Origin of the sequence: Nonomuraea sp. NPDC004580 (genome assembly GCF_040609855.1) — a bacterium.
GTDB classification, from domain to species: domain Bacteria; phylum Actinomycetota; class Actinomycetes; order Streptosporangiales; family Streptosporangiaceae; genus Nonomuraea; species Nonomuraea salmonea.
The window spans coordinates 111,231-166,414 of the sequence record NZ_JBEXLH010000004.1; the positions used below are offsets into that span (position 1 = coordinate 111,231).

The window sequence follows — 55,184 nt, forward strand, 5'->3', positions numbered from 1 at the left end:
ACAGTACGTGGGTGCGGCGGTTGGCCGGGTTGCGGGTGCGGACGACGTAGCCCTTGTCCTGGAGCCGGTCGAGCAACCTGACCATGATCGTGCGATTGATGCCGAGCCGGTGGGCGAGATCCTGCTGCGAGGGGGAGTCCTCGTCGGCGAGGACGTCGAGCACCACGAACTCCCGCGACTGCGGCCCGTCCTGGACGGCATGAGCGGTGACGGCGGTGAACACGCGGCGCACCAGATGGCCGGTGGTCGCGTGCAGCGGTCCTGACTCGTCGTCTACGACGTTGCTCACCTGGTCGGGCACGCTCCTCACCCTAGCAGTCCAATCGTTCTGCCAATGACGGTTGCCTTATAAATAGTTGGAATGTTGACAGTTGAGATGATGCAGATCTAGAGTCCAGGCGCAACTCAGCGAAGGACGTGAAAAATCATGAATTCTGTCGCCGTCATCGACTCCTACCTCGCCTACCAAGAGACCGGGCAGGGGGAGGTGCCCGTGGTGTTCCTCCACGGCAGCCCCACTTCGTCCCATATCTGGCGCAACGTCATCCCGTACGTCGCCGATCGCGCCAGGGTCCTGGCCCCCGACCTGATCGGGATGGGCGCCTCAGGGAAACCGGACATCGGCTACCGTTTCGCCGACCACGCCCGCTACCTGGACGCCTGGTTCGAAGCGATGGGGCTGGAGGAGGCCGTCCTGGTCGGCCACGACTGGGGCGGCGCGCTGGCCATGGACCGCGCCGCCCGCCACCCCGGCCAGGTGCGCGGCATCGCCCTCCTGGAGACGTTCCTGCGCCCGCAGATGTGGGCCGAACTGCCGCAGGACGTGATCGACCATTCCCGAGCGCTGCGCACCCCCGGCCTTGGCGAGCGGCTGCTGCTGGAGGAGAACGCCGCCATCGAGTACGCCCTGCCCCACCCCTTCGCCATCAAGACCGGCCTCAGCCCGTACGACCACGAGGTCTACCGCGCGCCCTACCCCGACCCGTCGTCCCGCCGCCCGCTGCTCCAGTGGCCGCGCGAGATCCCCTTCGACCGCGACCCGGCTGACGTGGCCGAACGCATGGACGCCTACGGCGTATGGCTGGCCACCAGCCCAGAGGTGCCCAAACTGCTCCTCACGGTCGAAGACGGCGTCGGCATCGCCTCCCCGCAGATCGTGGACTGGGCCCGCCAGAACATCGCAGCCCTCGAAATCGAAGGCATCGGACCGGCGGGCCACCAGGCCCCCGAGGACCAGCCCCACGCCATCGGCCAGGCCATCGCCGGCTGGCTGAACCGCCACCGCCTCCTCTCGCCGCCCGCGTGATCGCCTGCTGTCATGCCGGGTCGTCATTCCCGCTGGATCTCCGTCGGCCGCTGCTGCTCGGCTTCACCGGGCCCGCCGGTCAGTCGACGCCTTCGATGATGCGGAAGTCGCGCTTGAAGCCGTCGGGGAGGGCCACCAGCGCGTTCTGGTACGCCTCGCTCTCGTATGTTGCGACGGCCTGCTCGAAGCTGTCGAACTCGATCAGCACGACGCGCTGCGCGACTCCGGCCTCGTGGGCGACGATCCGACCGCCACGGGACGGGAGGAGGGCAAGGTTGCGCCCGCCCCCGGCCTGGACGGCCAGACCGGCCAGCTTGTCGTAAGCGGCCAGCCGCTCAATGTCGGGAGTGTCGGGATAGACACTGACCCAGTAACCCTTCGCCATGGAAACCTCCTGTGTTGGACCGGACACGTCCGACTCCGATCGGACACTCAGATCGGTCGATATATGCGCAGGTTAGGGCTTGATGTGCGGCCGAGGGAAAGACCAGTTCGGGCTAGACTCAGAACGAATCGTTATCAATCGGCGGGGGAGGGCTCGTGGCGCCGGACACGGTGAGCCTGCGGTACTTCCTGGTGCTGGCGCAGGAGCTGAACTTCACCCGCGCGGCCGCACGAATCGGTATCGCCCAGCCCGCACTCAGCGCCCGGATGCGCCGCCTGGAGTCAGAGCTCGGTACGCCCCTGCTGCTCCGCAACACGCGAAGCGTCGAATTGACCGCGGCAGGTGCGGCTCTGGCGGAGGCCGCACCTGCCGCGCTGGCGGCACTGGACCGGGCATGGGACACCGCCAGGAGCGCGGCGGCCGGCGAACTCGGCACGCTGCGCATCGGATACAGCCTCAGCGCCGGGGCCGAGACGGTACCGGCCCTGGTGGACAGGCTGATGCGCGGCACCAGCGGGCTCGAGGTCGGCGCGGTCCCGATGGCGACACCGGAGATCACCCCCGCGGTCGCCGACGGCCGCCTCGACGCCGGCATCACCCGCAGCGAACAACCGGGCTGTGGCGTACGCAGGTACCTGCTGCGACGTCTGCGCATCGGGGTGCAGCTGGCGGAGCACCATCCGCTGGCCGGCCACCCGGAGATCGAGATCGCCGACGCGGCCGCGTACCCGCTGAGGCTCCCGGACCGTGCGGCCAACCCCGTGATCCACGATCAGCTGTCCGCACTGTTCCAAGAGGCCCGGCCACACCCTCGCTTTCACACGCTCGCGGTCTCTTACGACATGTCCCAGCGCGACCTGCGCGACGGGGCCACCCTCGCCCCGGCCGGAGAAGCCGCGGTCACGGTACAACCGGCCGGCCTCACCTGGCGGCCGCTGCGCGGCGCACCCAGCCTGACGATCCACCTGGTCCTGCCACGCGAGCAGTCGCCGCTGCACCGCCGCATCCGCGCCGTCGCCAGAACCCTGGCGCAGGAGCTGCACTGGCTGTCGGACTGACGCGCAGGACGGGGACGGTCACGTACTCCTGAACAACCGGTCCAGATGCACGTCGATCGCGGCGAGCGCGTCCTGGGGCTCGATCACGCCGAGTTCGATCAGGGAGGTGAAGCCGGTGAGGGCGAGGAGCAGGTTGGTCTCGGTCGCCGGGTCGCGGCCGGGGTCGATGTGCCCGTCGGCGATCGCCTGGCGGACCACCTGCTCGACGAGGGCCCGCCCCTGGACGAGGCCGCGGCGCGCCTGTTCGTGCACGGCCTCGTCGTGCAGCGCCTCCAGGACGTAGGCGGCGCTCATCCGGCTGGTCGCGCGGGCGTCGGCGTGCAGGGGGAGCATCTCCGCGAGCGTCAGTCGCAGCACGTCACGGGGGTGCGGACGGTCACCGAGCTTGTCGAGCCCGTGGCGTACGCGCACTGAGGTCTGCTCGGACGCGAAGTCCATGGCGAAGGAGAGCATGGCGGTACGGGAGGCGAAGTAGTGCTGCAGCTGCCCGAGCGACATGCCCGCCTCCTGCGCCACCACGCGCATCGTCAGCTGGGTGACGCCGCGCCGCTCCACCACCCGCCACAGTGCGCGGGCGATCGCTTCGCGGCGTTCGCGGTGATCCACCTGCTTCGGCATCGCCGGCCCTCTCCGTCGTCCCCCGAGACTTTCCAATACAGTTGACATAATACATCTGACCGATAACCCTGGGATCCACCCAAGGGAAGGAATCGTCATGTCCGAAGAGCCGAAGGTACGAACCGCAGAAGGCGTGGTGCAGGGGCGCCGGCGGCAGGGCCACGCGGTGTTCCGTGGCATCCCGTACGCCCGCCCCCCGGTCGGAGCGCTCCGCTTCGCCGCGCCCGCGCCGCCGCACCGCTGGGAGGGGACGAGGCAGGCGGTCGAGTTCGGCCCCGTGGTGCCGCTGTCCCTGCCGATCGACGTGCCCCCGCAGGGCGGCGACTGGCTGACGCTCAACGTCGGCACGCCGGATCCCGGCGCGGCGGGACTGCCGGTGCTGGTGTGGATCCCCGTGGGCGGCTACCTCTCGGCGGCGTCGAGCGACCCGATGTACGACCCGGCAGCGCTGGCCGAGGCGGGAGTCGTCGTGGTGACCATCAACTGCCGCGTGGGCGCGGAGGGATTCGCGTTCCTCGACGATGCGCCGCCCAACCGCGGATTCCTCGACCAGATCGCGGCGCTGGAGTGGGTGCAGCGCAACATCGCCGCCTTCGGAGGCGACCCCGGCCGGGTCACCGTGGGCGGGGTGTCCGCAGGGGCGGGCTCGGTCGCCGCCTTGCTGACGATGAAGTCCGCGCGCGGCCTGTTCCGGCGGGCCATCGCCCACTCGGTGCCGATGCTGCACAGCACCCCCGCGCTGGCGCGGCAGGTCACCGCCGCGTTCGCGGACCGGCTCGGCGCGGCGGCCCCCACCGCCGAGGCCCTGCGCGACATCGACCCCTGGCACCTGGCCGCAGAGCTCACCTCCTTCAACGCCGGCCTCCACGCGCACCGGGAGAGCTGGGGACGCCTCACGGAAACCGGCACCGCCCTGTGCCCCGTCGTCGACGGCGAGGTCCTGCCGGAAACGCCCTGGCCCGCACTGACCGGCGCGCGAGCGAGCGGGACCGAACTGCTCGTCGGCCACACCCGGGACGAGTTCCGGTACTTCAGCGTCATGGGCGGACGGTACGGCACCTTCACCGAGGAGGACGCCCACGCAGCCCTGGAACTGCTCGCTCCGCAGCCGGGCGGCGCGCGGGCCTACCGTGCCGCGTACCCGCAGGCAGGCCCGGAGGAACTGGTGGAGACGGTGTACTCCGACGCCCTCTTCCGCATGCCGTCACAGAAGCTGGCCGAGGCGAACGCCGCAGCCGGCGGCACCTCGTACCTGTTCGAGCTGTGCTGGGCCTCCCCGGCCCTCGGCGGCATCCTGGGCGCCTGCCACAGCCTCGACGTTCCCCTGGCGTTCGGCACGCTGGACAGCCCCGTCGGCACCCAGCTGATCGGTGAGGAGCCCACGCCCGAGGCCGTCGCGCTCTCCCGCGAACTCCAGGAGGCATGGGTCCGCTTCGTCACCACCGGCGACGCGGGCTGGCCCGCCCACCGGCCCGGTGAGCACCTCACCCGCGTCCTGGACGCCGAGCCGAAAACCCTGCCCTACCCCGAACAGGCATCCCGCCAGATCTGGGCGGACCACTTCCCGGCCCCCTTCGATCTCCCGTGATGGGGGGAGGTCACCAGCGGATCCCAAGGTATGGAGCGTCCGCCGCCGAGCAGACCTGGTTCGCCCGGATTGCGGCGTGGCTGGACATCGAACAAGGGCCCGTATCCGCGCGTCGGTGGCCGAACAGGAGACGTCCGCATTCGCCGGCGAGACGCACCTTCGCCACCGCGTCCGGCCTCGAATGACGCCCGACGCCGCCACCCTCGATCCTGACAGGATCTCCGCAGCCATCGTTGCGGGCTCCACGGCGCGCAGGCAGCGCCTCTGCTCCCGGGCGTCCAGCGGCCAGGCAAAGATATGCAGAAGGGGGGACGCGTGGACGGAACGGCTCCGGCGATCCTTCCGGCATGAACATCGTTGCCTCACTCGTCGTCGGCGCGGTCACCGCCGTCGCTCCGGTCACGGCCACGCCGCTGTCGTGGCAGGACTGCGGGGACGGTCTGCAGTGCGCACAGATCCAGGTGCCCGCCGACTGGGCCCGCCGAACAGGGCAGAAGGCCACGATCGGTCTCGCCAAGCTGCCGGCTCAGGACCAGGCCGGCAAGAAGGGCGTGTTGCTGGTCAACACTGGTGGGCCTGGCGAGCAGATCGGGCTTCTCCGTCAGGCGAAGGAGTCCTTCGCAGATCTGACCAAATGGTTCGACGTAGTGATTTTCGACCCTCGGGGGTTCGGCAAGTCCAGCGTGATCAACTGCCCCATCTCCGCACCGTTCGCCACCGAGTGGGTGTTTCCGAACAAGGAGGCATACGACGCGTACGCTGCGAAGAACCGCGCTTTTGGGCAAGCATGCGCCGAAGAGGCCGGACATCTGTCAGGAAGCCTCAACTCCTGGCAGATCGCGCACGACATGGAGGCGATCAGAAAGGCCCTGGGACAGGCCAAGCTGACCTACCTGGGAAACTCGCACGGCACCGTACTCGGGCAGGCCTACGCCGAGTTGTTCCCCCGCAAGGTCGGCCGGATGTATCTCGACAGCGTCTTCGACCACACCACCCCCGACCTGCGCGCCTGGCTCAAGCCCCGGGCCACGGCCCTGGAGGCCAACTTCAAGCGCTTCGCCGTCTGGTGTCAGAGCACCGCCACCTGCGCGCTGCACGGCAAGGATCCGGTGGCCGTCTGGGAAGAGGTGATGGCCAAGGCCCGCCGCGAGCCCATCCCCGCCCCCGAAGCCGGTCCCGGCGTACGCATCAGCGAGACCCAGATCGCCTCCCGCGCCCACTTCACCCACGAGGCCACCTGGGAGCGCCTGGCCGCCGGGCTCGCCCGGGCACAGGCCGGCGACGCCTCGTTCTTCGCCAAGGTGCAAGGAGCGCCGGACCCCGACCTGTCGCGCGTCATCCTCTGCGCGGATCTGCCCTACCCCGGGTACGGAAAGGTCAAGAAGCTGGAGGGCGTCCTGCGTCGCGATACGCCCCACATCGGGTGGCGGGCCGTGTGGCTCATGGCCAACCACTGCGCCGGCCTCCCGCCAACCAGGACGTACGCGCCTCACCCCATCAAGGCGCCCGGCCTGCCCCCCGCGCTCATCGCGGGCGGCGAGTACGACGACAACACCCCGACCGCGGACGGCCGCCGGCTGGCCGCCCAGCTTCCCGGGGCCCGCTTCCTGCCGGCCGTCGGCGGGCACGCGCTCTATCTCTCCGGCCACCCGTGCGTACGCGAGCACGTACACCGCTACCTGGCCACGGGCCAGATGCCGCCGCACGGCGCCTCCTGCGGCCCGGCGAAGTAGCGTTGCCGCTGTGTACGCCAGAGAGGGACTCTTCGTGCTCGCGGCCACGGCCGCGCTCATCGCATTCGCCATACTCGACGGCGAGCCGTCACCGTGGCCTGAGCTGCCCCTCCTGGCGGGTGTCAGCCTCGCCGCTGCCCTGCCGCTGACGTTGCGTGCCCGCTTCCCGCTGACCGGAGCGTTGCTGTCAGCGGCGATGGCTCTGCTCGGGCTGGCGATCCCAGGGTGGCAAGGCCGGCTGGTGGCCATGGTCATGTTCGGCGCGGCGGCCTTCCGCCTGCCGCGCCGCGCCTGGCTGGTGATGAGCCTGTCCATCGTCTGGACCACCGGTTACGGCCTGCTCATCCCGCGGGCACAGGCGGGGCTTTCCGCGGTCACTGACCTGGTCATCATGGGTGTCGCTCCGGTCGCGATCGGCCTCGCCCTGCAGCTGTACGGTGAGCGGGCCGCGCAGGCGGCACGGCTCGACCACGCCGAGGCCCGCCGCGCCATGGCTGAGGAACGCGCCGCGCTCGCCCGCGAGGTCCACGACAGCGTCGGCCACCACCTCACCGCCATCCGCATGCAGGCCACCGCCACCCGCCGAGCACTGCGTGGCCAGGCGCAGACCGCCGACAAGGCGCTGGGCACCATCGCCGAGCTTTCCGCAACCGCGTTGAACGAGGTGCGCGCCCTTCTCGACTCACTGCGTGAGGCACCCACCGGACCAGACCTGGAAGAGATCGAGAGCCTGGCCAAGCGGCTCTCCACCCCACGGCTGCCGATCTCGGTCCACCGCGCCGGGGCCGGCATCACGCTGCCTCCCGCTGTCGGCCATACGGTCTACCGCGTCGTACAAGAAGCGCTCACCAACGCCGTCCGCCATTCCGGAGCGGGCCACGTGGACGTGCACGTGGTGTGCGACCCGGCCGCTGTGACGGTTTCGATCACCGACGACGGCCACGGCCGCGCCGGGGCGGAGGGGCGGGGCATCAGAGGCATGCGCGAGCGGGTGGACCAACATGGCGGCACGTTCGTGGCAGGCCCGGGGCAGGATCACGGCTGGCAGGTGGAGGCCGTCGTGCCGATCGGGCCCGTCGGTTCGAGGAGGGCGGCATGATGATGCGAGTGGTGATCGCCGATGATCAGCCGGCCGTACGTGACGCATTGCGCGTGACACTGGACGGCGAGCCCGACATCAAGGTGGTCGGTGAGGCGGCCGACGGAGCAGAGGCCGTCCACCAGGCGCTGTGGCGGCGCCCCGACGTGGTGGTGCTGGACCTGCGCATGCCGTACGTCGACGGGATCTCCGCGATCCGGCAACTGGCCGGCATGGAAGCTCCGCCGAGGATGCTCGCGCTGACGACGTTCGACACCGACGAGTACCTCTTCGGGGCACTCCAGTCGGGGGCTTCGGGGTTCCTGCTCAAGGACAGCGACCCCGAACTGCTCCTGGAGGCGGTGCGAGCGCTGCACCGCGGGCACGGGCTGGTGGACCCTCAGGTCACCACCCGGTTGATCCACCGATTCGCGAGCCTGTCGCCCGCGTCCCCCGCCGAGGCGCACAAGCGGCTCACTGCTCGTGAGCTCGAGGTGCTCCGGCACCTGGCCCGCGGGCTGAGCAACGCGCAGATAGCCCGAGCCCTGACCATCGAGGAAGGCACGGTCAAGAACCACGTCGCGAGTCTGCTGCGCAAACTCGGGCTGCCCACGCGGGTGCGCGCCGTCATCTATGCCTACGAGCACGGCCTGGCACCGCGCCACTCAGACACCTGATCTCCAAGGAGGTTCCATGCCCTTGATCCCTCGGGGGGCAAGCCGGCGCCGGAGAGGCTGGTGGATCGCGGGCACAGTCACCGCGGTTCTCCTCACCGCGGCCGTGGCGCTGACCGCGATCGCCTTCCCCTCTGTTGCGGCCACCACCTGTCCCGGCTGTTATGGCCTGGAGCGGCTCCAGGCCGGCGTGTACGCCGAACCCGGCCTGGCGCCGGCCGAGCGCCGGCACGTGGCTGAGGTCGTCGAGCAGGCGAACAAGCGGGTACGTGCCTTCTTCGGCGGACGGGCAAGCACTCCTGACATCCTCGTTTGCCTGTCCGACGACTGCTACCGCAGGATCGGTGGTGGCCGGGAACGCGGCATCGCCGTACTCAACCGGTCGGTGATGCTGTCTCCGCGCGGCGTCGATCCCGTGATCGCCTCGCACGAGCTCACCCATGTGGAGCTTCACGCCCGTCTGGACGGCGCCGAAGTCCCGCAGTGGTTCGATGAGGGCTTGGCCGTCCTGGTCAGTGATGATCCCCGATACCTCGCCCCGGCCGGCGACCGTTGCCTGCGCGACTCCCGCCGAGCTTTGCCGGCGACGCTCGGCGACTGGCTCCGCACGGCATCAGCGGAACCCCATGTGTACGCCGAAGCCGCCTGCCAGGTAAGCCGTTGGGCAGCGACGAACGGCGGAGAAGAGGCCGTACCAACCCTTATCGAACGGCTGTCAGCAGGACATGCCTTACCTGACATTCAGCTGCCGGCAGCAGCCGTGACCACAGGCTGATCGCCCTTACCCTGACCAACGACGACCGGGGTCAATGAAGACACGTGGAAGCCGCTCAGGCGGTTCGGCAAGCATCTGCTGTCGCCGGTGAGCGCACGCGCCGGTTCGGCCGCGAATTCCGAAGAAACCACAGGTCAGATCCGGTTTGGCGGCCCATCACATGGTTCTTAACGGCACCCCGACTTGTCGGTCCGCATCCCTCGCGGTGGCGCCGGAGGAAGCGTACGCGATCGGGCTGATCCGGTGGCCGGTTTCCGGGTCCGGGCCGTCGGCAGCCGGCATGCGCCGATCTACGGCGGCAGACCCGACTGTGTGAACCTTGGTTATCTCGTGGAAGGCACGCTCTACCGTCCCGGCGCGGCGGCGGAACCGCCGGGACCGTGGGCGTGATCCTCGGGGAAGGCGTGGCTGTGGTGCAGGTGCATGGCTGCTCCAGGCGTCGGGAGGAGAACAGGTGAGGAAGCGAACAGGCGCATCGGGCGGGCGGCGTGCTGTTCGGCGGTGATGTCGAGTAGTGGTGCTGAGGCGGCCGTTCCGATGCTGCTCGACCCCGGTCTCGGTTATCGCCTGCGGTTGCGACAGACTGAGGACATGACCGAGGTGCGACCCGCTCCGAATGCCGATGCGGCTCGATGGTTGCTCCGGGCTGATGTCGATTGGTGGGATCTTGTTCGCTACGGCCCACCAGGCTTCGACGTGTACGTGCGTATCGCCTTTGCCCATCGGATGGAGGGTGTCGCCTCGGAGGGAGAAGATCGCGCCGTTCGCGTGGCACTCACGACTCTCGCGACATGCACGGCCACGCCTTCCAACGGATACGCGGCGATCTGGGAGGGGTGGACGGGCGGGGACCCGCCGACTCCTGAAGCGCCGCGGGTGGACATTCCTCATCGAGAGATGCTGCTCTTCACCGGCCCTGTCGAAGTATTGAGCGACGCGCCCACCCTCGCCTGGTACGGCTCTGCGCTGGGCGATCAGGACCCACACCTCGTGTGGCCCGAAGATCGGGCCTGGTGCCTGGCCTGCGAGGTCGACGAGGAGATCGAGTTCACCGTCGGATGTTCCGTCGACGCGTCCCAGGCTCTGACCGAAGCCCTGCCCGGTGCTGTTCGACGGGTGCACTACGGAGAGCCGGCACCGATGTACCGCGACCCGGCCTAACGGGCCCAGTACTCCCGAAGCTGCGCCGAGCCGCAAGGTAGCCGACCCCTTGCCCGGCTGACCACGGCCGCCGGGCCGCGTGCGGTGGGCGGTGAACGCTTCGGTGGCGGAGTCCACGGCACCACCGAAGGAGGGTGCCCGGGCCGTCCCCGCGGTCAGCTCGCTGCGTTCGTCCATCACCGGCTCCTGCCTGTCCGTTCTCGACCGTGCCATGCACAAGATGCCGGTCCCCGCCGTCCGGTGACACCCGTGGACGGTGGCGCACGTCACATCGCCGGCCGGTCACGGGGACCGGGCCCCCGGCATCTCCATGTCCGTCAGGCCACCGCGCGGACGATCCGCGGTGCGCCACCCCACGAGTGAGGACGAAGTCATGGAACCCCGTATGAACCTGATGGCCAGCGAGCTCGGCGCCAAGATCAGCAAGCGGATCTACAACGTAGCCCTGGCCATCGAGCGGTCGCCGCTGCCCAAGGCCGTCCAGGACCTGGTGATGCTGCGGGCCAGCCAGATCAACGGCTGCGGCTTCTGCGTCGACTACCACACCAAGGACGCCGCGGCGGTCGGGGAGACCGCGGTCCGGCTCCACCTGGTCGCCACCTGGCGTGAGTCGACCGTGTTCACCGAAGCCGAGCGGGCCGCGCTGGCGCTCGCCGAGGAGGGCACCCGGCTCGCCGACGCCCACCACGGCGTGTCCGACGAGACCTGGGCCCGGGTGCGCGAGCACTACGACGACGACCAGCTCGTCGCCCTGGTCTCCCTGATCGCCATGATCAACGCGACCAACCGGCTCAACGTGATCGTGCGTAACCCGGGGGGCTCCTACGAGCCCGGCATGTTCACCGGCCTGTCGAGCTGATCGGCGGATGAACCGAGGCCCGGCCCGAGATCGTTCGATCGGGCCGGGTTTGCGCATTCCGGGCCTGGGTGGCTCGGGTCTGAGTCGACGCCGTCCAGGACATCGGTGAATCCAGGAAAGGACCCAAAATGTTGATCGAATACACGTTGCGCGTGCCCGGGCGAGTCGGATCGCCCCTGACCGATCGATCAACGGCACCCCTGCAGGCCGACTAGGGCGCGCCCCACGCCTGGCTGGCCTTCGATGAGCGGTACGCGGTGTGCTGTACACGAGCGGGCTGGTCGCACGCGCATGGGCCGACGCACCATCGTGTACATGACGACCGCACTCGGCGCCTCCCTGATCGGCGACCGCTCCGGCTTCCCCCGGCCGGACAGCCACCCGGGTGGGACCTGGGCGGCGATCTCGATGGCGCGTGGCCTGCGGCGCATGATGAATGTGTCGCCTCCGAATGCAAGCCCGTAGTGGCGTAGCGCCACGATCCGGTCGGGTCCTCCCCGAAGGCCTTACTGCTGGAACCGCAGGTCGACGGCGGTCAGGAGGTGGGCGACTGACGGGTTCCTCACTGGCAGGTCGGGGCGTTTCGCGAGCCAGCGTTGGCTGCGGGTGACCAGGCCGGTGTGGCGGGGATCGTCGGGCGGCCAGTCCAGGGCGGCGTCGTGGTCGACGTAGATGGCCTGAAATTCCGGATCGTTGATGGCGTCGAGTTTGTCGGCGATCCACAGGGCCGCGTCGGCGGGGGAGACCGACTGGATGAGGATCCACACGTCGCGTTCCATCTGGATCATGCGATCGCTGACGCCCAGATCGCGCAGCCGGTCCAGGAAGGCCGCCACGTCGGCCGAGACGAACAGCCGGTCGCCGGCCTGGAGCTGGGCGATGCGTTCCCGGGTGCGACGGAGCTCCTCGGCCTTGCGCTGCAAGTTGTCGTCGATTTCGGTGATGGCCGCTTCGAACTGCTCGCGCGAGGCGGCGAAGAGTTCCTTGACGCGGGCGAGCGGCACGCCCGCCTCGGCAAGAGTTCTGATCTTGACGAGGTCGATGGCGTGCCGCGCGGTGTACCGCCGATAGCCCGAGCTGTCGCGGGGTGGTTCTTCGAGCAGCCCACGCTGGTGGTAGTGACGGACCGCCTTGGTCGTCACACCGGCGAAGGCCGCCAGCTGGCCAATGGTGATCACGGGCTCAGCTTAGACCCGGCCGAACAGTCGCCCGCCGAGGTCGACGCCGACCACGATCCCGTGCGGGTCACGGCTGAAGAAGCCACGCTGACCGACGAAGGCGCCGCTGGTGATGACGTACTCGTCCCCAGGCAGCAGCCCGAACTCGAAGGGTTCGTGGTCCTGCGGCAACTCCACCTCCGCCATCTCGCGAAGCTCCGGCTTGATCTTCGCCTCGAGGACCAGCCGTGCGCCTTCCGCGCGGATCTGGAGGGTCATCGCGTCGTTGGCGTAGTTTCCAATGATCTGAGCCGCCTTGTCATGATCGAACGGCTCAGGCTCCGGATCCTTGTCGATCACGCCGATGAAGTGCTCCAGCGCCCATCTGACGATCTCCTGGTTGCAGGGAATGCCGTTCGGGCCGGCGTTGGACGCGACGGCCACGGCGAAATTCCTTTCCGGCACGACCAGCAGTTCGGCGAACTGCCCATTGGCCGACCCACCATGACCGGCCAGCAGCACACCGTCGCGCTCCCGCAGGAACCACCCGAGCCCCACGCCGTCCCCCATGCTGCTCGCCCGCAACACCGCGGTCTGGACCCGCATCGTGCTCCGCACCTCGGCCGACACCACCTCGGCCCGCTCTTCACCCAGATGGAATCTGGCCCAGCGCAGCAGATCACCGATCGACGTCGCGATGCCGCCGCCCGGAGCATCGCCACGCCAGTGCCGCCACGGCCGCGAGACCGTCAGCGTGCCCCCCTGACCGAGGTCGTGCCCGACAGCGAACCTCCTGGTCATGACGTCCTCACGGGAGAAGAAGCTGCGCTGGAGCCCGAGCGGCTGGAGCAGCAGTTCCGCGACGGCCCGCTCGAAGGTCATGCCCGTGACCTTCTCGATCACCCTGCCCAGCAGGTTGTAGCCGCCCTGGCTGTAGGAGGTGCGCTCGCCGGGCTGGGCGATCGGCGGCAGAGCGGCGAAGTAGTCGACATACCTGGCCAGCGCGTCATCGTTCTCGCCGGTGTCCTCCATGACACCCCAGTCCAGCCCCGAGGTGTGATTGACCAGATGCTTGATCGTGATGTCGGACCGGCCGAACTCGGGCACGTACGCGGTCACCGGCGCGTCCAGGTCGATCTTGCCCTCGGCGGCCAGCCGCATGATCACGGTCGCGGTGTAGGTCTTGGTGACCGACCCGAGCAGGAACAGCGTGTCCTCATTGACAGGCAGCGGATTCTCGACACTGGTCACCCCGTGGCCGGCGAACACTTCCCGCCCATCGACCCACACGCCGACAGCCAGCCCCGGGATCCCGTGCCTGTCAGCGGCGCCCTCAACGAACTTCTCCAACATCGCGTGCGACATCTCCGGTTTTCCTTCCGTTTCGGCGTCACACGCATCCTCAAACCTTGCCCTAGGGGCAAGGTCCAGCCCTGACGGCAAACTTTTCAGCCGTGCTCCGCGGCGGCTTGAGCGGAAGGGCGCGGATTCGCGGCGCGGAGGGCCGCGGCAGGAAGGGAGGCAGGCAAGACGCCGCCACGATCTGATCGGAGATCTCGACGGACACCGCTTCGCTCAACCTCAGGGAGCGAGCGGTCGCCAGCTTGCCGATCTCCACCAGCAGGGTGTCCAGCCCCAGCGGCCAGCGAAACCGGTAGCTAACTCTTCGCATATCCCCTCATTGACCCTCAGGACCGGCCGGGGTGGCGGCTCGCCGTAGCTATTGGAGGTCCGGGCCGAGACCTCAGTGTCACGGAGATTGGGCTGACAGCATCGAGGCTCTCCGGACGATCAGCGAAGCACTGATGCTCGTGACCATCGGCATCCCGGCCCCTGCCGTCGCTGATGGCCGCCCTTCACCGCTGTCTCAGGACCAGGTGACCGGCAGGGAATGCACGCCGAAGATGAGCATCTCGTCGCGTACCGGCACCTGCTCGGCCGGCACCGCCAGGCGCAGATCCGGCAGGCGGGAGATCAGTTCGCCCAGGCCTATCCGCATCTCGATCCGGGCCAGCTGCTGACCCAGGCACTGGTGAACCCCATGCCCGAAGGCCAGGTGCGGAGTACGCGAGCGGTGCAGGTCGAACGCGTCGGGATCGGGCCAATGCCGCGGGTCCCTGTTGGCCTCGGGCGTGGCGATCACGACGGTCGCGCCAGCCGGGATGTCCACCCCGCCCAGCGTCACCGGCGCCGTGGTGACCCGGCTGACCCCGAGCTGGATGATCGACAGGAACCGCAGCAGCTCCTCCACCGTGTTGTCGATCAGGCCCGGATCGGCACGCAGCGCCGCGAGCTGGTCGGGATGCTCCAGCAGCGCGAACGTACCCAGACCCAGCATGTTCGCCGTGGTCTCATGGCCCGCGTTGAGCAGGACGAGTGCGACATCGACCAGCTGCGCGTCCGTCAGGGGCGGGTCGGCGTCGTGGATGAGCCCGGACAGCAGGTCATCGGCGGGGTCCGAGCGCTTGCCGGCCACCAGCCGCCGCATGAACGCATACAGCTCGGCGCGCGCCGCGGCCTGCTCCTCCGGGGTCGAGTTCGCGTTCAGCCCGACCGCCGTACGCTCCTGGAACTCCGCACGGTCGGCGTAGTCCACGCCCAGCAACTCGCAGATGACCAGCGACGGCAGCGGCAGCGCGAACGCCGGCACCAGATCGGCCTCCGTGCCCGCCGCCCTCATCGCCTCGATGTGCTCGACCGCGATCTCCGTCACCCGCGACTCCAGCTCCCGCATCCGCCGCACCGTGAACTGACCCGTCAGCAACCGCCGCAACCGGGTGTGCTCAGGCGGGTCCATGAAGATGAAGAGCCCGTCCTCGCGCTCCGCCACCGCTGCCCTCGGCGGCTCCGCCGCCTCCATCTCGGCCACCTCGTGCGGCTGCAGCGACGTCGCGTCCCGATGACGTACCTTGTCGGCGCTGAAACGCGCGTCCGACAACACCGTACGGGCCTCCTCGAACCCCGTCACCAGCCACGCCCGCGCGCCATTCAGCAGACCCAACGGCCGGACCGTGCCCTCCCCCCGCAGGCCCGGCGGCGGATCGAACGGGCCACGCCCCCGCTCCACCATGTCCACCGGCAGGATCCGCCGCATCCCCGTGGTGCTCACGCTCGGGGACTTCCTGGTCAAGCTGTGGTCGGCCATCAGCACGTTCCGTTTCTCGAAGAGGGCTTTAGAGTACGCGGCTGTATCTAATGGTGGACACCATAAGTCAACGCAATAAGATACGCAAGTGAATCGTAAGCACGAGCGGATCGCGGGTGAACTCGGGGCGCAGGCGGCGGCACGACGCGCCACAGCGGCGCATCCCGTCGACGCGGCCCCGCACTCGAGGACGCGTGTCGGTGGCGAAGTCGTACAGCGATCGCCCGCAGACGCCGTACGAGCACGCCTCGAAGATCCGGACCATGCTGGGTTGTCGCGAGTTCTCCGCCGCCGAGGGGGAGGTGGCGAGGTTCATCGCCTCCCGGGTGCGCAAGAGCCGGGACTCGCGCCGGGAGCTGTTCTACCGGGCGGTGCTGTGGCTGATCACCGTTCGGGTGCTGTTGCCGGGTATCAGCACCTTGTCCCGGCTGGTCACTGAGGTGCGCCGGGCTGAGCTGGAGGCGATCAATCGTGGCCCGGCCGAGGCTGCGCCGCCGCCGATGAGGGCCGAGCTGGTCGCAACCCTGCAGGTGCCGGACGGCAAGAGGGTCTCCACTCTGGAGTGGATGCGTACGGCGGTGACCAAGCTGTCGGGCACCGCGATGGAGCAGGTGCAGGATCGCGCCTCGTACGTACTGGGGCTGGGCACCGGGGCGGCGGACTGTACCGCGGTGGCACCGGTGAAGCTGGCCGAGCTGGCCCGCTTCGGGATGACGGCCAAGGCGTTCCGGATCGAACAGCTGGAGAAGGACCGCCGCCTGGCCACCCTGCTAGCCACGGTGCGGCAGATGGAGGGCACCGCGGTCGATGACGCGCTGCTGCTGTTCGACCTGCTGCTGTCGACGGTGCTGCTGGCCCGGGCCGGCCGGACCATATCGAGCAGGTGATCTCCCGGCAGCAGCCGGCGGCCGCGGTGGAGACGGTGCTGGAGCTGCTGCCGCTGCCCAGCACCGAGGACGACGGCGATCTTGAATGGCGGGTGGAACTCCTCGACTGCTTCGGCACGGTCCTGCACGCGGCCCTGCGACGGCGCGACGTCTACGCGGTCGGTGCCGACAAGTGGGGCCACCCGCGCGCCCGGCTGCTCGAGGAACGGCCGTGGGTGCGCGAGCGGGCGGCGGTGCTGACCGCGCTCGGGCTGGACGCCGATCCGGCCGTGCATCTGCGTGAGCCGGCCGACCTGCTGGACGGCGCCTATCGGGAGGTGGCCGCGATGCTGCCCCGCATCGAGTATCCCGAGCTGCTGCTGGAGGCGCACGCCCGCACCGGCATGTTCGACTCCTTCACCCATATCACCGGCTCGCACGTGCGCCGCGATGACCTCGACATCACCCTGGCCGCGCTGACGGTGGCTCGCTCGTGCAACGTCGGCCTAATCCCGGCGGTTCGTTGTCCCGGTCGGGTCGTTATATGCCCGTCCATCGCCTCTGTATTTCGGGGTCGGGAAGAGGCCGAAGGGCGCCACCTGGTTGAACGTCGTCCCGGACAAGGTGATGGGCTAGGGCGGGCTGGTGGTGTCCGGCACGCTGCGCGACTCGCTGTACATTCTGGACGCCATCCACCGGCTGGACGCCGCGGAGCAGCCCGAGGTGGTGGTGAACGACACGGGCAGCTACAGCGACCTGGTCCATGGCATGCTCGCGATGTGCGGGTATCAGCTCGCGCCCCGGCACGCCGACATCTCCGACACCCAGCTGTGGTGGATCGACACTGCGATGCTGGAGGGCGGCCTGACCACTGGGACGCGCGCCACCAATGGGTGGGGCGACTTCAACGGGTCCGTCGCTTGGACTCGGCCCTGATCTGGCCCCGGGCAGGGCGAGGCACGGGTCGCCGTGTCCTCGCCCTGGGCGTTGCGGGCGTTACGGTCTCCACTGCTCCGCCGGCGACACACCGGGAAGCGGCTTGCCGATGAGGGCCAGAGGGAGGAAGAAGCAGACCTGGCCGATCGCCATGATGAGCGTGGCCAGGGCCCTGTCGTCGTACTGCTCGGACGCCCGGGCGTACAGCTCGTCGGGGACGCGCTCGCCGGACGGGTTCGGGGTGAGCACGGCTTCGACCAGTTCCAGCGCGATGCGTTCGGCGTCGGTGAAGCAGGGCGCGTCCCGCCAGGAGGCCACAGCGGTGATGCTCTGCTCGGTGGCGCCGGCCTTGCGGAGGTTGCCGGTGTGCAGGACGGTCAGGTACGTGTTGCCGGCGATCTGGCCGGCGCGCAGCTGTACCAGGCCGATGGTGGTCTGCGGGATCGTGCCGTTGCCGGTCGCCCTGTACAGGGCGCCGCCGATGTCCTTGAGCTCGGGGACGAGCACGGCGGGGTTGGGCAGGCGCGACTCGGTGGTGGTCATGGTGGAGGGTTCCTTTCTGAACGGTGTTTCGCTGCTCTGACGGATCGCACGGGGCGAAGGTGACCGGTGAGGCGATCTGTTCATCTGGACGTGCTGCCGAGCGTTTCCGGCGTGCGTTCGCTGTCGCGGTTCGCGGGCCGGGGGCGCAGGAGCAGGACGGCGGTAAGGATCGCGGCCAGGTAGAAGCCGCCCGCTCCGAGCAGACCGGCGGTGTAGCCGCCGGTGAGCGCGTCGTGCAGGGGGGTGCCTGCCGGTTGGCCCGTGGTGGCGGCGACGGCGATACCGGCCAGGACGGCCAGGCCGAGGGCGCCGCCGATCTGCTGGCTGGTGTTGACCAGGCCGGAGGCGATGCCGGAGTCGCGTGGCGCGACGCCCTGGACGCCGCCGATGGTGGCCGCGACGAAGCCGATGCCCAGGCCGATGCCGCCGACGAGCTGGGCGGGCAGCAGCACGAGCAGGGGGTTCTGGTCCGGGGTCAGCAGGCTGAGCCAGCCCATCGCCGCGGCGGCCACCGCCATCCCGGTCGCCAGGACGGTCCGGGTGGAGGTGCGGGCCTGCAACTGGGGGCCGATGAGGCCGGAGCCGAGACCGATGCCGATGGCGAACGGCAGGTAGGCCAGCCCGGTGATCATGGGCGAGTACTGCTTGATCGTCTGCATGTAGAGGGTGAGGAAGTAGAAGGTGGCCAGTTGCCCGGCGCCCATGAGCAGCATGACCAGGTTGGCGCCGAGCCGGCCGCGGTCGGCCAGGACGCCTGCGGGCAGCATCGGGCTGCGCGCGGTGCGCTGGATGAGCGCGAACGCCACGAGCAGCGCGACGGCGGCCGCGCCGAAGGTCAGGGTGAGCCCGTCGCCGACGCCGTGCGAGCCGGCCCGGTTGATCGCGTACACCAGCGAACCGAGGCCGAGGGTCACCGCGGCGGCGCCGGGCAGGTCGATGCCGCCGCGCTCGCGGGTGCCGGGCACCAGGGCGGATGTTCCGGCCAGGACCAGGAGCGCGATGGGGATGTTGACGAACATGATCCAGCGCCAGCCCAGGTACTCGGTGAGCGCGCCGCCCAGCAGCAGGCCGATGACCGAGCCCAGGCCGCCCGTGGCGCCGTAGACGCCGAGCGCCTTATTGCGTTCCGGCCCGGCGGGGAAGGTGTCGGCGAGCAGGGACAGCGCGGCCGGGGCGACGATCGCGGCGCCGACGCCCTGCAGGACCCGGGCGGCGATCAGCACGGTTCCACTGCCGGCCAGGCCGCCCAGCAGGGAGGCGGCCAGGAAGACGACCAGCCCGGCACGGAACAGCCTGCGGCGGCCGAACAGGTCGCCGGCGCGGCCGCCGGCCAGCAGCAGGCCGCCGAAGGCCAGGGCGTAGGAGGTGAGCACCCAGTCCAGGTCGGTCTCGGTGATGCCGAGCCCGGTTCCGATGACGGGCAGGCCCACGGTCACGATGGTGCCGTCCATTACCATCAGCAGCTGCGCGGCGGCTATCACCAGCAGCGCCAGGCCGCTTCGTTCAGGACGAGGCGAGGTGTGCGGACTCATCTGAAGGCTCCTCAGGCGGCGGTGGCGGCGCGGTGGACCGCGGCGGCGAGCCGGTCGTGCTCGGGGTAGGACCAGCCGAAGCCGAAGCGGCGCCGTGTGTAGCCGAAGGCGATGCCGCTGAGGGGGTCGGCGAAGGACTCGGAGCCGGCCGAGCCGTCATGGCCGAAGGCGCCGGCGCTGAGGAACGGGTAACGCAGGCCCTTGGCCTGGAACCCGAGCGCGTAGTTGCCCTGCTCGCCGCGGACCAGATCGTGGCCGGTGGCGTGCAGCATCGAGAACTCACCGACGGTGTCCGGCTTGAGCAGCGGAGGATGTCCGCCGACGCCCCAGACGGCCGCCGCGTACAGGGCGGCCAGGCCGCGCGCGCTGCCCACCCCACCGGCCGAGGCCGGGCCGTTCGCGTGGACGGCGCGGTCGTTGGCGAAGGCCACCTGATCCAGCGGCGGCGTGCTGTTGAGCCCGTAGCCGATGCCGAGGATGCTGTGCGGACCCGGCACGCTCGACCAGAACGCGGCCTCCTGCTCCGGCGTGGCCGTCCACCACTGGATCGGCCGGAACCGGCCCTCCTCGGCCTCGGGCAGCCCCAGGTAGAGGTCCAGCCCGTACGGCACCCGGATCCGCTCGTCGTAGACCTGCTGCAGCGACTGCCCGGTCGCCCGCCGGATCACCTCGTTCACCATGGCGAACGAGACGAACCCGCCATAGCCGTAGGCCGATCCCGGCCGCCAGTACGGCCGCTGCCCGGCCAGGCGACGCGCGATCACCGCGTCGTCGGCCAGCTCGGCCGCCGACAGCCCGCCGTCGACGCCGATCACGCCGGAGCGGTGGGTCAGCACGTCCCGCAGCGTGATCCCGTCCTTGCCGGCGGCGGCGAACTCCGGCCAGTGCCGGGCCACCGGCTCGTCGAGATCGAGAGCCCCCTCCTGGACCAGCAGCGCCGCCACGAGCGTCGCGGCGCCCTTGGTGGAGGAGTAGACCCCGGTCAGCGTGTCGCCGCCGACTTCGTCCCCAGCCCACAGGTCCACCACCTGGCGGCCATGCACGTGGACGGCCAGCTGCGCGCCCACCTGGCCGTCCTGCTCGGCCACCACCGCGGCGAACTCCTCGCGTACCGGCTCGAAGCCGTCCGCCGCCGTTCCGTGAATATTCGTCCTGCTCATTGTCAGAACCTTTCTTGAGTGAGTGCTGGTCGCCGGCATGACGGTCGGCGCGGGCGAAAGGTGACCGGCGCGGCCCCGGGGACAGGGCGTCTCCTCAGGGGTTCACCAGGGGAGAGGGCCTTCGTCCTGAACAAAGGCGGCGGTGGGGCCGTCGGCGTCCAGGAACGCCATGACGAGGATCGGCGCGGCGCCCTGCTCGGCGCTCTTGATGCCGGCGCCCTGGTTGATGTCGGTCCTGACCCATCCGGGGTCAACCGCGTTGACCTTGATCGGGGTGTGCCACAGCTCCTTGGCGTAGGACACGGTGATCATGTTCAGCGCGGTCTTGGCGGAGCAGTACGCCAGGTTGAGCCTCGGCCACAGCGGATGGTCCTGGTTCAGGGCGCGCCCGATGGAGCCGCGCTCGCTGGAGACGTTGACGATCCGGCCCGCGGGCGAGCGGCGCAGCAGCGGCAGCATCGCGTTGGTGACCTCGATGACGCCGAACACGTTCGTCTCGCTGACCGCCTCGCCGGAGCGATCGGACAGCCGGGTGACGGCCTCGGTCAGCTCCAGCGCGGCGCGCTCGGCGTCGGTGTAGAAGGGCGCCTCCCGCCAGGCGGCCACGGCCGCGATCCGCTCGACGCTCTCCCCGGCCTTGACGAGGCTCTGGTTGTGGGCGTGGACGCAGGCCGAGCAGCCGTTGATCTGGCTGGTGCGCAGCGCGAGGATCTCCTGCAGCTCGTGGCTGATGTCGCCGTGGCCGATGGCCTTGAAGATGGCGCCGATGCCCTTGAGCCCGTCGGGCAGGACGTAGGCCGGGTTCGTCAGAGACCACCATCTCCGCGGCACCCAAGCGGACGCCCTGAACGCCTGGAAAGCTGGGACAACATGCTGCGCGGTGCCGGGCTGGCGGAGTTCAACGACACCTGACCTGGGTTTGTGGTCAAGGGCGGCCGGGGCGGGAAGGGTCCTTCCCCGAAGTCAGATGATGGGCGTTCAGGAGTCAGGAGCTGACGGGCCTTGCTGTACGGGTGTGGATTCACTCCTGTTCAGGGGCGAAAGCTCTGAGGGTCGCGTCGACGAGCGCGTCGGCGTATGCGGCGGTCAGCGGACCGCTGCGGTGCAGCCACCGCTGGAAGAGGGGGGCGTAGAGCACTTCGAGTGCCAGATCGAGGTCGGCGTCGGCGGCGAGCTGGCCGGCCTCTTGGGCGCTGCGCAAGCGTGCCTTCTTCGCCTCCTCCAACGGCTGGGACAGCTTCTCGCGGTACTCGGCGGCCAGCGCGGCATCGTTGGAGATCTCGGTGTTGAGTGCCCGGATCAGCCTGTCCAGGGCCGGGTCGGCGAACTCTTCGGCCGTGGCGCGCATGACGAGCTTGAGGTCGGCTTCGAGATCCCCGGTGTCGGGCAGCGCGATCGACTGACCGTCCGCGTCCTCGCTCAGGGCCAGGAAAGCGGCGAAGACGACGGCGCTCTTCGTCGGCCAGCGCCGGTAGATCGTCTGCTTGCCGACGCCGGCACGGGCAGCGATGGCCTCGACCGTGACCTTCTCGTAGGGCTCCTCCGCGACCAGGGCGCGGGTGGCCGCGAGGATCGCCTGGCGGGACCGCTCCTTGCGTCGGGAGTGGTCCGGCCCTTGCTCGTTCGGCATGCTGCCAGGATACCCCAGAACAAAACGAGACGGTCCGTATTGATTAGTCGAGGGCGATGTCCTAGAGTCGAAACGAATCGAGACGAACCGTATTGTTTACTGAGAGTGAGATATCGTGACGAACGCCAGAGTGTGGCTCATCACCGGAGCCTCCCGAGGCCTGGGCCGAGCCTTCACCGAGGCCGCCCTCGCAGCCGGAGACCGCGTGGTGGGCGCCGCCCGCAACGTTGATCCCCTGACCGAACTGGCCGAGAAGTACCCCGGCCACCTGGTCCCGCTCTCGCTGGACGTCACCGACCGCCGGGCCGTGCTCGACGGGGTGGAACGGGCGGCGGCCGCGTTCGGCAAACTGGACGTCGTCGTCAACAACGCCGGCACCATGCTTTACGGCATGGTGGAGGAAGCCACGGAGGAACAAATCCGGGCTCACCTGGACGTCAACTTCTTCGGCGCCGTGTGGGTGGCCCAGGCGGTCCTTCCCCACCTGCGCGCTCAAGGCGGAGGACGGCTCCTCCAGGTCACCTCAATGGGCAGTGGCGGCGGCATGGCCACAGTCGGCTTCTACGGCGCAGGCAAGGCCGCGCTGGATTCGGTCAGCGAGGCCCTGGCGATGGAGGTCGAGGAGTTCGGGGTCAAGGTCACCATCGTGCAGATGGGCGGCTACGAGACCGGCCTGTTCACCACCGGCACCACGACCACCGAACCCCTGGCGCACTACCAGCCTCTGCGCACCGAGATGGAGGCGATGTGGGGCGAAGCCGTCAGCCCTGAGCCAGCCACCGCCGCTCCGGTCATCATGAAACTGGTCGCACTGCCGGACCCACCCCGCCGACTGATCGTCGGCAGCCAGTCCTTCGACCACGTTCTGGAAATGGACCAGGCCCAAGCGGATCTGTACCGGTCCTGGGAACACCTGAGTCGTATCGCCCCTGGCTGACCGGATCTCCGTGCCATGACCTCCCGTCCCGCTGCGCAGGCGCCGAGGCGAACTCGTGCTGCAAGCCCCCGCGCCGTTGATCGCAACGATGCTCGGCCACCACTCACCCTGGAGCAAGCACGCCCCCGGCGACCACAGAAAGTAACAACAGACACCACCGCGAAGACAACACCGACTACCTGATCAGCGACTCTTGCCAGTCGCGTAGGCCGACGTTCCTCCTGCTCATCGTCAGCAACAACCCTTCGTCAGGAGTGTTGGTCGCCGACATGACGAACGGTCCACGGATTAGTACTCCAGTGACACTTCGAGATCATGGTTCGGGTCTGCGCTGGTAGTGGCAGCGTCGGGCTGCTGCTTGGTGGCGGCGACGCCAGTCTGACCAGCGCAGAACGTGCGCGGTCGAGGGGTGCCGGGTCAGGACGAGTGCGGCCAGGAGCCGGCGGATCTCGGGCAGCGTCAGCGGGATGCGGTCGTCGGTGGTGCTGGGTGGCTGGGCGGCGGCGATGGCGGCCAGCAGGGCCAGGGCGAGCATGGCCAGAGTGATGTGCCGGTGCCAGGGCGTCCAGCCGCGCACTTGGTAGTGGTCCAGGCCGACCTGGCCCTTGGCGGCTTGGAAGGATTCCTCCACCGCCCACCGGATACCCGCGATCTTGACCAGGGTCATGAGTGGCTGCCGGTCGGGGGCGTAGCAGCGGTAGAAGGCCAGCTCGCCGGTGGTCAGGTTGCGTCGGATCAGCAGCCATCGATAACCGTCGGCCTGGCCTTCGTCGATGCGGGCCCAGGCCCAGGCGTACCAGCGTGGGCCCTTGGCGCCCTGGCCGGCGCGGTAGCGGTGCCAGTGCCGATCGGCCACCCGGCCTGCGACCTCGGTCGCGCTCAGGGCGACGCCGTCCAGTTCGACGCGCCGGTTACCGGCGATGGCCAGCACGTAGCCCGTCCGGCGGGCTTCCAGGGCGGCACGCAGGCGCGGGTCCTGGCCGTAGACCTCATCGCCGGTTGCCCAGGCCGCTTGCACGCCGGCCTCCAGGGCGGCCAGGAGCATCGCCGTGGCCAGGGCGGGCTTGGTGGCGAAGGCCGTCTCATCTGGGACACCGGCGGCCTGGCAACGGCCGGGGTCGGCCAGCCAGGTGTGCTCGGGCAGGTAGAGCCGCCGGTCCAGCAGCGCCCGCCCGGCCGGGGTGGCGTAGGCCAGGAACACCCCGACCTGGCAGTTCTCGATCCGGCCAGCGGTGCCGCTGTATTGCCGCTGCACTCCAGCAGAGCCGGTGCCCTTCTTGACGAACCCGGTCTCATCCACGATCAGCACGCCGTCCGGGCCGAGCCGGTCGACGACCAAGGCACGCACGTCATCGCGCACGGCGTCGGCATCCCATCGGGCGGTACGCAGCAACCGCTGCAGCCTCTGGGGACCGGCCAGCCCAGCGTGTTCGGCGAGGTTCCAGCAGTTCTTGCGGTCGAGGTCGGCCAGCAGTCCGCGCACGTACGCGGTCGCGGCCCGGCGGGGCTCGACGCGGCCGAACCGGCCGGCGATCCGGGCCATCAGCTCATTGAAGATGACCATCCAGCCGTCAGGGTCTACGCTGTGGCTCGCGGCCACCGCACGATCTTTTGTAGTCCTCACAAACCACGAATGATCACGCGGTGGCCGTCGCCATGTGACCCCGACCCCTCAAGATCGCGAAGTGTCACTGGAGTATTAGGTGACCGGGCGCGTACGCGGTCACCTTTTCTTGGTTCGATGCGTCAGCGCTTTGACGTGACTGAGATGAGAGGAAGACAACCGTGACGCCCCATGACTTTCTGGCCGACCAGTTCCAGGGGCACCGTCCCCATCTGAAGGCGGTTGCCTACCGCATGCTCGGCTCGCTGAGCGAGGCCGAGGACGCGGTCCAGGAGGCATGGCTGCGGCTGGCGCGCTCGGACTCGGGCGACATCGACAATCTCGGTGGGTGGCTGACCACCGTGGTCGGCCGGGTGTGCCTGGACATGCTGCGTGCCCGTAAGTCCCGGCGTGAGGAATCGCTGGAGGAGCGCCTGCCCGATCCGGTGGTCAGCCTTGCGGATGCCGCCGACCCGGAGCAGGAGGTGCTGCTGGCCGACTCGGTGGGCCTGGCACTGCTGGTCGTGCTGGAGTCCCTGACCCCGGCCGAACGGCTGGCGTTCGTGCTCCATGACATGTTCGGCCTGCCGTTCGAGCAGATCGCGCCCATCGTGGACCGCACCCCCGGGACGGCCAAGAAGCTCGCCAGCCGCGCCCGTCAGCGCGTCCGCGGCGCGATCCCGAACCCCGACCCCGATCCAGCCGATCAGCGCCGCGTGGTGGACGCGTTCCTGGCCGCCGCCCGCGGCGGCGACCTCGCCGCGCTGGTATCCATTCTCGACCCCGACGTGGTGCTGCGCGCCGACGGCGGGGTGCTCACCGGCGGCATGAAGGTCCTGCGCGGCGTCGCGGCCGTGGCCGGGCAACTCGCCACCTTCCAGCGCATGGCCACCAGCGCCACCACCCACCCGGCGCGCGTCAACGGACTCGCCGGCCTGGTCAACACCATCGATGACCGGCTCATCTCCGTCATGAGCTTCACCATCGCAGACGGCACGATCTCCACCATCGACATCCTGTCCGACCCCGACCGGCTGGCCCGGCTCGACCTCACTCGCCTAGAGCCGTGAACTCGGCCCACGCCCGGGACGGCTTCCTCACAGACGTCTCCAGGTGGCGGGCTGTAGTGGCGCCGACGACTGAACATCCGCCACGTGCCGTGCCCGATGCGACAGGGAGGTCACTTCCCTGTCACATACAAGATCCTTCCCTCATTCCGGCCAGCGGTTCCGACTCGTGCCTCCAGGGTCGAAGGCAACACGTTCCCTGTCACATAGGAGCCCGCCGGTGATCCCCGAACCCGCGCCAAGGGCGACCCCGACCGGCAGAGCGCCGCAGGCGCACTCGCGGCCTCTCGGCGAGATCGCCGCGGCGACGAACGCGCCGGGCCTAATGGCTGTTCCTGAGGTTCCTCCACCCCGATGAGACTTCGTGTCCTGTTTCAAATGAGGTGGCATAGACCGGGCCGCTGACCTGCGGCGCGCCAACTGATTTGAGACAACATGAATGTGAATGTCTCAACGATCATGGCGTGCCTGGCTGAATGTCTCAAACCAGTTGGCGTGTGATCACGGAATGGTGCTGGGAAACCAGACGTCCATCTCATGAGACTGCCTGGCGGGCTCCTTGGTGTTGAATGCCTGGCCCGCCGCGCGCAACCCGGCCAGAGACGCGCACGCCTCGACGCCCCTGTCGGGTGTGAGCGGTCACGAGAAAACCCTGGCTGGCGGCCATGTCGGTCCAGATACGTGGCCAGCTGGTTCCCGGTGGACGGCCAGGAGAAATCCGACGGCCAACACCCTCCTGCCCGACTTCGCCCGGGCTGAGTGCTCCCCCCACTACTACTCTTACTCTGTGGAGATCACATCCAACCGGCCTCCGAGAGGGCGGACCCACTGTTGTCCCCGGGCGAATCGGTCGACGTCCAAGCGCACGCCGGTCATCGCTTCCACGGTCGCCAGCGCGGTCTCCCACTCAGGGTAAGGAGCGGAGGGTGTCACACCGGCGTGGTCGTCTGTCCGCTTCTGATCGGCAAGAGCGCGCAGGGCCCCCAGGTAAGAATCCAGAGCACGGGGATTTGGGCCCCAGCACTCTGAAGCCTCGGGATAAAGGGTGTCCACCTCCGTGACGAGCTGCCCATCAGCCGCGTAGAACAACCTGTTCGCGGCGTTGATCAGATACCAGAAGCCCCACGCCTGCGCGTTCTCGGTCAAACGGGCCCATATGTCGGGACCGTCGATATAGACGTTGGCCGCCAGCACGATCACGCCGTGGTCGCTCTGTTCCAACACGGCATGTTCCGCCGGTTCCAGCACCGTTCGGAGACCCGCCGTGTTGGGGTTAGCGCCCAGCCGGCGAGCGACATCGGCGACCGTGAGGGGGCCCTCACTGCCTCGCACGACCATCCAGAACAGCGCGCTGGTGCTGCCATCCTTCACCTGTTCCAGATCCTTCAGGAGCTGTATGTAGTAGTTGATCATCTCGGGCGTGACCGGACTCATGCGTCTCCTCCTCGACAAGCGAGGCGACAGCATAGCGACCGATCACGACATTCTTCGATCATGAGGAGGAGCCCAACCGCCCACAATCGCCGCCAGGCGTCCGCGTGCGACCTCGCATGACGGTGGTCGTACGACCTCATATGTAGGTGAGGCTCCGGCGAGTTGACCCGTTCCTCGCCACAGAGTTGATCATCCTTCGGATTGTCGGCAGGCCAAGCAGACAACCCGAAGGATGACAACTTTCATGATCCTGGATCAGGAGTCCTGGATGAACCTACGCCGTTTCCGCGCCCTGCATCAGGCGGGTGCCCGGCTGCACGTTCATCCCTAGCATGCGGCAGGCCGTGCGGAAGTTTGCCGAGATGAACACCTTGCCCTCGTCACAGACGATCGTCTCCGGGACGATCACGCCGCGCCGCGGCGTACTCCAGGCGCTCATCCAGCTTCAGCAGGCGCTCATAGGGCAGCACCGAACGCTCCATGGACAGCGCCTGGGACCAGCCTGGACCCATCGGCTCGGGGGTGACCGTTCGCGCCAGCAGTAGCGCCGCATCCACCGACGTGGTGGCTGGTCGTAGCACGTCCGCCGTGACGGTGCGCGTGGCCAAGTCCACTATGCCCGTGAGCTCGACGCGCCTGGCCACGCCAACCAGGTGAGACGGAACGGCGAATCGCGCCAGATGGCTGAGACACACGCCAGGTCATGTGAGACAGGACACTTCGCCTCCGCCGTCTCTCGTTGGGGGACAGAGACATCAAGCTCGTGTGAACCGTAGCAGGAAGCTCACCCAGAGCTACTTGCGGGAATTCTGCCTTCTCGCAAGTAGCTTGAGGGCTCCCTGCGCACAACAGATCTTTATTTCTGATTTTTATTTTCTGGAAAATCGAAAATGGTACGCTGATTCGGTGACTGCGGAGACCAGTGTCGTGACGCCTTGTAAGCACTGTGGATCGCCGATCGAGCAGCGGCGGGGGAGAGGGCGGCCGAAGGCGTACTGTCCAGAGAAGGACTGTCAGGCGGCGGCCAAGCGGGAGCGGGAGCTGCGGCGGGCGACCCCAGGGCTTGAGGGGGCGCTGGCCAGGGCCGAGCAGCTGTACGACCGGATGGAAAGCGGGCTGACGGCGGCCATCGAACCGCTGGCCAAGGCGCTGGCCGAGGAGCTCAGCCCCGCCGGGGTCGAGGCCAAGCTGAGTGCGGTGCAGGCCGAGGCGCATACCCGGGTGGCGATCGCGCGTACGGAACGTGAGCAGGCGTTCGAACAGGTACGCCTGGCACGTGAGGCGGCCGAGCACGCCCGTCGGCAGACGGCGGAGATGCGGCAGCGGCTGGAGGAGGCTGAGAGCGAGCGGGAGACCGCGCTGGGTGACGCCGAGCGGGCCCGGGAGCAGGCGCTCGCGGCGTTGCGGGAGGCGGCCAGCACCGAACGGCAGGCGCTGCAGACGGCCGAGGAGGCCAAGCGGCGGGCTGAGCTGGCCGAGCGGCGCGCCGCTGAGGCGGTCCGTGAGGCGGAGCTGAACGCGCTGGCCAGGGACCAGGCCGTCCAGGAACTCGCCGAACGCGTCGAGCTGGCCAACCGCCAGATCGCCGAGGTGCAGGCCCAGGCCGCCGAGGCCGTGGAGCGCGCCCGAACCGAGGTCGAGCAGGCCGAGGAACGCGCTCGGGCGGAAATCGCGCAAGCCCAGGAGGCAGCCCGGGCCGAGATCGAGCGAGCTCGTGAGGAGGCTCAGGCCGAGGTCCTGCGGGCGCGGCAGGAGGCGGACGCGCAGGTCGCGCGGGTGAAGGACGAGGCGCGGGCGGAGGTCGTACGCGCGAAGGAGGATGTGGCGTCGGCGCGTGAGGAGCGGGATCGGGCGCGGAACGAGGCGGCGGCGGCCGTACGGGAGCGGGAGCAGGCCGAGCGGGAGGCCGCCGGCGCCAAGGCGCGGGAGGAGGTGGCGGTGCAGGAGCGTGAACGGGCGGCCGAGCGCGCCGTCACCGCGGAACGTGCCGCTGCCGAGGCCGAGCGGGACCGGGCGGTGGCGCTGAAGGACGCCGCCCGAGCCACAGCCGAAGCCGAGCAGCTGGCCGAGCGGCTGGCGGCGTCGGAGGAGGAAGGCGCCGCGGCGTTGACGCGCGAGCGCAAGCTGACGTCGCGGGAGCGGTCGCGCGCGGACACGGCGGTCAAGGAGCGCGACCGAGCGCAGGCGGAGCTGCGGCTGGAGCGGGTACGGCTGGAGGATTTGCGCGCGGAGCTGGAGACGGTACGGGGCGAGGCCGCGCAACTGCGCGAACGAGCGGTGGCGGCGGAACTGCGGTCGTCATAGACGGGTGCCCGGGTCGGACACGAGGTCCGCTCCTGGGGACGCCGGGCACGAGAGCGGCCAGGCCGGCCCACGTGCGGTTACGCAGGCCGACTTCGATGCGATGTGGCCGCCTCTGTCGCGTGCGGCCATGCGGGCCGGCTCCGTGCCGAGCAGGCCGGCTCCGTCGCGCGGGGTTGGTGCAGGCCGGCCTCGATCAGGAGCGGCCGGCTTTGCAGCGCGGAGTTGATGCAGGCCTACCACGATGCCGAGCGGCTGCGGCACCGGGCCTGTGTCCTGACCACGAGCATCACGTCTTCGGAGGGATCGGCATGCAGGGGTGGCTGCCGTTCAGCCACTCGCGGTCGATCTCCTTGCCGGTCATCCAGCCGGCGATGTCGGCGCGATCCAGAGCCGGGCCGAGCGGCCGAGCGAGGCCGAGCTGGGCGTGGAGGACGGCATGCGGCCAGATTGCTTCGCGGAAGGGGCTGTTTCCTGACGTGGCCTGACTCATCGCGTGTTCGCTCGACGTGGTGGGTCCGTCCGGGTGCCGCCACCGCTGAGTCGTTGGTCGGTCGCCGAGTCGCCCGTGGGATCAGTTGGTAAAGGCAACCTGGGTGCGGTGGTGCTTGGGGGTGTCGATTTCGTCGAGCAGGGCGATGGCGAAGTCGGCGTAGGAGATGAGGCCGGTGCCCGCAGGGCCACCCGTCCGGTAGTGGCCGACTCGTGGACCGTCGTGGTCGAAATTTCCGGTGGGGCTGGCGTACACCCAATCGAGGCTGCCTGCGGTGGAGCGCAGAACCTGCAGTCCCGCGGCATGGCCCTCGGAGAACGGCCGATACTCGGGCGGGAATTCGTCCGTGTCCATGAGCCGCACCCCTGGTTCGGTCTCCAGGAGGGTGCCGAGACCGACCACCAGCAACCGGCCGACTCCGGCACGGGACAATCCGTCCAGCAAGGCCGTGGCCGCGCCGACATAGAAGCTGTCGGGCGACGCTTCGACGTCATAGACGGCGCTGATCGCAGCATGGTGGCCGACGGCGACCGCGGCGACGCTGTCCACGTCCGTGACATCACCCGCCACGATCGCCACCTCATCGGCAGCCAGGTCGCCGTACTTGGCCGGATCACGGACCACCGCGGTGACCTGGTGGCCGCGCATGCGAGCCTCGGCGACCGCCGCGCGGCCGGCCCTGCCACCGGCACCGAAAACAACGATCTTGCTCATCTGGATACTCCGTTCTGCCCGGCGGGCAAGGTCACCCGCCGCTGCTCCGAAACGGTATCCATGAGGTACTTGTTACTTCAACGGTACTGACTTAGCGTCAGGATAGTGACTGTGCCACTCGACCCTGAGATGTTCGACCCAGCCTGCCCATCCAGCGTCATGCCGATCCGAATCGGTGAGAAATGGTCAGCGATGGTCCTCATCTGCCTTGAGCACGGCCCTCGCCGGTTCACTGAAATCCGCACCCCGCTCCGCGGGATCACGCCGAAGGTGCTCACCGAAACACTGCGCGCGCTCGAACGCGACGGGCTGATCACCCGCACCGCCTACCTGGAGATCCCACCCCGGGTCGAGTACGAGCTGACACCGCTGGGCCGCACGCTGCTCGAACCGATCGCGGCCTGCCGCGTCTGGGCACAGAACCATCTTCCCCAACTGCTCAAGGCACGTGAAGCCTACGACCACCGGATCTCCCGCTGATGGTCGAAGCGCGTCCTGGTCCGCTCGGTGTGCCTCCTCACGCAACAGATTCACGATGCCGAGCTGCTCGGCCACGAAGGTGACGACCGAGGCCTGCGCGTCGGAATCCTCCAGGAAGGCCCCGGCCCACCGAACGTCGGCGAGCTAGACGACCACGGTGGCTCCGTGCCCGTTCACGTCCCTGGCCCTCGAGCATGTGGCTGATCCTGGCCCGAGGCCGCGCCCGAGAGGGTGACCCCGCGAACGCGCGAGCGCCCGGTGTCGTGGGACAGGACGACTCGCGTGATATGTTGAATAAACGTTTACTCAATGAGGTGGGTAGTGGCCAGGACTCGAAGCGAGCAGGCGGCATGGCGCCGGGAGCAACTGCTGGACGCGGCCTTGCGGGTGTTCGCCGACAAGGGTGTGGACGGGGCCACGGTCAAGGATGTGGCCCAGGCCGCCGAGGTGACACCGGGCCTGCTGTATCGCTACTTCGACAGCAAGGAGGCGCTGGTGGAGACGCTGCTGTCCGAGCGGGGCTTCCTGCCACGGCTGCGGGAGCTGCGGGTACACCATGACACCCGGCCGGCTGTCGTGGTGCTGGCCGAGCTGCTGGAGGCGTTCGATCGGCTGCTGGCCGACAACGCCGAGCTGATGGCCGTGTTCTTCAGCTCCGCCCAGGCCCGCGCGCCGCTGGCGGCGCTGGCCGGTGAGGGCCAGCGGCTCATCGGCGACTTCCTTCTCGAACGTATCGATGCCGGCGAGCTACGCCCGCACGACACCGTCACGGCCGCCAGAACCCTGTTCGCCACCGTCGCCGTCAACCGGCGGCTGGGCACCCCCGTCAACGTTGCGGCCCTGGTCGGGCTGCTTTTTCCGGAAAAAGGATGAGATGCGCGCACAGTGTTGTGTCGTCGGGGGCGGCCCCGCGGGCATGATGGCCGGGCTGCTGCTGGCCCGTCAGGGCGTGGAGGTGATCGTGCTGGAGAAGCACGCGGACTTCCTGCGTGACTTCCGCGGCGACACCGTCCATCCCTCCACCCTGGAACTGATCGCCGAGCTGGGCTGGATCGAGGAGTTCCTGAACCTGCCGCACACCAAGATGCCGCAGGTGTCGGTCAACATGGGCGGCCGGGGCGTCACCTTCGCCGACTTCAGCCGGTTAAAGGTGCGCTGCCCCTACATCGCGTTCATGCCGCAGTGGGACGTGCTGGACTTTCTGGCCGGCAAGGCCACCGCGTATCCGTCCTTCCGGCTGCTGCGCCGTACCCGGGCCACGGAACTGCTCACCGACCAGGGGCGGGTGACCGGCGTCCTGGCCGACACCGAGGACGGCCCCGTGGAGGTGCGGGCCGACCTGGTGATCGGGGCCGACGGCCGCCACTCCACCGTACGAGCCAGCGCCGGCCTCACCCCCGTCAGCTCCTCGCCCCCCATGGACGTGCTGTGGTTCCACCTGCCCCGCCGCCCACAGGACCGAGTGCCCTTCTTCCAGGGCGGCAAGGGGGCACTGATCTCCATCGACCGTGGCGACTACTGGCAGATGGCCTACGCGATCCCGGCGGACGCCTTCGGGGAGCTCAGGGCCGCGGGGCTGCCCGCGTTCCAGGAGCGGGTGGCGCACCTGGCGCCCGCCCTGCGCGACCGGGTGGAACACCTCCAAGGCTGGGAGGCGGTGCACCACCTGAGCGTCCGGGTGGACCGGCTGACACGCTGGCACCGGCCAGGACTGCTGTGCATCGGTGACGCCGCCCACGCCATGTCGCCCGCGGGCGGCGTGGGCATCAACCTGGCCGTGCAGGACGCGGTGGCCACCGCCAACCTGCTGGGCCCGCTTCTCGGCCGGGGCGGCGAACCACAAGACGCCGACCTGGCCCGGGTGCAAGCACGAAGAGAACGCGCTGCGAGGATCACCCAGGCCTTCCAGCTCGGCATCCTGCGCGACCTCTATCCCAAAGACCTGGGCGACGACACCACCCAGCACGCGCCCCCGATCTTCACAGCGTTCCGAACGCTGCCGCCGCTGCGCCACGTCCTGGGACGTTTCATCGGCATGGGCGTCCGTCCGGAGCACATCGCCACGTAGCCGACACCATCCTCTTCCGCGTCTTCACGTGCACAAGGGGAGACGGACCAGGTACCGGCTCCGTGCTGGGCACCACCGCCGTTGAGGAACCAGCGGACAGCCGTTATCGAAGAGACTCATCTTGCTAGGGCGGGCCGGAGACCGCCGCCACGACATCACCCGCAAGACCAAGGAGCGGGCTGGAGGCCGCCCGCGAACGCGGCCGGGTCGGGGACGGCACCCCGTCGTCGACGACGACAAACGCGCCGCCATCCTCGCCCGCCGCGCACGCGGAGAATCCATCCGCACCATCGCCGCCGGCGTCGTCTCATGCGCCGGAGCGTGGTGACGCGGCTCGGCTGTCGCGCATCAGTCGCCGGGTCGTGCTGCTGAGCCGCTCGCCGTTGCGTGCAAGGAAATCCCGGGTCGTCTCGGGCGAGGCACGATGCAGCTCGCGAAGCGCTGTCCCGACGGACGTCTGTACGAAGTGCTCCGGATCCTCGAGCAGCATGTCGATGAGGCGGATGGGGGTGTCGAGGTCACCCGCACGGATGAGCTGGAAGGCGGCGGTGATCGCTGTGCGCCTCTCCCATACGGAGGCGGACCCGGCGAGCGTGAACAGCGGCGCATGATCCCGGCCGATCAGATAGGTCCCGATGACGCGCGGGGCTGCCCGGTCCACGAGATCCCAGCTGTCGATGTACTGGTGCTCCGCGAGGTACAGGTCGAACAACGCCCGGCGCTCGTCGTCGGAGAGCCGCTTGGCCCTCGCCCGGAAGTCGAGGATGCTGACTGCCACCAGTCGCGCCTCGTACCAGTCGCTCCGCAACAGTGTGCGTACGTCGGCCAATGGGACTCTCATCGACTGCTTCGCAAGATCGAACACTGCCCGCATTCGCACGCCGATCACCTGCTCTGAGGGGATCCGTTTCGCCGTCTTCGCCTTGTCGGCCGGATCCGCGAGCGCCTTGAGGCAGGCGACGATCTCCGCCGACGAGGTCGGGTCAGGCATCCGGGAATCCACCCTGATCAAGGGGCTGCACCAGCAATGTCGTCCAGTTGTCCGGCTGAGGCCATGTCGCGGGGTTCGGTTCGGTCAGGAAGTCGCACCACTCATACACCTCCCAGGGCGGGCCGACGCGGACCAATCCCGCGGTGTCCGCAGCCGAGACCGCGGCATAGGCCTCGCCGAGCGTGGCATGGTTGCCGTAATGGGTGTGTACGAGCGCCGGCCCGCCTGGCAGCGTCCCCGCGGAGAGCGGATCCGACCTTTCCTCGAGGTCTCCGGGCTCATCGAGGGGAAGGCCGACCTCGACGTCCATCGTCGTGTCCGTCTCGTGGTGGCACCGCATGTAGGGATGCTCGGGCGAGGTCCTCCCGTCAGCCTTGAGTGCGGCCCAGATCGCCGCGAGAGCCCTGCCCTGAAACTCGGTGAGCCGTTCGATCGGCACGGTCTCCCGCATGCGGAGAACCCGGCGCTCCGGGAGGTTCTCGATGACGGTTGTCCCTTCCGCTTCCTCGCCGGTGGCCACACCGCGACCAGCGGCCGGCACGCGATCAAGGACGAGGATCGCGGCACCGGACCCGGTCCGGGTCTGCTGCACGATCTCCCATGACGATCGGAGGGCAGCGGAGGAATCGAACAACTGCTCGCCGCCGGCACCGACGATCTCGGGGGAGAGAGTGAGCTCGAGGCGATCCACGAGGTCGGCTGCGAGCAGTTGTCGGATGATCGACGCGCTGCTGAGCACCCGGATGTCTCCGCCCGGCTCCTGCTTGAGCTCGGAGACCAGATCCGCCGGATCGGCGTCGACGATCCTCGCGTTGCTCCAATCCGCCGCCGAGAGGGACGTGGAGAACACGATCTTCTCGACCGAGTTCAGCCACTTCGCGAACGCGCGGTCGCGCGGGTCGGCATCCGCCATCGTCGCGACGTGCGGCCACCAGCCGGCGAACCCCTGGTAGTTCACCCTCCCCAGCAATGCCGTGGTCGCCTGCGTCATGCCGACGAGCCTCTCCCGCGCTTCGTCGCTGACGCCGTGAGGCGCGATCGCCGACATGTCTCCGGCTCCCGCCGGCCCTGTCGTTCGCCCATCGATCGTCATGACCACGTTGGCGATGACTCTGCGGCTCATTCCCACTCCTCAAGTGGTAAAGGAAACGTACTAGCCGTAGAGTAGACGATAGTAGTACCAATGCGCTACTACCAGTCGGAGGTGGGCATGATCAACACGCCCCGATCGAAGTGCCCGATCAACCGCGGCGTCGAACTGCTCGGCGATCCGTGGAGCCTGATCATCCTTCGCGATATCGCATTCTGCGACTACCGCACCTTCCGCGAACTGCTCACCCGATCCGGAGAAGGCATCACCCCTCCGACGCTCTCCAAGCGACTCGCGGACCTCGTCCAGACCGGCATGCTCACCAAGGAGCACGTACCCCGAGGAAAACAAGGCCGCTACTCGCTCACCGAACGGGGCATCGGCGTCATCCCCCTCCTGTTCGAACTCGCCGCCGTCGGTTCCATGCTCGACCCCACCACCGAGAGCACCGTCCCGCAGTACGCCGGTCTCTACGGTCACCCCGATCTCATCGCCGCGTTCCAGCAGGACCTCCGCGACAGGCATCTCGGCACGACCGCCCGCGAGGAGGACGAGGGCAAGGGCGCGCCGGCACCGGGACAGGGCAGCTGACCGGAAGGCTCTGGCCGAGGCGGAGGCCCAGCGCGAGCAGTGGCTCGCCGCTGGGCCTCGGACTGATGCTGCCGGTCAGCGTGGCTGGTCCGCCGTGCAGACGATCCAGCGTCCTTGCGCGGTGGGCTGGATCTCCAGCCTCATGATCTCCAGCCTCATGGGGGTGAACAGCGACACCCGTGCCCGTTCCGGACGCGGCGACGTTCGTCAGAGCTGGACGCCGACGACCTCCATGAGGCGCAGGCGTTCGGCGGTTTCGCTGCCCTCCGCCACGCTGAAGGCCATGATCCGCAGGTCGGCGCCGAGCGCCGCGAGGATGTCGCAGTCGAGGGTGAGTTCGCCGACGCCGGCGTGACGGACCGTCTTGGTCAGGGGTTCGTGCACGCCTACCACGCCGGAGTCCCACAGCGCCGTGAAGTCGCCGCTTCGGGTACGGAGCTCGTCGATCAGTGCGGCCAGTCCGGCGTCCTTCGGGTAGCGGGCCGACGCCGCTCTCAGGTCGGAGACGAAGGCGGCGCGGTGGCCTGTCTCTCTGCTCACGGCCTGCGGGTAGCCGGCAGGCGGTTCCACGAAGGACCACCACACCGCGTTCCTCGCGAAGCCGCGTGCCGCGGGCGGGTCGCCGAACAGCAGTGCCCACAACCGGTTCCATGTGATGAGGTTCCATGCGGCGTCGTACACGCTCAGCGGGGTGCCGGTCAGCCGGTCCAGCAGGCGCTGGACACCGGCCGGCACATGGTCGGAGATCTGCCCGGGGCCCGGCACCGCCTGACCGGCGAGTACGAAGAGGTGCTCACGCTCCGCCGCCGTCAGCCGCAACGCCCGAGCCAGCGCGGACAGTACCTGGGGAGACGGATTCGTCGCCCTGCCCTGTTCGAGCCGCACGATGTAGTCGACGGACAAGCCGGTGAGCTGGGCGAGCTCCTCACGCCGCAGGCCCGGCGCGTGCCGGCCTCCCTCGTCCGGCAGGCCGACCTCAGCCGGTTTCGTACGATCCCGCCAGGCGTGCAGGGCCCTGCCATCCGGTCATTTCCCCAGTATCGGGCAACCGCCGGCGTCCCGTCGTGGTACTCCCGGTCCACCGGTTGGGGCGGGTACTGGTTGATGTCCGCGCGTCCGCGGAAGGTGGACGTGCCGGCCGGCGGGGACCACTCGCCGCCGGGACCCAAGGAGCACGTTCACGAAGTATCGCAACCTCGGCCGGACCGGGATCAAGGTCAGCCCTTACGCGCTTGGCACGTTGATGTTCGCCAGCCTGATGGGCAATGATCCGGACGAGTCGGTCCGGATCATCCACAAGGCGATGGATGCCGGGATCAACCTCATCGACACCGCCGACCGCTATGGCGACTCCGAGGACATCGTCGGAAGAGCTTTGAAGGGCCGCCGTGACGAGGTGGTCCTGGCCACCAAGGTCGGCATGCCCATGGGCGAAAGCCCCAACCAGCAGGGCGCCTCCCGCCGCTGGATCACCACCGCCGTCGAGAACTCCTTGCGCCGGCTCGGCACCGACTACATCGACATCTATCAGCTCCAGCGGCCCGACCCGGACACCGACCTGGAGGAGACCCTTTCCGTGCTGACCGACCTCGTCAGGGCGGGCAAGGTGCGCGTGATCGGTACCTCGACGGCGTCCGCCTCGATGATCGTCCAGGCGCAGTGGACCGCAGAACGCGCCGGGCTGCAGCGGTTCCGCACCGAGCAGCCGCCGTACTCGATCCTGAACCGCGGCATCGAGCGGGAGGTCCTGCCGCTGGCGCAGGAGTACGGCATGGGCGTCATGGTGTGGGGCCCGTTCGGCCAGGGCCTGCTGACCGGCCGGGTGCGCAAGGGCGGTGCGAACGACCTCAAACGCGTCCAGTTCTCCCGCCACCTGTCGGACGAGCGCCGCATCGACGTCGTCGAACAGCTCATCCCGCTCGCCGAGGAGGCCGGCCTGCCCATGACGCACCTGGCCATGGCGTTCGCCATCGCGCACCCGGGTGTCACCGCCGCGCTCCTCGGCCCGCGCACCATGGAGCACCTCGACGACCTTCTGGCAGGGGCCGACGTCGAGCTGTCCGACGACCTCCTCGACCGGATCGACAAGATCGTCCCGCCGGGCACCGATGTCACCGCGCTCGACCAGGAGTACAAGCCCCCGGCGTTGCTCGACCCCGCTCTCCGGCGTCGTCCCGCCGGGCTCCGGTCGGCAGCCTGAGCCTAGGCCCCGGCGTAAGGCACGGCGTGAGCGCGTTCACGGCGAACGCAGGAACACCACGATGGTCGCCCTCGGCCCGGTCAGGCGGCGCCAGCCGAGCCGTTCGTAGAGCCTGATCGCGGCGGTCGCGTGCGGGGCGGTCAGCAGCCAGCAAGGGTCGGTACGGCGGCACAGGAGGTCGAGGATTCCTCCCGCGAGGCCCTGTCCGCGGGCGTGCGGGTGCACTGCCAGTTCGTCCACCTCCACCGCTCCGACCAGCAGTGTTTCCACCGCGTCCCCGAGTTCGGCGCGGACGAGGTCGTAGGCGCGGCCCGTGGGGAAGGGCCTGGGTGTGCGCCATGCCGTACCGAGACCAACGGGTTCGCCGTCGCCGCACGCCAGCACCGCCGCGAATCCGGGGCGTCGCGCGTCTGCGGTCAGGCGTGCGGCGAAGGCGTCGGCGGCGCGCTGGTCCTCGTGCCAGGGCGGGCCGCTGAACGCGGCCCGGTAGACGTTCGCCAGGTGGGAGGTGCGGGCCAGGGCCTCCTGGCCGGTGAGACGTTCGAGGGTCACGCGGTCGGCCTGCATGTCAGCGTTCCACGGTGCTGCGCAGGCGGGCTATGGGCACGAGCATGAGCAGGCCGAGCACGCCCAGCACGCTGAAGGCGAGGGTGAAGTCGCCCGTGGCGTCGCGCAGTGCGCCCACCAGGAGGGGGGCCAGCGCGGCGCAGCCGTAGCCGACGAAGAACGCCATCGCGCTGATCCGCCCGGCCTCGCCGGGGTCGCGGCCGGCCAGCACGGGCAGGGTCAGCACCAGCGTGAACAGCCCGCCGTGCCCTACGCCGAGCGCCGCGATCCACACCCACGTGGCTGTGCCCGGCGCGTACGCCAGCCCCAGGAAGCCGGCGGCGGTCAGCGTCATCGTGAGCGCCAGACCCGCCCATGGGCCGCGGCGCTCTCCCAGCAGCGCCGGTACGGCCAGCATCGCCACGACCTGAATGGAGATCATCACGGTCAGCATGCCTCCGGCGGATGCCGCGTCGCGACCGGCGTCGTCGTGCAGCAGCGGCGTCACCCAGGCCAGCTCGCAGTAGTACAGGGCGGAGTTGACGGCCGACAACAGGGTGATGTGCCAGGCCACGCCGCTGCGCCAGGGCATCTGCCGGGTCACGGGCCCGGCGGGGGCCGTGACGTCGTCCAGGCCCAGGGAGCCCTTGGCGGCGGACCACAGCGCGATGCCCGCCAGCGCGAGCACCGCCCACGACGCGAGCGCTCCGGGCCAGGAGCCGAGGGCGTCGGCCAGCGGCGCGCTCACTCCGGCCGCCACCGCGCCGCCCAGGCCGAGCCCGGCGGTGTAGAGGCCGGTGACCAGCCCGGCACGGGCGGCGAAGCGCGTCTTGACCACGGCGGGGAGCAGGGTTTGGGCGATGGCGATCCCCGCTCCGACGATGGCCGCACTGCTCAGTTGAAGCCAGGTGGACTCGCCGAGCAGGCGCGCCGCCGTGGCGAGGGCGATGATCACAAGCCCGGCGAGCACGCCGGACTGCAGGCCGTACCGGCGGCCCGCGTAGGCGGCCAGCGGCGCGCACACTCCCATGGCCAGCGTCGGGACGGTGGTCAGCAGCGACACCCCGGTCGCCGACAGCTCCAGATCGGCGCGGATCTGGCCGACGAGCGGCGAGACGGCCGCGATGGCCGGTCGCAGGTTCGCCGCCGCGACGAACAACGCTAAGGCCGCCACTCCCAGGGAGGTGCGGCTGGATTGCCGTGCTGTCTGCGTCATGAACACTCCACCCCTTCTTCTCGGATGTTTTCTATCCGAGTTCATATCACAACCCGGACATCTGTTGTCCGGGATGGGTAGGGTGGGGGTATGAAGATGTCGAGCGGGGTGGAGTGGGCGTTGCACAGCTGCGTCACGCTCAGCCAGAGCCACGAACCGGTGCCGGCGGCACGACTGGCCGAACTCCACGGCACGCCGCCGGCGTACACCGCCAAGCACCTGCAGGCGCTGTCGCGGGCCGGGATCGTCCGCTCCACCATGGGCCAGGTCGGCGGCTACACCCTCACCAGGCCCGCCGCGGAGATCAGCGCCCTGGAGGTGGTGCGGGCCATCGACGGGGACGAGCCCGCGTACCGATGCGCCGAGATCAGGCAGCGCGGCCCGCTCGGCATCCCCGCCGAACGGTGCTCACGACCGTGTGCGATCGCCCGCGCCATGGCCGCCGCCCAGGACGCCTGGTCACGCGCACTGGCCGAGATCTCCATCGCCGACCTGGCCGCCGGCATCGACGCCGACAGCGACGGCACCGCCATGTCCGACGTACGCCGCTGGCTGACCAGGAGCTGAAGCCGGCACGCCCCGAGCTGCCGCGACGCCCCACGGCTGCACGCCCTGATCGAGCGCATTCGGGCGACCGACCAGCCGGGGGCACCGGCCTCTAAGCGGTCTTCGGGAGCGCCAGCATCACCACGGCCGTGATCAGGTAGAGCGCGGCCGAGGCGAGCAGGACGACGGCGAGGGCGTGGCTGAAGCCGGCCGGGCCGGCGGCCGCGGTGAAGAAGACCGTGCCGAGGACGGCGATGCCGGCGGCGCCGCCGAGCTGGGTGACGGTGGACAGGACGCCGCCCGCCGTGCCCGCGTCGCGGCCTGGGACGCCGGCCAGGACCACGTTGACGAGGATCGGTGCGGCGAGCCCGAGCCCGAGACCGCCGACGAACAGGGCCAGGGCGAGCAGCCAGTAGCCGGGATCGCTCCCGTCCCTGACGACGTACCACAGGACGAGGTGCGAGGCCGCGATCGTGAGCGAGCCGGCGACCAGCAGCGTTCTGCCGGCCCTGGCGGCCAGCGCGACGCCGAGGCCGGAGGTGACCATCGAGCCCAACGCGTATGGCAGGATCACCAGGCCGGCCTCCAGGGCGGTGCGGCCGGTGCCGTTCTGCAGGTAGACCGAGAGGGTCAGGAAGTACGGCCCGATGCCGCCGAAGAACAGCACGGAAGCGGCCAGGCCGACGGTGAAGGCGCGGATGCGCAGCAGGGCGGGGTCGAAGACGGGCTCGGCGCCGCGGGCGGTGAGGCGGCGCTCGTACGCGAGGAAGATCGCGAGCACGACGACCCCGGCCGCAAGGAGCGCGTAGGAGCCCCAGTCCCACGTCTCGGACTGGATGATCGGCAGCAGCAGGAGCAGGATGCCCGCGGCGGCCAGGAGCGCGCCCACCAGGTCGAGCCGCGCGGTCGAGGCGGAGCGGGACTCGGGCAGCACCTTCGCGCCGACGACGAGGGCCACGACGGAGACGGGCACGTTGATCCAGAAGATCGTCCGCCAGCCCAGCCCGAACAGGTCGGCCTCGACGAGCAGCCCGCCGAGCAGCGGCCCCGCGACCGAGGCGAGACCCTGGACGGCCCCGTACGCGCCGAACGCCTTGGCCCGCTCCTCCGGAGGGAACGAGGCCCGGCTGATCCCGAACACCTGCGGCACCATGATGCCGCCGGTGAGCCCCTGTGCGGCCCGCATGCCGATGAGCATCGCGGGGCCGGCGGCCAGCGCGCACAGCGCCGAGGTGACCATGAACCCGGCCAGGCCGATGAGGAACAGCCGCTTGCGGCCGTACTGGTCGCCGAGCCGGCCGCCGGTGATCAGGCCCGCGCCGAGGGCGAGGGTGTAGGCGGCGATCGTCCATTGGATCTGGGCGTCGCCGGCGCCGAGGTCCCGCGAGATGGCCGGGGCGGCGACGGTGACGATCGTCGCGTCGAGCAGGTCCATGAACGACCCGAACAGCACCACGAGCAGTGCCGCCAGGGGTACGGACGAAGTCCGATGAGCAGTCATGACCCGGAACCATGGCGGACATAGTTGCCGCCGAGTGGCCGCTACTGGGGAGAGAATCGGAGAACGATGGCTGCCACCTCCGCGCGTACGCTCAAACTGCTGTCCATCTTCGGGATCGGCGCGACCCTGACCGCCGAGCAGCTCGCCACCCGGCTCGGCACGTCGGTGCGGACCGTGCGCCGCGACATCGACACGCTCAGGGAGCTCGGGTACGAGATCGAGGCCGTGCGCGGCGCGGGCGGCGGTTACCGGCTCGGCCCCGACGCGCGGCTGCCGCCGGTCGTCTTCGACGAGGAGCAGGCCGTCGCCACGGCGGTCGCGCTGCAGACCGTCCCCGCGGTGCTGTCCGGCATCAGGGAGAACGCGGCCCGCGCGCTCGCCACGCTGCACCAGGCGATGCCCGCGCGCAGCCGCCTGCACGCCGAGGCGTTCACCGTCTCATCCGCCCGTAATTACTGGGAGTTCCCGGCTCCGCCGATCGACGCCGAGACCGTCCGCGCGGTGGGCAGCGCGATCAACCGGCGGCACCTCGTACGCGTCGATTACACCGGCGACGGCGAGCGGCCCGTCACGCTCACGCTCGAACCCCACGACCTCGTGGTGTGGGCGGCACGCTGGTATCTGGTCGCCTTCGACCTGCAAGGCAGCCGCTGGCGGGCCATGCGCATGGACCGCATCCACGCGCACGCTCCCACGCACACCCCCTTCGACCGGCGCGACATCCCGCACGGCGATCCGGTCGCCTTCGTCATGACCGCGCCCGACCGGGGAGACGCCCTCGCCGACTGGCCGTGCCGGGGCTCGGCCACCCTCGCGCTGCCCGCCGCCACCGTCGCCCGCTACGCTCCCGGCGGGTCGATCGTCACCTCCGTCACGGAGACCACCTGCCGCCTCACGCTGGGCGCCTGGTCCTGGCCTGGCATCGCCGGTCTGCTGCTCACCTTCGACGCCGACCTCACCGAGGTCGAGCCGACCGAACTCCGCCAGGCCCTGCGCTCCTTGCGCGCCAGGATCGTCAGAGGGCTCGGCTAGCCTGGCGTGATCCTGCACAGTCCGAGGGGAGAGGTCGTGTCGTTCACCGAGGAAGAGATCGCTTTCCTGCAGTCGCAGCCGCTCGCCCGGCTCGCCACCGTCTCGGCCGATGGTCAGCCGGACGTGGTTCCGGTGGCCTTCGAGTTCGACGGGAGCCTGTTCTGGGTGGGAGGTTCGGGGGAGTCCGTCCTGCACACCCGCAAGTTCCGCAACGTCGGCCAGGGTCGTACGAAGGTCTCCCTCGTCGTGGACGACATGGTGTCCTTCAACCCGTTCGTGGCCCGGGGCGTCCGCGTCTACGGGGAGGCGGACGGGCCGGTGGAGCGGGTGGGCATGGTCGGCCCCGGCCATTACCTGCGCATCACCCCGACGATCTCGTGGAGCTGGAACATGGCGGGCGAGCCGGTCGGCGAGACCTGGTACGAGGCCCGCCGGGCCGTCCATCGCTAGGTCAGGTGCCGGGTGAAGAAGCGGATGGAGCTGTCGATCTCGAAGGCCGGCACCCGGAAGTGACCGCCGGGGTTGGCGTGCAGGTTTTCTCGGCGGAGCCGAGCGCCTCGAACAACCTCATGACCGAAGCGCGCGGATTGCCTTCGTCGTCCCACTGCAGCAGGAACTCGACCGGGATCGTGATCCGCGCCGCGGTGTCGATGAGCCAGTCGCTGCCGATGAGGCCGAGGACGGCGGCGGTGATGCGGGGCTCGGGCCGGTCGCCGGTGCCTGGGGCGTCGATCGCGGCGACCGCGAAGCCGCAGGTGGTGACGTAGGGGAAGGCGCGGGAGACGACCTCCACCCCGTCTTGTGCTGCCCGCCGCCGTGCCCACATCGGCATTCCGCCCGGGCGGCGAGTGAGTTATCCCGCGAGGCTGATCAGGGTGGCGCCGGCGAGGATGACGGCGGCCAGGGGGTACGTCCACCACTTGGGCGCCGGCCCCCGGGCGAGCACCTTGACGCCGAGCGGGATGAGCGCGACGCACAGTCCGGCCGCGGCGATGATCGACGTCACGCCGGTGCCCTTGAGCACCCCGACCGGCATGGCCGCCATCAGCGCCAGGGCCACCGACTGCACCCGTCCGAGCGCGCCCGAGCGCCACGTGCCGGCGGCGAGGACGACCCAGCCTGCCATCGTGGCCAGGTTGATCGTCTGGAAGAGGTGGAAGGAGCCGTACTGCTCGCTGATCGCCTGCTGGGCCGTCCGCAGACCTTGGACGTCCACCAGCTGGAAGGCCAGATGGGAGACGCCGGCGTGGAAGGCGCGGGCGAACAGCCCCGCCAGGGTGAGGGCGAGGCCCCACTGGGCGAGCAGCGGGTGGGTGGCGGCGATCCGCCTGACCAGGCCCAGGACGGCGGCCGCCAGCAGCACGACTCCGGCGGCGAAGCAGCTGTAGGCGGCCGTCAGCTGGGCGGGGCTGCCGGCGAAGGCGGCGAGCTGCTCGGGGAAGAAGGCGTCGTACCCGAGTTTCAGCAGCACCCCGCCCATCACCAGCGCAGGCCCCGCGACCAAGCCGACGCCTTCGATCCATCTGCCGGGAAAACCCTCGTTCGTCATGGTGAAGAGCCAACCGGCACAGGCCGGCGTGCGCACGGGCGGACGGGCGAGGACCGAGGGTGGTCCTGGCACTAAGAGCCCTTCTCCGTCCACCGTTCGTAGGTCTCGTCGCCGGGGAGCACCCACGTCGCCACGTTCGGCCGCTTGACCTTCTTCAGTGGCTTCACCGCGCCCGTCTTGCGCGAGACCTGGTAGATCGCCACGCCCGTCGCGGTCTTCGACCGTACGAGCAGCCGGTCGGAGCGGTCGAAGTCGACGTCGTCGATGTACTGGCCGCGCGGCAGCTTCACGTTCACCACCGCGCCGGCGCGGCCGGTGCGCAGGTTCAGCAGGCGCAGCTGCCGGTACTTGTCGTACTTGCCGACCAGGACGGCCGCGGTGGTGTGGTCGCCCGCGAGCGCGCTCGGCGACAGCCGTGTCTTGAGCCGCAGGCGGGAGCGCAGCGCCCGGTCGAACACGACCACCCGCTCGCCGCTCAGCAGCAGCCGCTTGCCGTCCGGGCTGAACCCGAGCAGGGCCCACGCGTCCGTCTTCTCCGGCGGCCCCATGGCCTTGCGCGTGCGCAGGTCCGTGAAGTCGCTCAAGCCGGGCCCCGAGGTCTGCATGATCACATAGCTCCCGTCAGGGGCCACGACCGGCCATTCCTCGCCGATCGCGTACGCCGTGATGCTCTTGGCGACCACCCGCTCCTTGCCGTGGACGGTCCGCTCCACGAACAGGCCGTCCTTCTTGCGGTAGTAGAACAGGTGCCGCCCGTCGCCGCTGACGAGGAACGGCGCCCGCGCACCCGCGTTGACCGCGTCCTTGGGCGCCACGGTCAGCGCCTGCGGCACCTTCACCACCTTGCCGCTGGTCAGCACCACTTCCCAGCCCTTCGTGCGCTGCGCGTAGGCGATGGTGGCCGGCGCCTCGGCGAGTGCGGGCTGGGCGGTCGCCGCGAGGGCGGTGACGGTGAGTGCCGTGAGTAACCTACGAGATTTCATGATCTATCGGATGCTGCCGGTACGCGAAAAGTTGCGGCCCGGCCACGCTCTGGGGCGGCCTCGCCGGCGCGACGCTCGTGTCCGCCTCCGCCGTCGCGAACTACTCCGATCGGAGTAGCGCGTACGGCGAACGGAGCACGGCCAAGTGACGATCAACGGACGACGCGCTCCCACCGCCGCCCGGCCTAGCGTTGCTCGTCGAGTTGATCGGCCAAGAACCCGGAGGAACCAGCATGAACAGGAAAATGACCACCGCCATCGCCGGGCTGAGCCTGACGGCGGGTCTCCTGGCAGTGGCCGGCGCACCGGCCGGTGCCCAGGTGGGCGTGACCGCCGCGCCGAAGCCGCCGAAGGGCGCGCGGGCCGTGGTCCAGGTCAGCCCCAACCCCACCACCGAGCGCGGCCAGGAGGTGACGATCACCGGTCACTGCGGCGGCGGCAAGGGGCTCAAGGGCGTGCTCGCCGGGCTCGACAGGAAGAACCCGGTGCTGCGGAACATCCGCATCGTCAAGGACGACCCGAAGGGGTTCGTGGCCAAGGCGAGGCTCGACTCCAAGATCGGCAACGGGGTCGGTCCCGTGTTCGTCGACTGCGGCGGCGAGGCGGGCGTGACCCTGCTCGTCACCCACGTCTGATCCGGGACTGGTAGACACGTCCGGAGCCGGCCGACGCCGGCCGGCTCACCCGTCACCTTCGAGAATGAGCCCCCACATGGCCGAGCCGCCACCGCGCCGCGAACCCGCGCCCATCCGGCACCTCGCCGGCATCACCGACACCACGCTCGCCGTCCTCACCCTGGTCTTCTTCGTCGCCGTGGCCCTGGCCACCGGGGTGCGCAACCCCTGGGACGGCACGATCCCGCTCGGCCTGTTCCTCGGAGGGCTCCTCCTGGTCAGGCGCCGATGGCCGATGACCGTGCTGCTGCTGTCGGTCGCCGGCATCTTCGCCTATCACCTCACCGGACACTGGCCGCCTGCCGGGTGGATCTGGCCGGCCGCGGTCGCGTACTTCACCGCCGCCACCACGCCCCGCGTCCGCTGGGCGGCCACCGTCGGCGTGGCCCAGCTGGCGTACTCGGCGTTCGACGCGCGCAGCATCATCGACCGGAACCTGACCCGTTACGTCATCCACGTCGCGGGCGAAGGAGCGCTGCTGGCGCTGCTCATCGCCGCGGGTCTCACCTACGCCGCCGCGCTGCGCTGGCGCGAGCGGCTGCGCGAGACCGACCGCCGCGCGCACGCCGCCGAGGAACGGCTGCGCGTCTCGCACGAGGTCCACGACGTCATCGCGCACACGCTGGCCGTCGTCGGCGTGCAGCTCAACGTCGCCGCCGACGTCCTGGAGGAGGATCCGGAGGAGGCCGCCGCCGCACTGCGCGTGGCCAAGGACGTCAGGAACCGGGCGATGGCCGACCTGCGCTCCCTCATCACGGTCCTGCGCGACGGCCCGGAGGGCACCGCGCCCCAGGCGGACCTGCCCTCCCTGGACCTGCTCATCGCCGACGCCCGCGCGGGCGGGCTCGACGTACGCGTCGACGAGGACGGAGACCGTACGGACGTCCCCGCCGTGACCGCCATCGCTGTGCACCGCATCGTGCAGGAGTCGCTCGCCAACACCCTCAAGCACGCGGAGGCCGGCTCGGCCACGGTGACGATCGGCTACCGGCCGCACGTGATCACCGTCGAGGTCGTCGACGACGGCCACGGCGTCCCGGACGGCGCCGAGATCGCCGAAGGCCACGGCCTGTCCGGCATGCGCGAGCGGGTGAGCGCGCTCGGGGGCGCGCTCACCGCCGGGCCCGTCCCCGGGGGCGGCTTCGCCGTACGGGCGGAGCTTCCTGTGGCAGGCTCGACGGCATGACGATCACGGTGCTGCTCGCCGACGACCAGGCCCTCGTACGGGCCGGCTTCCGCAGCCTGCTGGCCCGTACGAAGGACATCACGGTCGTCGGCGAGGCCCAGGACGGCGAGGAGACCGTACGCCTGGCCGCGCGCACCCGCCCCGACGTGATCCTCATGGACATCCGCATGCCGGGCGCCGACGGCATCACCGCCACCCGCCGCATCGTCACCGACCCGGCCACGTCGAGCTGCCGCGTCATCATCCTCACCACGTTCGACACCGACGAGCACGTCTTCGCCGCCCTGCGCGCCGGGGCCAGCGGTTTCCTCACCAAAGAGGTCGAGCCCGCCGACCTGCGCCGCGCGGTGGCGGCCGTCGCCGGGGGAGACGCCCTGCTGTCGCCGGGCGTGACGCGGCGCGTCATCGAGCAGTTCGCCCACCGGCAGGTCCCGGCGCCCGGCGCGGACCGGCGGCTGACCGCTCTGACCTCGCGGGAGCTGGAGGCGGTCAGGCTCGTGGCGCTCGGCCTGTCCAACGGCGAGATCGCCGAACGCCTCGTCATCAGCCCGCTCACCGCCAAGACCCACATCACCAGGGCCATCGCCAAGCTGAACGTCCGCGACCGGGTCCAGCTGGTCATCCTCGCCTACGAGAGCGGCCTGGTGCGTCCCGGCACGTGACCGGCGGCGTCGCAGCGTGCGGCCCGGCCCCGTCCGCAGCCACGGGACCGGGAGCTCAAGGATCAGGGGTAGAGCGTGAAGGTCTTGGTGTTGTTGCAGACGATCGTGCCCGGCAGGCAGCGCTTGGCCCTGATGGTGATGCGGTCGAGGTTGGTGCGGCTGGTGGAGAAGCTGAAGTCCTTCGTGCCCTTCTTCCGCCCGGCCTCCTTGTAGCCGCCGTCGATCTCGTCGCCGTTCTTCTTCTTGAAGGAGACCTCGACCACGGCCGTCCAGACGTCGCTCTTGGTGTCCCGCACGGTGCCGCTCGCCTTGCCGAAGCCGTTGGTGCAGAGCTCCAGCCGGTAGCTGACGTTGCCGTCCTTGGTGCTGATCTTGCCCGACGCGATGCGGCATCCGGCCGAGGCGGCTGAGGCGGTCGTCGCGGGCGCCATGACGCTGAGGGCGGCGGCGACCCCGATGACCGTGACGAGCGCCTTCGGGGCGGAGATCTTCGGCATGAGTGATCCTTTGCCAGTCGATGGGAAAGTGCGGTGCTCCGCAGCGCGGAACAACGCCTGAAAGGCTAAAGATCGCCGGTATGCGCGGAGTATGTCCGCCAAGCCGCAGGTCAGCACCCCCGCAGAGCGCACGAGGCCGGGCCGGAGAGGTCGAGCCGGTCGAGGTTGAGGAAGTTCGAGCCCATTTCGAGCCGGATCGTGTTGTATCCCCGGGCGAGGGTGACGCCGTCCAGCACGGCCGTGCTCCACGTGCCCCAGCCGCCGGTGGAGGGGAACGGCTGGCCGGCGGCGACCTGAGCGCCGTTCACGAGCACGCGGCGGGTGGCGTCGCCCGCGCCCGCGGCGTACCGGAAGGTCAGCCTGTGCGCCCCGGCGGAGGCGACGTTCACGTGGAAGGTGAGCGTCTGTCCTGAGCTGTTCCAGCCGGCCAGGTAGCCGCGGCCGCTGTAGCCGGGCCGGCTGCTCTCGCCGCCGATGCCGACCGGCACCGCGTTCTCGGCCTCGTAGACGCCGTTCTCCGGCTGGAGCCCGGCGTTGCCGTCCGGCTCGACGATCTGCAGTGTGCTGACGGCGGCGGCCGCGGTCAGGCTCTGCAGGAAGGTGGCCGGCGCCGGCGCCGACCAGTCAGGCCCAACCAGGTCGTCCGACCTGCGGCGGTGCTGCCACGCCTGGGTGGCGTTGCGCTGCAGGAACGGCAGGTAACGGCGCTGGCCGTGCTCCTTGACGAGCGTGTTGAGCCCGCGGATCAGCCGCGCCTTGAACCCGCCGCCGTCGTTGACGCCCTCCTGCATCACCGTGCCGCCGTTGGTGAGGTAGGTGGTGACCCAGTCGGCCGCCGCGCTGGCGTCGGCCAGGTAGGACGCGGCGCCGGTCGCCTTGTGCAGCGCGGCGGCGGCGCTGATGTAGGTGCCGAAGTTGTAGCTGAAGTCCCATTTGACGAGGGTGCCGGAGCCCTCCAGGTGGTCGTACACGTGGCCGTTCTCCTGGAGGTTGGCCTTGATCCAGGCGAACAGGCCGCGCGCCCGCTCCAGGTAGCTCGCCTCGCCGGTGGCGGCGTAGAGCTTGGTGGCGGTGAGCGCGGCGGGGGCGTTGGTGGCGACGTTCTTCTGGTCGCGCACGCTCCTGCGCCACCAGATGCCGGCGCCGTACGTCGAGTCGTGGAAGGCCCAGATGCGGTCGAACAGCTCGCGCGACCGGTTCAGATACCTGGCGTCGCGGGTGATCTCGTACGCCCGCGCGCTCGCCAGCGCCCACCAGCCGAGATCGTCGTTGAAGTCGTTCTCCCACTCCGGATAGGCGGCGACGAACCCGGCGTAGACGTCGTCGATCATGCGGCGGTACTCGGCGCTGCGGGTCCGCTCGTAGGCGTCCATCACCAGCTCCCACAGCTGCGCCTCCCACCAGAAGTCGGTGTAGAGGCCGTTCTCCGGCCCGTGCGCGTGCTCGTGGATGCGGCGGTCGCTGTTGGTGTAGAAGTACTTCTTCGCCGGGTCCCAGAAGGTCGCGACGAAGGCCCGCATGGCGGCGTCGGCGTCCGCGGGGACGTGCCGGACGGCGGCTTGAGCAGGCAGGACGGGTTGGACGAGAGCTGCCGACAACAGGACACAGGCAGCCGCGAGGCGTGGTCTCACCGGCGCTTCCCTAGTTGAGGTTGTTGTCCTTCAGGACCCGGTCGCCCTGCTGCTGTGCCTGGGCGAGGGCCTGTTGTGCGCTGACCTTGCCCTCCATGAAGAGCTGGAGGTTCGGGATGACCGCCTCCTCCTCCATCGGCGGGTAGCCGGCGCAGGCGGGACGGATCTTGGCGTACTGCAGCGTGTCGACGATGGGCTTCCAGAACGGGTCGCCGGAGAAGAACGGATCCTGCGCGGCCTCGACGTTGCCGGGGATGTTCAGGCTGGTCTTGGCCCACAACATGGCGTTGTCCTTCTCGGCCGTCCACCACTTGACGAACTCCCAGGCCGCGTCCTGCTGCTTGCCGGCGCGCGGGATCACCAGGCCGAAGCCGCCCATGAGGCTCGCCTGGTCGCCCTGCGGCCCGCTCGGCGGCGGCACGATGCCGAAGTCGAGGTCCTTGCCGTACTTCTTGTACGTGGTGATGTTCCACGGCCCGGTCAGGATCATGGAGACCTTGCCGGTGGCGAAGGCGTCGGTGCCCTCGCCGAGCCCCTTCTCGAAGCCGCTCTGGTAGACGCCCGCCTTGACCATCCGGCTCCACAGGTCGAGCGTCCGCAGGCCCTGCGGGCCGTTGAAGGCGGTGCGCGAGCAGTCGTCGGTGACCATCTGGCCGCCGGCCTGGCGCAGGTACATGCTGAACAGGCCGGCGTCGTCCATGGACAGCCCGGCCCGTACGAGCTTGCCCTCCTCGCGCCTGGTCAGCTTGACCGCGGCCTTCTCCAGCTCGTCCCAGGTGCGCGGCGGTTCGATGCCGGCCTCCTTGAGGTGGGCCTTGTTGTAGAACAGCGCGCGGGCGTCGACCGTGAGCGGCAGGCCGTACAGCTTGCCGTCGTGCGTGAGCTCGCGCACGGCCTCGCCGTAGAAGCGCTCCTTGGGGATGCCGTCCTTCTTGAGCAGGTCGTCGAGCGGGAGCAGCACGTTCTTGGGGGCGTAGCTCGCGGTGCGCCAGCGGTCCCAGAACATCACGTCGGGGGCCTGGCCCGAGGTGGAGGCGGTGAGGAACTTGGTGAGGATGTCCTCCTGGACGACGTACTCGACCTGGATCTTGGGGTGGGTCTTGTTGAAGGCCGCGGTCATTGTCCTGAACTGCTGCTCGCCTTCCCCCGACCAGTCGCCCCAGAACTTCAGCTTGATGACCCCGTCCGCTGAGGAGGAGGTGGTGCCGGAGGAGGCGCAGCCGGTGGTGATCACCGTCGCGACGGCGAGGGCGGCGGCCGCCAGCCGCCTGGTCAGGGTCGCGTGCATCGGCGGCTCATTCCTTTCGTGAGAGTCATGTCATTGCAGGCCGGAGCCGGTGAAGGCCAGACCTCGGGTGAGGTGGCGCTGCGCGAAGGCGAACAGCAGGAGCGTGGGCGCCATCGCGACGATGGATCCGGCCATGAGCGGCCCGTAGTCGGTCTGCCGGTTGAAGGAGAAGGCGGCCAGGCTCATCTGGATGGTGTTCATGTCGGGGTCGTTGAGCACGATCAGCGGCCAGAGGAAGCCGTTCCAGCCCGCGACGAACGTGAACACCGCGAGCGTGGCCAGCGCGGGCCGGCACAGCGGCAGGTAAATCTTCCAGAAGATGCGGAACTCGGGGCAGCCGTCCACGCGGGCCGCCTCGCCGAGGTCCTTGGGCAGGGACAGGAAGAACTGCCGCATCATGAACACCGCGAACGCGCCGACCGCGCCCGGCAGGATCACCGCCCAGTACGTGTTGAGCAGCCCGATGCCGCCCTGCCCGGCGATGTCGTTGCCGCCCGCCAGCGGCATGCTGCGGACGATGACGAACGACGGCACCAGCGTCACCACGGCCGGCACCATCATCGACCCCAGCAGCAGCCGGAACAGCACCTTGCTGCCACGGAACGGCAGCCGCGCGAAGGCGTACCCGGCCATCGCCCCGAGCAGCAGGTTGGTGACCACCCCCGCCACGGCCAGCAGCATCGAGTTGGCGAAGTGCCGGGCGAACGGCACCGCGGTGAACGCCGTCCAGTAGTGCTCGAAGGTGATCGAGCTGGGCAGCCACTTGATCGGCAGCGCGATGATCTCGTCGTCCGGCTTGAGCGACGTGCTCAGCGACCACAGGAACGGCAGCAGCATGAACGCCCCGACGACGGTGAGCACCCCGTAGAACAGGGCGATCCTGATCCGCCTGGTGATGGTCATGTCTCGTCACTCCGGTTGATCCGCATGTTGATCACGGTGACCGCCACGATGATGAGGAACAGCGTGAACGCCTGCGCCGAGGCGTAGCCCATCTGCAGCCGGTTGAAGGCGGTCTCGTAGATCTGGTAGACGGGCGTGAGCGTCGAGTTGCCCGGGCCGCCCTTGGTCATCACGTACGCCTGGTCGAACAGCTGGAAGGCGCCGATCAGCGACAGCGTCGTGACGAACAGCGTGGTCAGCCGCAACTGCGGCCAGGTGACGTGGGCGAACGTCGCCCACCGGCCGGCGCCGTCGAGTGCGGCGGCCTCGTACAGGTGGGCCGGGATGTTCTGCAGCCCGGCGAGGTAGATCAGCATGTTGGAGCCGACGCCCTGCCAGAGCGTGACCAGCACGATCGACACCATGGCCGTGCTGCTGTCGCCCACCCAGGCCGGGCCCTGGATGCCGAAGAAGCCGAGGATCTCGTTGATCGGGCCGTAGTGGCTGTTGAGCATCCACGTCCACACGGTCGCGGCGGCCACCGGCGAGGTCACGACGGGGATGTAGTAGATGGTGCGGAAGACGCCCATCGCCGGCAGCCTGCTGTTGAGCGCCACCGCGAGCAGCAGCGAGACGGCGATCATCAGCGGCACGAACATCACGCAGTAGAACAGGATGTTCTTGAGCGTGACGAAGAAGGTGGTGTCCTCCATCAGCCTGGCGTAGTTCTCCAGGCCGGCCCACGACGGCGGCGTGAACACGTCGTAGCTGGTGAAGCTCAGGCCGAGCGCGCCGGCCACGGGCAGCACGGTGAAGATGACGAACAGCACCATCGGCGGCGTCGCGAACAGGACCCCGGCCCGCGCCTGGTGCCGCGACAGCGGCGAGCGCCCGGGCTTGGCCTGGCCGGGGGAGGCCCGGCCGCCGACCGCGGGCGGGCCGGCGATCGTCTGGGTCATGGCAACGCCACCTCCATGGCGAACTGCGCGTACAGGCTGTTGGCCCAGCCGAACCAGGGGCGGGTGAACACGCCGGGGTCGTCGGGGTCGAAGCTCTCGTGGATGTAGCCGGTGCCGGCCGTGGTGGCGGCGAGCATGGTCAGCAGCTCCGCCTGCTCGTCAGCGTCGGTGCTGGTCAGGCCCTGCATGGCCAGCGACATCGGCCAGACCTGTCCTGGCTTGGTGTGCGGGCTGCCGACGCCGCGGGCGTGCCGGCCCTCGCTGTAGTACGGGTTGCCTGCGCTGAGCACGAAGGCCCTGGTGTTGCGGTACGTCGGGTCCGTGGCCGGGCGGTAGCCCAGGTAGGGGATGGACAGCAGGCTCGGGATGTTCGCGTCGTCCATCAGCAGGTGGTTGCCGAGGCCGTCGGTCTCGTACGCGTAGATCGGGCCGTGGCGCGGATGGTCGACGATCGCGTACCGGCGGATGCCGTCCTCGATCTGGGCGGCCAGCGCGGCGGCGGCGTCGGCGAGTGCCTGGTCGGCGTAGAAGTCGCGGGCGAAGGCCGCGACGTGGCCGAGCACGACGACCGCGAACATGTTGGCCGGGACGAGGAAACCGTGGGTGCAGGCGTCGTCGCTGGGCCGGAACGCCGAGCGGACCATGCCCGTGTAGCCGCACGCGGGGCCGCGTCCCTCGTTGACGAGTGTGTCCGTGGGCTGCTCGGGGTGCGGGCGTTCGAAGCTGTAGGGGGAGCCGTCGGGGTGCTGCTCGGCGCGCATGGTGGCGACGGCGACGGCGAGCATGCGGTGCACGTCCTCGTCGAAGACCTCGGCGTCGCCGGTGGACGTCCAGTAGAGGTGCAGCAGCCTGAGCGGATGGCACAGGGAGTCGAGCTCCCACTTGCGCTCCCAGACCCAGGGGGTCAGCTCGGTGTGGTCGTCCTGGTGGCCCTGGCCGTCGGGGGTCTCGTTGAAGGCGTTGGCGTACGGGTCGAGCGCGACGTAGCGGGCGTGCCTGCGGATCACCCCGCGGACCATCGCCCGCAGGTCGTCGTCCGCGGCGGCGTGCCGGACGTACGGCTCGATCTGTGCGGCCGAGTCGCGCAGCCACATGGCCGGGATGTCGCCGGTCAGCACGAACGTCGTCCCGTCAGGGAGCCGTTTGACCGTGGTCTCCAGCGTGTTGAGGAAGCACTGCCGGAACATGGCGGCGGCATCGGGGAACCGGGGCGCCAGCAGCGTGCGTACCTGGTCGGCGACGTCGAGCAGCACAGAGGGGACGGCGTTCACGCGTTTCCCTTCGTGAGGTGCGTGAGATGTCATCTGAGGGAAACGTAGGAATCAAGTTGGCATAAGTCAATATGTTTGATGTATCAATTTATGAGATGATATATACTTAGATACGGTGACATACCAAGTGGTGAAGGGGAAGAGTGGCTGCGAGAGGCCCGCTCCTGTACGAGCGGATCATCGATTACCTCCTGGACGAGCTCCGGCGGGGAGCCCTGGCTCCCGGCGACCGCGTCCCCTCGGAGATGGAGCTGGCCGAGCGGTTCGAGGTCAGCCGGATCACCTCGAAGAAGGCGCTGGAGGTGCTGCGCCAGGCCGGCGTCGTGCACCGGATCCGCGGCAAGGGCTCGTTCGTGGCCCAGGAGCCGCCCGATCTCGACGCCCTGACGCTCTCCCCGGCCGGCGCGGCGGTCCAGGAAGGCGAGCGGGTGCCGGGGACGATCGCCATGATCTATCCGGACGCGTCCGAGGCGTACGGGCTCGAGCTGCTCTGCGCGGTGGAGGAGCGCTGTGCCGAGCGCGGCATCACGCTGGTCGTCAAGCGCACCCGCGGCAGCCAGGAAGAGGAGGAGAAGGCCATCGAGTCGA

58 protein-coding genes (2 of these 58 cut by a window edge) are annotated in these 55,184 nt (G+C 69.6%); 26 read left to right on the plus strand and 32 right to left on the minus strand.

Annotation, left to right across the window (positions count from 1 at the left end):
* Positions 1-289: the 5' portion of a MarR family transcriptional regulator gene (locus tag ABZW11_RS07625; RefSeq protein ID WP_355413756.1), read on the minus strand. It extends 554 nt beyond the left edge of the window; 289 of the gene's 843 nt are visible here — the first part of the coding sequence; the start codon lies at positions 287-289; its stop codon lies off the left edge, out of view.
* Positions 290-427: 138 nt separating this feature from the next.
* Here ABZW11_RS07625 and ABZW11_RS07630 point away from each other — a divergent pair, with 138 nt between their 5' ends.
* Positions 428-1,306: a haloalkane dehalogenase gene (locus tag ABZW11_RS07630; RefSeq protein ID WP_355413758.1), complete on the plus strand. Its 879-nt coding sequence runs from the start codon at positions 428-430 to the stop codon at positions 1,304-1,306.
* Positions 1,307-1,385: 79 nt separating this feature from the next.
* Here ABZW11_RS07630 and ABZW11_RS07635 read toward each other — a convergent pair whose 3' ends face one another.
* Positions 1,386-1,691, minus strand: a complete 306-nt coding sequence (locus tag ABZW11_RS07635; RefSeq protein ID WP_355413760.1) for a DUF1330 domain-containing protein — start codon at positions 1,689-1,691, stop codon at positions 1,386-1,388.
* Positions 1,692-1,846: 155 nt separating this feature from the next.
* Between ABZW11_RS07635 and ABZW11_RS07640 the strand changes: the two genes are divergently transcribed.
* Positions 1,847-2,749: a LysR family transcriptional regulator gene (locus ABZW11_RS07640; RefSeq protein ID WP_355413762.1), complete on the plus strand. Its 903-nt coding sequence runs from the start codon at positions 1,847-1,849 to the stop codon at positions 2,747-2,749.
* Positions 2,750-2,767: 18 nt separating this feature from the next.
* On the opposite strand, the gene ABZW11_RS07645 is transcribed toward ABZW11_RS07640, so the two are convergent.
* Entirely contained in the window at positions 2,768-3,367 is a 600-nt protein-coding gene (locus ABZW11_RS07645; protein ID WP_355413764.1) for a TetR family transcriptional regulator C-terminal domain-containing protein, read from the minus strand.
* A gap of 97 nt (positions 3,368-3,464) precedes the next feature.
* On the opposite strand from ABZW11_RS07645, the gene ABZW11_RS07650 reads away from it, so the two are divergent.
* The 7 genes from ABZW11_RS07650 to ABZW11_RS07680 all read left to right on the plus strand — a co-directional run bounded on the left by ABZW11_RS07650 (position 3,465) and on the right by ABZW11_RS07680 (position 11,235).
* Positions 3,465-4,955 carry a carboxylesterase family protein gene (locus ABZW11_RS07650; RefSeq protein WP_355413766.1) on the plus strand — a complete coding sequence of 497 codons (1,491 nt, stop codon included), beginning with the start codon at positions 3,465-3,467 and terminating at the stop codon, positions 4,953-4,955.
* A 347-nt stretch (positions 4,956-5,302) separates the two neighbouring features.
* The gene (locus ABZW11_RS07655) at positions 5,303-6,688 is read left to right on the plus strand and encodes an alpha/beta hydrolase (RefSeq protein WP_355413768.1); all 1,386 of its coding nucleotides are present in this window, start codon (positions 5,303-5,305) and stop codon (positions 6,686-6,688) included.
* Positions 6,689-6,698: 10 nt separating this feature from the next.
* Positions 6,699-7,787, plus strand: coding sequence for a sensor histidine kinase (locus ABZW11_RS07660; protein ID WP_355413770.1), 1,089 nt, complete (start codon positions 6,699-6,701; stop codon positions 7,785-7,787).
* On the plus strand, positions 7,784-8,443 hold the full coding sequence (locus tag ABZW11_RS07665; protein WP_355413772.1) for a response regulator transcription factor: 660 nt from the start codon (positions 7,784-7,786) through the stop codon (positions 8,441-8,443). Before ABZW11_RS07660 ends, ABZW11_RS07665 begins: the two co-directional genes overlap by 4 nt.
* A 16-nt stretch (positions 8,444-8,459) precedes the next feature.
* On the plus strand, positions 8,460-9,215 hold the full coding sequence (locus tag ABZW11_RS07670) for a hypothetical protein (RefSeq protein ID WP_355413774.1): 756 nt from the start codon (positions 8,460-8,462) through the stop codon (positions 9,213-9,215).
* A 537-nt stretch (positions 9,216-9,752) separates the two neighbouring features.
* The gene (locus tag ABZW11_RS07675) at positions 9,753-10,376 is read left to right on the plus strand and encodes a hypothetical protein (protein WP_355413776.1); all 624 of its coding nucleotides are present in this window, start codon (positions 9,753-9,755) and stop codon (positions 10,374-10,376) included.
* Between the two features lie 373 nt (positions 10,377-10,749).
* Positions 10,750-11,235 carry a carboxymuconolactone decarboxylase family protein gene (locus ABZW11_RS07680; protein WP_355413778.1) on the plus strand — a complete coding sequence of 162 codons (486 nt, stop codon included), beginning with the start codon at positions 10,750-10,752 and terminating at the stop codon, positions 11,233-11,235.
* Positions 11,236-11,741: 506 nt separating this feature from the next.
* Here the strand turns inward: ABZW11_RS07680 and ABZW11_RS07685 are convergent.
* The 3 genes from ABZW11_RS07685 to ABZW11_RS07695 all read right to left on the minus strand — a co-directional run bounded on the left by ABZW11_RS07685 (position 11,742) and on the right by ABZW11_RS07695 (position 15,501).
* Complete coding sequence (locus ABZW11_RS07685) at positions 11,742-12,413, minus strand: MerR family transcriptional regulator (RefSeq protein ID WP_355413780.1); 672 nt, start codon at positions 12,411-12,413, stop codon at positions 11,742-11,744.
* Positions 12,414-12,422: 9 nt separating this feature from the next.
* Positions 12,423-13,835 carry a serine hydrolase domain-containing protein gene (locus tag ABZW11_RS07690; protein ID WP_355413782.1) on the minus strand — a complete coding sequence of 471 codons (1,413 nt, stop codon included), beginning with the start codon at positions 13,833-13,835 and terminating at the stop codon, positions 12,423-12,425.
* A 424-nt stretch (positions 13,836-14,259) separates the two neighbouring features.
* Positions 14,260-15,501: a cytochrome P450 gene (locus ABZW11_RS07695; protein ID WP_355413784.1), complete on the minus strand. Its 1,242-nt coding sequence runs from the start codon at positions 15,499-15,501 to the stop codon at positions 14,260-14,262.
* A gap of 236 nt (positions 15,502-15,737) precedes the next feature.
* Between ABZW11_RS07695 and ABZW11_RS07700 the strand changes: the two genes are divergently transcribed.
* On the plus strand, positions 15,738-16,424 hold the full coding sequence (locus ABZW11_RS07700) for a DUF4158 domain-containing protein (protein WP_355413786.1): 687 nt from the start codon (positions 15,738-15,740) through the stop codon (positions 16,422-16,424).
* A 627-nt stretch (positions 16,425-17,051) separates the two neighbouring features.
* Positions 17,052-17,339, plus strand: a complete 288-nt coding sequence (locus tag ABZW11_RS07705; RefSeq protein WP_355413788.1) for a Tn3 family transposase — start codon at positions 17,052-17,054, stop codon at positions 17,337-17,339.
* A gap of 60 nt (positions 17,340-17,399) precedes the next feature.
* Here ABZW11_RS07705 and ABZW11_RS07710 read toward each other — a convergent pair whose 3' ends face one another.
* The 5 genes from ABZW11_RS07710 to ABZW11_RS07730 form a co-directional block, all read right to left on the minus strand.
* Positions 17,400-17,882: a carboxymuconolactone decarboxylase family protein gene (locus tag ABZW11_RS07710; protein WP_355413790.1), complete on the minus strand. Its 483-nt coding sequence runs from the start codon at positions 17,880-17,882 to the stop codon at positions 17,400-17,402.
* An 80-nt stretch (positions 17,883-17,962) separates the two neighbouring features.
* On the minus strand, positions 17,963-19,414 hold the full coding sequence (locus ABZW11_RS07715) for an MFS transporter (RefSeq protein ID WP_355413792.1): 1,452 nt from the start codon (positions 19,412-19,414) through the stop codon (positions 17,963-17,965).
* Positions 19,415-19,425: 11 nt separating this feature from the next.
* The gene (locus ABZW11_RS07720; protein WP_355413794.1) at positions 19,426-20,574 is read right to left on the minus strand and encodes a serine hydrolase domain-containing protein; all 1,149 of its coding nucleotides are present in this window, start codon (positions 20,572-20,574) and stop codon (positions 19,426-19,428) included.
* A 102-nt stretch (positions 20,575-20,676) separates the two neighbouring features.
* Positions 20,677-21,405, minus strand: a complete 729-nt coding sequence (locus tag ABZW11_RS07725) for an SDR family NAD(P)-dependent oxidoreductase (protein ID WP_355413796.1) — start codon at positions 21,403-21,405, stop codon at positions 20,677-20,679.
* A gap of 190 nt (positions 21,406-21,595) precedes the next feature.
* Complete coding sequence (locus tag ABZW11_RS07730) at positions 21,596-22,204, minus strand: TetR/AcrR family transcriptional regulator (protein WP_355413798.1); 609 nt, start codon at positions 22,202-22,204, stop codon at positions 21,596-21,598.
* Between the two features lie 115 nt (positions 22,205-22,319).
* On the opposite strand from ABZW11_RS07730, the gene ABZW11_RS07735 reads away from it, so the two are divergent.
* Positions 22,320-23,141 carry an SDR family NAD(P)-dependent oxidoreductase gene (locus ABZW11_RS07735; RefSeq protein WP_355413800.1) on the plus strand — a complete coding sequence of 274 codons (822 nt, stop codon included), beginning with the start codon at positions 22,320-22,322 and terminating at the stop codon, positions 23,139-23,141.
* A 313-nt stretch (positions 23,142-23,454) separates the two neighbouring features.
* On the opposite strand, the gene ABZW11_RS07740 is transcribed toward ABZW11_RS07735, so the two are convergent.
* A complete protein-coding gene (locus ABZW11_RS07740) occupies positions 23,455-24,684 on the minus strand; it encodes an IS701 family transposase (RefSeq protein ID WP_355414056.1) in 1,230 nt (409 codons plus the stop codon).
* Between the two features lie 242 nt (positions 24,685-24,926).
* Between ABZW11_RS07740 and sigJ the strand changes: the two genes are divergently transcribed.
* Complete coding sequence (gene sigJ, locus ABZW11_RS07745) at positions 24,927-25,814, plus strand: RNA polymerase sigma factor SigJ (RefSeq protein ID WP_355413802.1); 888 nt, start codon at positions 24,927-24,929, stop codon at positions 25,812-25,814.
* Positions 25,815-26,591: 777 nt separating this feature from the next.
* On the opposite strand, the gene ABZW11_RS07750 is transcribed toward sigJ, so the two are convergent.
* The 3 genes from ABZW11_RS07750 to ABZW11_RS07760 all read right to left on the minus strand — a co-directional run bounded on the left by ABZW11_RS07750 (position 26,592) and on the right by ABZW11_RS07760 (position 27,889).
* Complete coding sequence (locus ABZW11_RS07750) at positions 26,592-27,245, minus strand: hypothetical protein (RefSeq protein ID WP_355413804.1); 654 nt, start codon at positions 27,243-27,245, stop codon at positions 26,592-26,594.
* Positions 27,246-27,519: 274 nt separating this feature from the next.
* On the minus strand, positions 27,520-27,654 hold the full coding sequence (locus tag ABZW11_RS07755) for a hypothetical protein (RefSeq protein WP_355413806.1): 135 nt from the start codon (positions 27,652-27,654) through the stop codon (positions 27,520-27,522).
* The gene (locus tag ABZW11_RS07760; RefSeq protein ID WP_355413808.1) at positions 27,626-27,889 is read right to left on the minus strand and encodes a hypothetical protein; all 264 of its coding nucleotides are present in this window, start codon (positions 27,887-27,889) and stop codon (positions 27,626-27,628) included. Before ABZW11_RS07760 ends, ABZW11_RS07755 begins: the two co-directional genes overlap by 29 nt.
* Positions 27,890-28,172: 283 nt before the next feature.
* Here ABZW11_RS07760 and ABZW11_RS07765 point away from each other — a divergent pair, with 283 nt between their 5' ends.
* Positions 28,173-29,549 (plus strand): hypothetical protein, encoded by a 1,377-nt coding sequence (locus ABZW11_RS07765; protein WP_355413810.1) that lies wholly within the window; start codon positions 28,173-28,175, stop codon positions 29,547-29,549.
* A gap of 286 nt (positions 29,550-29,835) precedes the next feature.
* Here the strand turns inward: ABZW11_RS07765 and ABZW11_RS07770 are convergent, their stop codons facing one another.
* A complete protein-coding gene (locus ABZW11_RS07770) occupies positions 29,836-30,039 on the minus strand; it encodes a hypothetical protein (RefSeq protein WP_355413812.1) in 204 nt (67 codons plus the stop codon).
* An 81-nt stretch (positions 30,040-30,120) separates the two neighbouring features.
* Positions 30,121-30,753, minus strand: a complete 633-nt coding sequence (locus ABZW11_RS07775) for an NAD(P)H-binding protein (RefSeq protein ID WP_355413814.1) — start codon at positions 30,751-30,753, stop codon at positions 30,121-30,123.
* 105 nt (positions 30,754-30,858) lie between these two features.
* On the opposite strand from ABZW11_RS07775, the gene ABZW11_RS07780 reads away from it, so the two are divergent.
* The 3 genes from ABZW11_RS07780 to ABZW11_RS07790 all read left to right on the plus strand — a co-directional run bounded on the left by ABZW11_RS07780 (position 30,859) and on the right by ABZW11_RS07790 (position 33,301).
* The gene (locus ABZW11_RS07780; protein WP_355413816.1) at positions 30,859-31,233 is read left to right on the plus strand and encodes a helix-turn-helix domain-containing protein; all 375 of its coding nucleotides are present in this window, start codon (positions 30,859-30,861) and stop codon (positions 31,231-31,233) included.
* Positions 31,234-31,554: 321 nt separating this feature from the next.
* The gene (locus tag ABZW11_RS07785) at positions 31,555-32,106 is read left to right on the plus strand and encodes a helix-turn-helix domain-containing protein (protein WP_355413818.1); all 552 of its coding nucleotides are present in this window, start codon (positions 31,555-31,557) and stop codon (positions 32,104-32,106) included.
* Position 32,107: 1 nt separating this feature from the next.
* Positions 32,108-33,301: an FAD-dependent oxidoreductase gene (locus tag ABZW11_RS07790; protein WP_355413820.1), complete on the plus strand. Its 1,194-nt coding sequence runs from the start codon at positions 32,108-32,110 to the stop codon at positions 33,299-33,301.
* Between the two features lie 307 nt (positions 33,302-33,608).
* Here ABZW11_RS07790 and ABZW11_RS07795 read toward each other — a convergent pair whose 3' ends face one another.
* Together ABZW11_RS07795 and ABZW11_RS07800 are read right to left on the minus strand one after the other, a co-directional pair.
* The gene (locus ABZW11_RS07795; RefSeq protein ID WP_355413822.1) at positions 33,609-34,292 is read right to left on the minus strand and encodes a DNA alkylation repair protein; all 684 of its coding nucleotides are present in this window, start codon (positions 34,290-34,292) and stop codon (positions 33,609-33,611) included.
* A complete protein-coding gene (locus tag ABZW11_RS07800) occupies positions 34,285-35,415 on the minus strand; it encodes a dihydrofolate reductase family protein (protein ID WP_355413824.1) in 1,131 nt (376 codons plus the stop codon). The genes ABZW11_RS07795 and ABZW11_RS07800 overlap by 8 nt, the downstream gene beginning before the upstream one ends.
* A gap of 60 nt (positions 35,416-35,475) precedes the next feature.
* Here ABZW11_RS07800 and ABZW11_RS07805 point away from each other — a divergent pair, with 60 nt between their 5' ends.
* Entirely contained in the window at positions 35,476-35,973 is a 498-nt protein-coding gene (locus tag ABZW11_RS07805) for a helix-turn-helix domain-containing protein (protein WP_355413826.1), read from the plus strand.
* A 207-nt stretch (positions 35,974-36,180) separates the two neighbouring features.
* On the opposite strand, the gene ABZW11_RS07810 is transcribed toward ABZW11_RS07805, so the two are convergent.
* Positions 36,181-36,984 carry a helix-turn-helix transcriptional regulator gene (locus ABZW11_RS07810; RefSeq protein WP_355414058.1) on the minus strand — a complete coding sequence of 268 codons (804 nt, stop codon included), beginning with the start codon at positions 36,982-36,984 and terminating at the stop codon, positions 36,181-36,183.
* 229 nt (positions 36,985-37,213) lie between these two features.
* Here ABZW11_RS07810 and ABZW11_RS07815 point away from each other — a divergent pair, with 229 nt between their 5' ends.
* Positions 37,214-38,173, plus strand: coding sequence for an aldo/keto reductase (locus ABZW11_RS07815; RefSeq protein WP_355413828.1), 960 nt, complete (start codon positions 37,214-37,216; stop codon positions 38,171-38,173).
* Positions 38,174-38,209: 36 nt separating this feature from the next.
* On the opposite strand, the gene ABZW11_RS07820 is transcribed toward ABZW11_RS07815, so the two are convergent.
* Positions 38,210-38,740 carry a GNAT family N-acetyltransferase gene (locus ABZW11_RS07820; RefSeq protein ID WP_355413830.1) on the minus strand — a complete coding sequence of 177 codons (531 nt, stop codon included), beginning with the start codon at positions 38,738-38,740 and terminating at the stop codon, positions 38,210-38,212.
* A gap of 1 nt (position 38,741) precedes the next feature.
* Entirely contained in the window at positions 38,742-39,935 is a 1,194-nt protein-coding gene (locus ABZW11_RS07825) for an MFS transporter (protein ID WP_355413832.1), read from the minus strand.
* A 90-nt stretch (positions 39,936-40,025) separates the two neighbouring features.
* Here ABZW11_RS07825 and ABZW11_RS07830 point away from each other — a divergent pair, with 90 nt between their 5' ends.
* Positions 40,026-40,502 (plus strand): Rrf2 family transcriptional regulator, encoded by a 477-nt coding sequence (locus ABZW11_RS07830; protein ID WP_355413834.1) that lies wholly within the window; start codon positions 40,026-40,028, stop codon positions 40,500-40,502.
* A gap of 91 nt (positions 40,503-40,593) precedes the next feature.
* Here the strand turns inward: ABZW11_RS07830 and ABZW11_RS07835 are convergent, their stop codons facing one another.
* On the minus strand, positions 40,594-41,982 hold the full coding sequence (locus tag ABZW11_RS07835) for an MFS transporter (RefSeq protein ID WP_355413836.1): 1,389 nt from the start codon (positions 41,980-41,982) through the stop codon (positions 40,594-40,596).
* A gap of 66 nt (positions 41,983-42,048) precedes the next feature.
* Between ABZW11_RS07835 and ABZW11_RS07840 the strand changes: the two genes are divergently transcribed.
* Together ABZW11_RS07840 and ABZW11_RS07845 are read left to right on the plus strand one after the other, a co-directional pair.
* Entirely contained in the window at positions 42,049-43,014 is a 966-nt protein-coding gene (locus tag ABZW11_RS07840) for a WYL domain-containing protein (protein ID WP_355413838.1), read from the plus strand.
* Between the two features lie 36 nt (positions 43,015-43,050).
* A complete protein-coding gene (locus ABZW11_RS07845; protein ID WP_355413840.1) occupies positions 43,051-43,464 on the plus strand; it encodes a PPOX class F420-dependent oxidoreductase in 414 nt (137 codons plus the stop codon).
* Position 43,465: 1 nt separating this feature from the next.
* Here the strand turns inward: ABZW11_RS07845 and ABZW11_RS07850 are convergent, their stop codons facing one another.
* The 3 genes from ABZW11_RS07850 to ABZW11_RS07860 form a co-directional block, all read right to left on the minus strand.
* Positions 43,466-43,840: a hypothetical protein gene (locus tag ABZW11_RS07850; RefSeq protein WP_355413842.1), complete on the minus strand. Its 375-nt coding sequence runs from the start codon at positions 43,838-43,840 to the stop codon at positions 43,466-43,468.
* 27 nt (positions 43,841-43,867) lie between these two features.
* A complete protein-coding gene (locus ABZW11_RS07855; RefSeq protein WP_355413844.1) occupies positions 43,868-44,563 on the minus strand; it encodes a hypothetical protein in 696 nt (231 codons plus the stop codon).
* 71 nt (positions 44,564-44,634) lie between these two features.
* Positions 44,635-45,546, minus strand: a complete 912-nt coding sequence (locus ABZW11_RS07860; RefSeq protein WP_355413846.1) for a hypothetical protein — start codon at positions 45,544-45,546, stop codon at positions 44,635-44,637.
* A gap of 233 nt (positions 45,547-45,779) precedes the next feature.
* On the opposite strand from ABZW11_RS07860, the gene ABZW11_RS07865 reads away from it, so the two are divergent.
* The 3 genes from ABZW11_RS07865 to ABZW11_RS07875 all read left to right on the plus strand — a co-directional run bounded on the left by ABZW11_RS07865 (position 45,780) and on the right by ABZW11_RS07875 (position 48,068).
* Positions 45,780-46,181: a hypothetical protein gene (locus tag ABZW11_RS07865; RefSeq protein ID WP_355413848.1), complete on the plus strand. Its 402-nt coding sequence runs from the start codon at positions 45,780-45,782 to the stop codon at positions 46,179-46,181.
* A 76-nt stretch (positions 46,182-46,257) separates the two neighbouring features.
* The gene (locus ABZW11_RS07870; protein WP_355413850.1) at positions 46,258-47,406 is read left to right on the plus strand and encodes a histidine kinase; all 1,149 of its coding nucleotides are present in this window, start codon (positions 46,258-46,260) and stop codon (positions 47,404-47,406) included.
* Entirely contained in the window at positions 47,403-48,068 is a 666-nt protein-coding gene (locus ABZW11_RS07875; RefSeq protein ID WP_355413852.1) for a response regulator transcription factor, read from the plus strand. Before ABZW11_RS07870 ends, ABZW11_RS07875 begins: the two co-directional genes overlap by 4 nt.
* A gap of 62 nt (positions 48,069-48,130) precedes the next feature.
* Here ABZW11_RS07875 and ABZW11_RS07880 read toward each other — a convergent pair whose 3' ends face one another.
* From ABZW11_RS07880 to ABZW11_RS07905, 6 genes are all read right to left on the minus strand, one after another.
* The gene (locus ABZW11_RS07880) at positions 48,131-48,565 is read right to left on the minus strand and encodes a hypothetical protein (protein WP_355413854.1); all 435 of its coding nucleotides are present in this window, start codon (positions 48,563-48,565) and stop codon (positions 48,131-48,133) included.
* 110 nt (positions 48,566-48,675) lie between these two features.
* Positions 48,676-50,196 carry a glycoside hydrolase family 76 protein gene (locus tag ABZW11_RS07885; RefSeq protein ID WP_355413856.1) on the minus strand — a complete coding sequence of 507 codons (1,521 nt, stop codon included), beginning with the start codon at positions 50,194-50,196 and terminating at the stop codon, positions 48,676-48,678.
* Positions 50,197-50,206: 10 nt separating this feature from the next.
* Positions 50,207-51,484: an ABC transporter substrate-binding protein gene (locus ABZW11_RS07890; protein WP_355413858.1), complete on the minus strand. Its 1,278-nt coding sequence runs from the start codon at positions 51,482-51,484 to the stop codon at positions 50,207-50,209.
* 30 nt (positions 51,485-51,514) lie between these two features.
* Positions 51,515-52,387, minus strand: coding sequence for a carbohydrate ABC transporter permease (locus ABZW11_RS07895; RefSeq protein WP_355413860.1), 873 nt, complete (start codon positions 52,385-52,387; stop codon positions 51,515-51,517).
* Complete coding sequence (locus ABZW11_RS07900; protein ID WP_355413862.1) at positions 52,384-53,325, minus strand: sugar ABC transporter permease; 942 nt, start codon at positions 53,323-53,325, stop codon at positions 52,384-52,386. The genes ABZW11_RS07895 and ABZW11_RS07900 overlap by 4 nt, the downstream gene beginning before the upstream one ends.
* On the minus strand, positions 53,322-54,596 hold the full coding sequence (locus ABZW11_RS07905; RefSeq protein ID WP_355413864.1) for a glycoside hydrolase family 125 protein: 1,275 nt from the start codon (positions 54,594-54,596) through the stop codon (positions 53,322-53,324). The genes ABZW11_RS07900 and ABZW11_RS07905 overlap by 4 nt, the downstream gene beginning before the upstream one ends.
* A 143-nt stretch (positions 54,597-54,739) precedes the next feature.
* Between ABZW11_RS07905 and ABZW11_RS07910 the strand changes: the two genes are divergently transcribed.
* On the plus strand, positions 54,740-55,184 hold the 5' end (the start) of the coding sequence (locus ABZW11_RS07910; RefSeq protein ID WP_355413866.1) for a GntR family transcriptional regulator. It continues 677 nt past the right edge of the window; only the first 445 of its 1,122 coding nucleotides appear in the window; it begins with the start codon at positions 54,740-54,742; its stop codon lies off the right edge, out of view.

Coding starts and splice junctions, on each gene's coding strand:
- ABZW11_RS07805 (WP_355413826.1), top strand. CDS start 35,476: ATGCGCTACTACCAGTCGGAGGTGGGCATGATCAACACGCCCCGATCG.
- ABZW11_RS07675 (WP_355413776.1), top strand. CDS start 9,753: ATGCTGCTCGACCCCGGTCTCGGTTATCGCCTGCGGTTGCGACAGACT.
- ABZW11_RS07835 (WP_355413836.1), bottom strand. CDS start 41,982: ATGACTGCTCATCGGACTTCGTCCGTACCCCTGGCGGCACTGCTCGTG.
- ABZW11_RS07740 (WP_355414056.1), bottom strand. CDS start 24,684: ATGGCCCGGATCGCCGGCCGGTTCGGCCGCGTCGAGCCCCGCCGGGCC.
- ABZW11_RS07890 (WP_355413858.1), bottom strand. CDS start 51,484: ATGCACGCGACCCTGACCAGGCGGCTGGCGGCCGCCGCCCTCGCCGTC.
- ABZW11_RS07870 (WP_355413850.1), top strand. CDS start 46,258: ATGGCCGAGCCGCCACCGCGCCGCGAACCCGCGCCCATCCGGCACCTC.
- ABZW11_RS07775 (WP_355413814.1), bottom strand. CDS start 30,753: ATGAGCAAGATCGTTGTTTTCGGTGCCGGTGGCAGGGCCGGCCGCGCG.
- ABZW11_RS07830 (WP_355413834.1), top strand. CDS start 40,026: ATGAAGATGTCGAGCGGGGTGGAGTGGGCGTTGCACAGCTGCGTCACG.
- ABZW11_RS07645 (WP_355413764.1), bottom strand. CDS start 3,367: ATGCCGAAGCAGGTGGATCACCGCGAACGCCGCGAAGCGATCGCCCGC.
- ABZW11_RS07860 (WP_355413846.1), bottom strand. CDS start 45,546: ATGAAATCTCGTAGGTTACTCACGGCACTCACCGTCACCGCCCTCGCG.
- ABZW11_RS07720 (WP_355413794.1), bottom strand. CDS start 20,574: ATGAGCAGGACGAATATTCACGGAACGGCGGCGGACGGCTTCGAGCCG.
- ABZW11_RS07630 (WP_355413758.1), top strand. CDS start 428: ATGAATTCTGTCGCCGTCATCGACTCCTACCTCGCCTACCAAGAGACC.
- ABZW11_RS07670 (WP_355413774.1), top strand. CDS start 8,460: ATGCCCTTGATCCCTCGGGGGGCAAGCCGGCGCCGGAGAGGCTGGTGG.
- ABZW11_RS07880 (WP_355413854.1), bottom strand. CDS start 48,565: ATGCCGAAGATCTCCGCCCCGAAGGCGCTCGTCACGGTCATCGGGGTC.
- ABZW11_RS07680 (WP_355413778.1), top strand. CDS start 10,750: ATGGAACCCCGTATGAACCTGATGGCCAGCGAGCTCGGCGCCAAGATC.
- ABZW11_RS07770 (WP_355413812.1), bottom strand. CDS start 30,039: ATGAGTCAGGCCACGTCAGGAAACAGCCCCTTCCGCGAAGCAATCTGG.
- ABZW11_RS07850 (WP_355413842.1), bottom strand. CDS start 43,840: ATGTGGGCACGGCGGCGGGCAGCACAAGACGGGGTGGAGGTCGTCTCC.
- ABZW11_RS07840 (WP_355413838.1), top strand. CDS start 42,049: ATGGCTGCCACCTCCGCGCGTACGCTCAAACTGCTGTCCATCTTCGGG.
- ABZW11_RS07795 (WP_355413822.1), bottom strand. CDS start 34,292: ATGCCTGACCCGACCTCGTCGGCGGAGATCGTCGCCTGCCTCAAGGCG.
- ABZW11_RS07710 (WP_355413790.1), bottom strand. CDS start 17,882: ATGACCACCACCGAGTCGCGCCTGCCCAACCCCGCCGTGCTCGTCCCC.
- ABZW11_RS07655 (WP_355413768.1), top strand. CDS start 5,303: ATGAACATCGTTGCCTCACTCGTCGTCGGCGCGGTCACCGCCGTCGCT.
- ABZW11_RS07750 (WP_355413804.1), bottom strand. CDS start 27,245: ATGAGTCCGGTCACGCCCGAGATGATCAACTACTACATACAGCTCCTG.
- ABZW11_RS07900 (WP_355413862.1), bottom strand. CDS start 53,325: ATGACCCAGACGATCGCCGGCCCGCCCGCGGTCGGCGGCCGGGCCTCC.
- ABZW11_RS07730 (WP_355413798.1), bottom strand. CDS start 22,204: ATGCCGAACGAGCAAGGGCCGGACCACTCCCGACGCAAGGAGCGGTCC.
- ABZW11_RS07855 (WP_355413844.1), bottom strand. CDS start 44,563: ATGACGAACGAGGGTTTTCCCGGCAGATGGATCGAAGGCGTCGGCTTG.
- ABZW11_RS07790 (WP_355413820.1), top strand. CDS start 32,108: ATGCGCGCACAGTGTTGTGTCGTCGGGGGCGGCCCCGCGGGCATGATG.
- ABZW11_RS07650 (WP_355413766.1), top strand. CDS start 3,465: ATGTCCGAAGAGCCGAAGGTACGAACCGCAGAAGGCGTGGTGCAGGGG.
- ABZW11_RS07895 (WP_355413860.1), bottom strand. CDS start 52,387: ATGACCATCACCAGGCGGATCAGGATCGCCCTGTTCTACGGGGTGCTC.
- ABZW11_RS07715 (WP_355413792.1), bottom strand. CDS start 19,414: ATGAGTCCGCACACCTCGCCTCGTCCTGAACGAAGCGGCCTGGCGCTG.
- ABZW11_RS07635 (WP_355413760.1), bottom strand. CDS start 1,691: ATGGCGAAGGGTTACTGGGTCAGTGTCTATCCCGACACTCCCGACATT.
- ABZW11_RS07820 (WP_355413830.1), bottom strand. CDS start 38,740: ATGCAGGCCGACCGCGTGACCCTCGAACGTCTCACCGGCCAGGAGGCC.
- ABZW11_RS07865 (WP_355413848.1), top strand. CDS start 45,780: ATGAACAGGAAAATGACCACCGCCATCGCCGGGCTGAGCCTGACGGCG.
- ABZW11_RS07825 (WP_355413832.1), bottom strand. CDS start 39,935: ATGACGCAGACAGCACGGCAATCCAGCCGCACCTCCCTGGGAGTGGCG.
- ABZW11_RS07665 (WP_355413772.1), top strand. CDS start 7,784: ATGATGATGCGAGTGGTGATCGCCGATGATCAGCCGGCCGTACGTGAC.
- ABZW11_RS07800 (WP_355413824.1), bottom strand. CDS start 35,415: ATGAGCCGCAGAGTCATCGCCAACGTGGTCATGACGATCGATGGGCGA.
- ABZW11_RS07875 (WP_355413852.1), top strand. CDS start 47,403: ATGACGATCACGGTGCTGCTCGCCGACGACCAGGCCCTCGTACGGGCC.